The organism is Kitasatospora sp. NPDC057936 (assembly GCF_042887525.1).
GTDB lineage: Bacteria > Actinomycetota > Actinomycetes > Streptomycetales > Streptomycetaceae > Kitasatospora.
The window spans coordinates 1-55257 of sequence record NZ_JBHVPD010000004.1 but is presented as its reverse complement, the minus strand read 5'-3'; the positions used below and the strand labels follow the sequence as shown (position 1 = coordinate 55257).

The window sequence follows — 55257 nt, the reverse complement described above, 5'->3', positions numbered from 1 at the left end:
CGGCAGCGGACGAGACGGCGCGGCGCATGAGTGGTTCCCCCCGAGATCAACACCAGCAGCAAGACGAAGCGGCAACGCAGAGCAGCACGACGGAGCGGCCGCGCGGAGCATCGGCACAAGAGCGGTCAGCCTACGTCACGCACCCGCGCGGTTTCGGCACCGTTCGGACACAGTGCGGACAAGACCGGAGCCGGAACCCACCCGCCCGAAGCCAGGGCCCACCCGGCCAACGGGGGGTGAACCCGCCGGAGGACGGGCCACGCCCCGGCCCGGTGCGCCATGCTGAACCCCGACACGCTGCACCCCGACACGCTGCACCCCGACACCCGCCGTCCAGGACCCCGGAGCCGCACCCCTCCCATGGACACCACGACCACGGACGACTTCACCCCCGCCGAACGCGCCCGCGGCCGGGCCCTGCGCCGCGCCCAGCTCCCGTGGGCGCTGGGCGGGCGGCTGACCGGTCTCGCGCTCACCCTCGTCCTCGGCCTCACCCCCGCCGGGGCGGGCCTGGTGAGCGCCGTCGGCGGCTGGTTCGGCGGCTCCCGCACGGCCGAGGTCCTGGCGGGCGCGGCGGCGCTGGTCGTGCTCGGCCAGGCGGCGCAGCTGCCGTTCGGCGCCGGCGCGCGGACCGTCCGGGCCCGGTACGGGCTGGTGACACAGGGCTGGGCGGGCTGGGCGCTGGACGCGGTGCGCGGCCTGGCGCTGGCGCTCGTGCTGGTCCTGCCGCTCGCGCTCGGGCTGTTCGCGCTGACGGCGTGGTCGCCGCAGCGCTGGTGGGTGTCGGGGGCGGGCGCGGCGGCGGTGCTCGTCGGCGCGCTGTCGTTCCTGCACCCGCTCGTGGTCGAGCCGGTGTTCAACCGCTTCACCCCGATGCCGGAGGGGCCGCTGCGGACGGCGCTGCTCGCGCTGGCGCAGCGGGACGACGTGGGGATCCGCGACGTCCTGGTGGCGGACGCCTCCCGGCGGACGACCGCGCTGAACGCGTACGTGTCGGGGCTGGGCGCGACCCGCCGGATCGTCGCGTACGACACGCTGCTGTCGACGGCCGAGCCGCGCGAGGTGGAGCTGGTGGTCGCGCACGAGCTGGGGCACGTGAAGCACCGGGACGTCCTGACCGGCACCGTGCTGGGCGCGGCGGGCGCGGCCGTGGCGGTGGTGGTGCTGGGTCTGCTGGGCACGTGGCGGCCGCTCCTGGAGGCGGCCGGGGCGGCGGACGCGGCGGATCCGCGGGCGCTGCCGCTGCTGGCGGCGATCGGGGCGCTGCTGGGCGCGCTGTCGGGGCCGGCGCAGTGCGCGGCGAGCCGCCGGATCGAGGCCAGGGCGGACCGGCACGCCCTCGAACTGACCTCGGACGCCGAGCAGTTCATCGCGATGCAGCGCAGACTGGCACTGGCCAACGTGTCCGATGTCGACCCGCCCCGGGTGCTTGAGCTACTGTTCGCCACTCACCCCAGCGCGACCCGCCGGATCGCCGCCGCCCGCGCGTGGCGGGCCGAGGGCACGAGCGCCGACGGGACACCGGGCGGACCGGCGGGCGAGTCGACCGACGGGCCGACGGACCGGTCGACGGACGAGCCCACGGACGGGCCGACCGGCGGACCGGCGGGCATCCCGCCGAAACCCGTTGTATAGTGCAACAAATCCCGAGGAGGTAGGACGCCGTGCCCGGCCGCCAGACGTCGATCGACACCATCCAGCGCGAGCTGACCGCCTTCGCCCGCCGCGCCCGCCACAAGGCCTCGCAGCTGCACCCTGACCTCTCCCTGGTCACCTACAGCATCCTCGACCTGATCACCGAGCGCGGCGGCTGCCGGGCGGCCGACGTCGCGGCGTACTTCATGCTCGACAAGTCCACCGTCAGCCGGCAGGTCACCGCCCTGGAGCGGCTCGGCCTGCTGCGCCGCGAGACCGACCCGGACGACCAGCGCGGCCAGATCCTGCGCGCCACCGACGCCGGGCTCACCCTCCTGCGGGACGCCAACGAACAACGCCGGCTGGCCTTCACCGAGCGCTTCACCGACTGGTCAGACGCCGACGTCTCGCGCTTCGCCGACTACCTCGCCCGCTACGGCGCCGAGGGCTGACCCTCCCCGGACAGCCACCGGCCCCCACACCGGACACCCACCGGCCCGCGCCACCGCCGCCCGCCACCCACCGGCCCCCGCCGCCCGCCACCCACCGGCCCGCGCCACCGCCGCCCGCCACCCACCGGCCCCCGCGGACGCCGCCCGGGGTGCGCCGCACCGCCCCCACGGTGTACAGAGGAGAGGTGCCACTACGGCAGCGAGACCGTGACCCGCGCCCCCGCGACCGCCGCCGACCGTGGCGGCTCGACCGCCGCGCGCTGACGGCGCTGCCGCTCGCGCTGATCGTCGTCATCACGGTCGTCGACATCCTCTCGCCGCCGGACATCCACCTCGGCCCGCTGCTGATCGTGGCCCCGGCGCTCACCGCCTCCCTGGCCGGCGCCCGCGCCACGTTCGGCGTCGCCGTGCTCGCGCTCGCCGCGCTCGCCGTCATCGGCGGCGTCCGGGAGGCGGGCCTCACCACCACGAACATCCAGACCCAGCTCGCCGCTCAGCTCGCCGTCTCGGTGCTGATCGTCACCCTGCGGGTGCTGCGCGACCGGCACGAGCGCGAGCTGGCCCGGGTCCGCTCGGTGTCCGAGGCCGCCCAGCGGGTGCTGCTGCGCCCCCTCCCGGACCGGATCGGGCCGCTGCACCTCGCCTCCGTCTACCTGGCCGCCGAGGCCGAGGCGCAGGTCGGCGGGGACCTCTACGCGGCGGCCCGCACCCCGACCGGCACCCGGCTCCTGGTGGGCGACGTGCGCGGCAAGGGCCTGTCCTCGCTCGGCGACGCGGCGCTCCTGCTCGGCGCCTTCCGCGCCGCCGCCCACCTGCACGCCGAGCTGCCCGGGCTCGCCGCCTACCTGGACGGCAGCGTCTGCTGGGACCTCGCCCAGCTCAGCGCCCAGGCGAGCCACCGGCGGCTGGTCGGCGGGTCCGGCGACGGGCCCGAGGAGGACGCCGGGGCGGACGACAGCGGCGAGTCCTTCATCACCGCCGTCCTGCTCGACATCCCCGACGACGGCACCGAGGTCCGCCTGATCGACTGCGGCCACCCACCCCCGCTGCTCCTGCGCGCCGACGGCATCACCCCACTGGCCGCCGACCACCCGGCGCCGCCGCTCGGCCTCGGCGAACTGGCGCCGGGCGAGTACCGGGTCGAGGTGTTCCCGTTCCGGCCCGGCGACCGGCTGCTGATCTACACGGACGGCGTGATCGAGGCCCGGGACGCCCGCAAGCGCTTCTACCCGCTCACCGAACGCGTCACGGCCTGGCAGGCCGACCGCCCGTCCGTCCTCCTGCACCGCCTGCGCCGCGACCTCCTGGCCCACGTCGGCGGCCACCTGGACGACGACGCGGCGATGGTCGTGGTCGAGCGGCTCCCGGACGACTGACGCACCGGACCGGTCAGGGCTTGTACGGCAGCTGGGGCACGTCGTAGCAGGTCGTCGTCATCGACGGCACCTGGGTGACCCAGCCGCCCGCGCCGCCCCCGGCCGAGTCCTGCCAGCGGGCGGCGTTCAGGCAGGCGCGCACGGGGCCCGCGGGCGGCGGCTCGGGGACGAAGGAGGCGGGCAGGATCAGGCCGTGCGCGTCGTACGGCTCGGCGCGGTTCATGAACGCCTCCACGCAGGCCCGGGTGAGCGCCGCGCCGCACGAGTCCATCGCGTCGGTGAGCCACTGGGCGCCCGCCCAGCCCTCCAGCTCCCAGGCGGACAGCTGCGCCGCCCGGTCGGGGTAGTAGCGGGCCATCGCCGCCCGGAAGTCGCGCACCGCCGGGTACTGCCGGTCCTCGTAGTTCAGGCTGGACGAGGTCGCCCAGAGCGCGTTGCGGCAATCGGGTGAGGACTGGTAGTCGGTGCGCACCGACTCCGACCAGTTCTGCACGTTGGTCACCTTCGCCGTCACCCGCGCCCCGGCCTCGTCCAGGGCGCGGCACAGGGCCGCGTTGCCGCGGGTGTCCATGGCGTCGAAGAGGAGCTGCGAGCCGTCGGCGCGGACGGCGGCGGCGACCGCCTGGAAGTTCGGCAGCGCGAAGTCCACCGTCTGGAGCAGCACCCGGTAGCCCTCCGCCTCCAGCCCGGCCTTCAGCTGGGCGGCGTAGCGGGCCGAGTCGGCCTGGTTGTAGGCGACGACGGCGGCGCTGGCCGCACCCAGGCGCTCCTTGAAGAAACGGAACACCTCGGTGCTCTGGTAGAGCGTCCCGTTCCAGCCCACCGACCGCCCGTCGCGCGGGGCCGCGCTGCCGTAGATGCCGTACAGGTGCGGCCAGCGGTCGTAGGCGGTGCCGATCGGCTGCCCGCCGACGTCCGGCACGGCCTTGCCGCTGACGTACGGCGCGCCCGCGTAGTCGAGGACGCTGCCGCTCGCGAAGGCGAAGACGTGGGCCTGGTCGACCAGGCGGTGGACGCAGTCCTGGTTGCCGATGCCGCTGCCGGCGTCGTCGCACGTGACGAGGCGGACGGTGCGCCCGTGCAGGCCGCCGCGGTCGTTGAGGGCTTGGAAGAAGGCCTGGGCGCCGTAGCGCGGGCCGCTGAACACGTCGCTGCCGACCGGGCTGGTCAGCGACGTGACGATGCCGATCCGGATCTCGCCGGCGGTGACACCGGTGTCCGAGGCCGGGTTGGCGCCGGACGCGGAGCCGGGACCGGACCCCGGGCCTGCGGGGGTGGGGCGGCCGGTGAACGCGCCGTCCGGGAGCCGGGTGCCGCAGGCCGTCAGCAGCAGGAGCAGGGCCAGCAGGACGGCGGGCACCCGGCGGGGGGCGGCGGCCGTCAGCCGCATCCGGGGATCGGGGTGCCGCTGGCGCCGGCGGCCTGGGTGAGGAGGCCGCAGAGCGTGGCGCGGCCGACCTTCCAGGTGCCGTTGTCGAGGACGGCCTGGCCGGAGGCGCTCGGCTCGACGACGGTGCCCTGCAGGGAGAGCGCGTAGGTGACCGTGGCGTCTGTGGCATCCGTGAACGTCACGTCGGACACCTTGGCCTGCACCTGGCCGACCCGCGGGTCCTGGGAGAAGCTCTGGAGGACGGGGAGCAGCACGTCACCGTTCTGGAGCAGCCTGGCCTTGTCGGCGATGGGGGTGGCCGGGTCGAAGAACTTCTCCCAGTTGGCGGTGACCTCGGCCTTCGCGGCGGCCGGGTCGGCGGGCGCGGTGCCGCTCGCGGAGGCGCCGGGCGAAGCGGCGGAACCGGCACCGGCCACCGCCGACGAGATGGCCGCCGACGCCGAGGAAACGGCCGCCGACGCCGCCGACTTCACCGAGGACGCCGCCGACGAACCGGACTTGCTGCTGCTGCACGCGGCCACCGATCCGGCCAGCAGCAACGCGAGCAGCGCGCTCGCCGCCGTCCGCAGGACCCTGGGCTTGCCGCTCTCCGTCACAGGCATTGCTGTTCCCTTTCGGGTGTTCCCTCGCGGGTTCGACCTCGCGGGGGTTCGATCTCGCGGGTTCGATCTCGCGGGTTCGACCTCGGGGGGTCGATCCGGTGGGTTCGATCCGGTGGTCTCCCGGATGCCGTTCCAGGCCGATCCTGGAAACGTCGCAAGTGACACCATGAAGGCGGATCGATGGACGAATCGCAATCCGGCGGACGAACCGCCCGGAACGCCGCGCGGGAGTCCCCCGTCCGGCGCGGCGCCCGTCGGCCGCGGGCCCTGCGGGGCACGCGCGAGTGGGCCGGGTGGCTGCTCGTCGCGGCCGGGGCGGTGCTGTGCGTACTGGGCTGGTACGGGGTGTCCGGCGAGCGCTTCGCCGAGCAGCAGATCCCCTACCTGGCGTCGTCCACGATCCCCGGCGCGGCGCTCATCGTGGCGGGCGCCGTGCTGGTCGCGCTGCGGCCGCCGCCCCCGTCCGGGCGCGGCGACCCGACCGATCTCCGGGTGGAGCGGCTGTACGCGCTCCTGGTCGAGCCGGACGAGCCGATGGATCCGGATAAACCGGATGAGCCGGACGAGCCGGGGGCTGCCGGGGAACCGTCGTTCTCCCCGGAGTCCGAGAGCTGCGGGTGGCTCGCCGTGCCCGGCGGCACGCACTACCACCGGCCGGACTGTCCGCTCGTCGCCGGGAAGGACACGGCCGTGCGGGTGGGCCCGGAGGCTGTCCGGACCCGGGGCCTGACGGCCTGTCCGGTCTGCGAGCCGCCCACCACGCCGGACGGGGACCCCGGGGCACCCGACGGCCCCGCCGCCACCACCCGTCCGGGCGAGTCCGCCCCGCCCGCCGGCTGAGCCCCGATGGCCGCCTCCGGCTCGCTCGGCCTCACCGTCGACCTCGCCCTCGCCGGGCTCACCGCCGGCAGCGCCGCCGCGCTCAGCGGCATCGGCCTGGTGGTGTGCCACCGCGCCACCGGCGTGCTCAACATCGCGCAGGGCGCGCAGGCGATGGCCGTCGCCTACCTGCTGCGCGACCTCGTCGTGGTGCGGCACTGGCCGGTGTGGCCCGCCATCGCGTTCTGCCTGCTGCTCGTCGCCCCCGCGCTCGGCGTGCTGCTGGACGTCCTCGTCTACCGCCCCCTGCAACGGCGCGGCGCCGGACCGGCCGACACGATGGTCGCCGGGCTCGGCGTGTTCGTGCTGCTCATCGGTGCCGTCGTGCTGCTGTGGGGCGCCGCGCCGCTGGCCGGGGCACCCTCGCCGTTCGGCGGCGCGCCGATCCGGCTGCCCGGCGGGCACGCGTTGCGGCCCGACACCGTCGCCCAGCTCGCCGCGATCCTCGTGCTCGCGCTCACCGTCGCCGCCACCACCCGCTGGACCCGCTTCGGCCTGCACCTGCGCGCCGTCGTCGACGACCGCCGCCTCGCCGGCCTCGCCGGGGTGGACGCCGACCGGGTCTCGGCCGCCGGGTGGGCGTTCGGCTCGTTCACCGCCGGACTGGTCGGCATCGCCCTCGCGCCGTACCTGCTGCTCGACCCGTACGGGCTGCCGCTGCTGGTCATGGAGACCATGGCGGTCGCCGTCGCGGCCCGGCTGCGCAGCATCCCGGTCGCCGTCGCCACCGGGCTCGGCCTCGGCGTCGCCCAGGCCGAGCTCACCCGGCTGCGCCCGGCGGGGCAGTTGCTGCCGCTGGTGGAGGCGGTGCAGTCGAACCTGTTCGTGATCGCCCTGCTCGCCACCGCGCTGCTCGCCGGACCGCGCATCTCCGGCGAACGGGCCGGCTCTCCCGCGTTCTCGGGGCCCGGGGCCGCGGATGGCGGGCGCGGTGCGGCGGCGGTGTGCCTCGTGCTGCTCCTGCTGCCGCTCGGTTTCCGGGGCAACGACCTGCGCAGCGCGCTGCTCGTACCGGCGCTCGCCCTCGTGCTGCTGTCGATCGTCGTGGTCACCGGGTACGGCGGGCAGATCTCGCTCGGCCAGGCGGGGTACGCGGGGATGGGCGCGCTCGGGACGGCGCTGCTGATGTCGGGCCGGGTGCCCGGGCTCCCGCCGCTGCCGGCCGCGCCCGCGCTGCTGCTCGCCGTGCTCGCGACCGCGCCGCTCGGGCTGCTCACCGGCTGGCCGGCGATCCGGCGGCGCGGGCTGGCGCTCGCGCTGGTCACGTTCGCGGTCGGGACGGCGATGAGCCGGTTCGTCTTCCAGCAGCCGTACGCGACCACCGGGCTCACCCTCGACCGGCCGTCCTTCCTGGCCGGGGACCGCGCCTTCTACGTCGCCGAGCTCCTGCTGCTGGGGCTCGGGGCGGCGGTCGTGCGCGGCCTCCACCGGGGGCGCCTCGGGCGGGCGCTGACCGCGATGCGCGACCACGAGGCCGGCGCCGTCGCGGCGGGGGTGGACGTGCCCGGGCTGAAGCTGCTCGCCTTCGTGGCGGGCGCGGCGCTCGCGGCGCTGGGCGGCGGGCTGATGGGGCTCGCGGGGCGGGCCTTCGACGCGGCGTCGTTCGACCCGGTGCGTGGGCTGCTGTGGTTCGCGGCGGTGGTGGTCGCGGGGGCGGACAGCGCGCTGGGGGCCGTCCTGGCCGCTGCCCTGCTGATCGGCCTCGACGCGGGCACGGTCGCGGGCGTCTCGGCGGTGGCGGTGGGCGTCCTCGCCGCCGCCATCGGACGGCTCCCCGGCGGGCTGGCGGCCCTGCCCGGCCGCAGGTCCGCGCAGGCGCCGCCACCACTACCGCCCGGGCGCCTCACCCCGGCGGGCCGGCGGGTGCGGGCGACGATCGCGGCGCGGATCGCGCGGGAGGAGGAGCGGTGAGCGCGGGCACGGCGGTGTGCGGGCGGGCCGCGAGCGAGGCTTCACAGGAGACAGCTGACAACTTTCAGATAACAGATTTTGAAATCTGTCATCTGAAAGTTGTCAGCTGTCACTCCGCCGCGGAGCACCCATGACCGCCCGCCTCACCGCCCGCGGCATCGTGCGCCGCTACGGCGGGATCGAGGCCGTCGGCGGCGTCGACCTCGTCGCGCCCGCCGGGCGGATCACCGCGCTGATCGGGCCGAACGGAGCCGGGAAGAGCACGCTGTTCGACTGCCTGGCCGGGACGGTCCGGCCGGACGCCGGGCGGGTGCTGCTCGGCGGACGGGACGTCACACGGGTCGCGGCGCACGCACGGGTGCGGCTGGGGCTCGCCCGCACCTTCCAGCAGATCGCCGTCTTCCCCACCCTGTCCGTCGCCGACAACGTCCGCGTGGGCGCCGAGCAGCGACCCGACCGGGCGGACGTCCCGGGGCGCACGGAGCGGGCACTCGCGCTGTTCGGGCTGCGGGACGTGGCCGGCGAGTCGGCCGGGGCGCAGCCGACCGGGGTGCTGCGCTTGGTGGAGCTGGCCCGGGCGCTGGCGGGCGAGCCGCGGGTGCTGCTGCTGGACGAGCCCGCGGCGGGGCTGGATTCGGCCCAGACGGCCAGGCTGGTGGCGGTGCTGCGGGGACTCGCGGGGCGCGGGATGGCACTGCTGCTGGTCGAGCACGACGCCGGGCTGGTCGCCGAACTCGCCGACACCGTCTACGCGATGGCGGACGGCCGGGTGGTGGCGGCCGGTCCCGCGCCGGCGGTGCTGGCGGATCCGCGGGTGGCCCGGGCGTGGGGCGGGGTGGCGTGATGCCCGTGGAGATCGCGTTGCGCTCGGCGCGGGTCCGGTACGGTCCGCTCGAAGCGCTGCACGGGGTGGACCTGGCGTTCCCGTCCGGGCTGGTGAGCGTCCTGCTGGGGCCGAACGGCGCCGGGCGGACGAGCGCGCTGCACGCCCTGGCCGGGCTCGTCCGGCTGTCCGAGGGCCGGGTCGTCTGGCGGGGCCGGGACGTCACCGGACTGTCGGTGCGCCGGCGGGTGCGGACGGGGCTCGCACTGGTGCCGGCGGAGCGGGCGGTGTTCGCGTCGCTGACGGTGGCCGAGCACCTCCAACTCGCCGGCCCGGGCGGCGAGTCGGCCCTCCGCCTGTTTCCCGAGCTGGCCGCGCTGCTACCCCGCCGGGCGGGCACGCTCTCCGGCGGGCAGCAGCAACTCGTGGCCCTCGCCCGGGCTTTGGCCACCGAGCCCGAGGTGCTGCTGCTCGACGAGCCCGAGCGCGGCCTGGCCCCGGCCGTCGTCGCCCGCCTGCACGCCCACCTGCTCGCCGCCGGCACGACGGTGATCCTGAGCGCGCAGGAACTCCCCCGCACCCTGGCGGGCGCGGCCGTCGTACACGTGCTGCACCGCGGCGAGGTCGTGTTCTCCGGCGAGCCGGGCGAACTCGCCGCCACCGGGCCGACCGCTACTGCGCCAAGTACCCGCCGTCCACCGGCAGGACGGCTCCCGTGATGAACGACGCCTCGTCGGAGGCCAGGAACAGCACGGCCGACGCGACCTCCGCCGGGGAGCCGAGCCGGCCCATCGGGTGGAGCTTCTCGATCGCGGTGAGGTACTCGGGCCCGCCGGGTTCGTCGCGCAGCCGGACGACGCGTTCGGTGGTGATGGTGCCGGGGGCGACGGCGTTGACGCGGATGCCGCGGTCGGCCCACTCGACGGCGAGGTGCTTGGTGAGGCCGGAGGCGACGAACTTGGCCGGGCCGTAGACCGCCTGGCCGCGCTGGCCGGCCTCGCCGGAGATGGAGGAGATGCAGACGACCGAGCCGCCGGGCCGCTCCTGGGCGGTCATCGCGGCGATCGCGTACTTGCAGGTGAGGAACATGCCGCGGCCGTCGATGGCCATGACGTGGTCCCAGTCCTCGGCGGTGGCCTCGGTGATCTCCATGAGCGGGAGCACACCGGCGTTGGCGACCAGGACGTCGAGCCGGCCGTTGCGCTCGACGGCGGCGTCGATCATCCGGCGCGCGTCCTCGTCGCGGGCGACGTCGCCGACCACCGTGCCGATCTCGTACGGGAGTTGGTCGGCGAGGCGGGCCAGACCGACGGCGTCGACGTCGGTCGCGATCACCGCCGCACCCTCGCGGGCGAAGCGTTCGGCGACGGCCCGGCCGATGCCGCTCGCCGCGCCCGTCACCACGCAGGACCTGCCCGCGAGCCGTCCGACCCCGCCACCTGTTGCGTTCGCAGTCACCATGACGCCGGACTCTATCGACGAATGGTCAGGACGGCGTGGACGGCGCCGGATTGGCCTGCTCCGCGAACAGCGAACGGCTCCCGGCGGCTTCGGCGGTCAGCGGACGGCGAACGGCGAACAACTTTCAGATAACAGATTTCAAAATCTGTTATCTGAAAGTTGTCAGCTGTCATCCGTGCGCCCCTCACACCGTGAGCACGATCTTCCCCCGCAGGTGCCCGTGCTCGCTCACCCGGTGCGCCTCCGCCGCCTCGGCGAGCGGGAGCACCCGGTGCAGCGGCAGCCGCAGGTCCCCCGCCGCGTGCAGCGCGAGCGCGGCCTCGAACGCGCGGCCGTAGTAGGGCTCGACGCCCTCGGCACCGCCGGTGAAGCGCACCCCGTGTTCCGCGGCGCCCACGAAGTCGGCGATCGTCAGCACCCGGTCGGCGCCGCCCGCCAGTTCGATCGAGAGCGGCAAAACCCCGCCGACCCCGGCCGCGTCCAGCACCTTGTCCACGCCGCCCGGTGCGGCGGCCCGCACGCGCTCGGCCAGCCCGTCGCCGTACGCCACCGGAATGGCGCCCAGCTCGCGCAGGTGGGCATGGTTGGCCTCGCTCGCGGTGCCGACGACCGTGATCCCGCGCGCCCGGGCGAACTGCAGCAGCACGGTGCCGACCCCGCCGGCCGCGCCGTGCACCAGCAGCGTCTCGCCGGGCCGGACGTCGAGTATGGCCAGCACCCGCTCGGCGGTCTCCGCCGCGACCGGGATCGCCGCGGCCTCCTCCCAGCCCAGCGCGGCGGGCTTGCGGGCCAACTGGGCGGCGGGCACGATCACGTGCTCGGCGTGCGCGCCGCCCATCACCGCGCCGAACACCTCGTCACCGGTCGCCCACGCGGTGACGTCCGCACCGACGGCCCGGACCACGCCGGACAGTTCGAAGCCGGCGACGAAGGGAAGGGCGACGGGGAAGACGTCCGCCATCAGGCCGGCCCGGATCTTGTGGTCCAGCGGGTTGACGCCCGCCGCGCGGACCTCGACCAGGACCTCGCCGGCACCCGGGGCGGGCAGGTCGAGGTCGATGGGGCGCAGCACGTCCGCGCCGCCGTACTCGGAGAAAGCGATCGCCTTGGTCATGGGAAAGTCCTTGCCGTGTCGAGGAGTTCGTGGACCCCGTGTTCTCGTACGGCTCCATCCTCGGCGCCCGGCCGGCTTCTCCCGGCCGTCCTTTCGGACGGTTCCACCCCTCCCAATGGCCAGGTCGGCCGGCCGCCCCCGGGGCTAGGCTGGACGGCATGACCGGACTGAGCGCGGACGTGGACTGGCAGAGCATGTGGGGACGTCCGGAGGACGCGCTCGCGCGGGCCGTCGAGGTGCTGCGCGCGCCCCGGCCGACGTTGCTGGTCCGCCTCTCCGAGGTGCTCGGCACGCTCGTGCCGCACGTGGCGGTCGCCCAGCTCAGCGGCATCTGCACGTACTCCCCCGCGAACGCGCTCGGCCTGCCGGAGGTCGCCGGGGAGGTCGTCAGCCTGGAGCTGGCCCGGCTCGCCGAGGCCACCGCCGACGCGACCGCGCAGGGCCGGCCGTGGCAGGGCGAGGCCCTGCTCGCGGGCCGCACCCGGCCCGTCGTGGTGGCCTCGGCGACGCCGGGCACCGGGAGCGCACCGGAAACAGGCAGCACGCCGGACACCGGCAACGCGCCCGGCACCGGCAAGGCGCCCGACGCCGGCGGCGCCGCCCTGCTGGTGCTGGTCCGCGCGAGCGCCGAGCCGGTGCCCGACGGCGCGCTGGCCGTCCTCCAGCAGCTGTGGGAGCTGCTCGTGACGCACTCGCACCACCGCGCCACCGACGCGGGCCCCAAGCACGCGGCGACGTCCCGGGCCTCGGCGAACGCCCGGGCCCGCGCGATCGCCGAGTTCACCGGCATGCACAGCGCCGCGCTCACCGCGATCCTCGGGCCGCTGCGCTCGCCCGCCCTGGACGACGCGACCGCGCGCCGCAGCGCCGCCGAACTGGCCGTGACGGCGCTGCTGGACCTGCGCGCGGGCGCCGAACTCGACCGGGCGCTCAGCGAGGAGCCGGCCGACACCGCGTTCGCCCGGCTGGCGGAGGAGCTCCGCCCGCTGCTGCGGCACGGCCGGGTCCGGCTGGACCTGGTGCCCCCGGCGGAGTCCGCCCGGTCCGTCCCGGCGGACACCGCGCACACCGCCCGCGACGCCGTCCGGGCGACCGTCCTCACCATGCTCGACCAGGACGGGGTGACGCGGCTGCACGTGAGCTGGACGTTCACCGGTGACGTGCTGCGGGCGGTGGTGCGGGACGACGGGCCCGGCCTGCTCGCCGCCGACGCCCTCGCCGTGCACCGCACCGCCGACCGGATCGCCGCCCTCGGCGGCCGGGCCGCCGTGGAGGCCGTGCCCGGCTGGGGCAGCACGGTGACGGTGGACCTGCCGCTCGTGGCGCCCGGACCGGCTCTCGCCGGGGATCCGCTGGACGGCCTTCAGCCGCGCGAGCTGGAGGTCCTGGACCAGGTGGCGCGCGGCCGGCGCAATCGCGAGATCGCCCGGGAGCTGCACATCAGCGAGTCGACGGTGAAGTTCCACGTCGCCAACATCCTGGCGAAGCTGGGCGTCGCCTCGCGCGGCGAGGCCGCCGCCCTCGCCCACCGCGCCGGGATGCCGGCGGCGGCGGGGCTGTACGTCGCGTCGTGACCGACGCTCAGGAGTCGTTCAGCGGTTCAGCGGGCCGCGCCCGGGACGGCGTTCCAGCCCGTGTCATTGGAGCCGGAGTCGGAGCCGGCCCCGGAACCGGAGCGGACGGCGGTTGCGGTGGCGGAGGCGGTGGCCGTGGCGGTGGCGGCGGAGACCGGACAAGGGACGTACGCAATCATGGACATCTCCCTCGATAAGGGGCCGGACAGCGACCCTGCCGACGATTAAAATCGCCAGCCTCACTCCAGCACAAGCGAAAATCCGAAGGGATGACGTGCCCGAGACAACGTGGGACCCGACCGCCCCCGGCATCCTGCGGCTCCCGTCCGGCCGCCTCCTGCGCGGCCGGGGCCTCAGCCGCCCGCTGCCGCCCGGCCCCGCCCCCGACTTCGCGCTCTACCTCCTCGGCCACCGCCCCGCCCCCGTGCCGTGGGAGGCCCGCTGGGTGCACTGGCCCGACTTCCGCCTGCCCGCCGACCGCGCCGACGCCCGCGCCGCCTTCGGCGAGGCGTGGCGGCGCTGCGCCGCCCAACGCGTCGAGATCGCCTGCCTCGGCGGCCGCGGCCGCACCGGCACGGCGCTCGCCCGCATCGCCGTCCTGGACGGCGTGCCGCCCGCCGAGGCCGTCGCCTACGTGCGGGCGCACTACAGCCCGCACGCCGTCGAGACGCCCTGGCAGAAGCGGTACGTCCGGCGGGCTCTGGAAGACTTGCCCACATGTGGCACGAACTGATCCTCGAACTGGCCCCGGGCGCCGAGCTCGGCGCCCCGGCCTCCGACGACACGCTGGCGGAGGTCGAGCGGACACTCGGGCAGCGGGTGCCGTCCGACCTCGCCGACCTGCTGCGGGAGTGCGACGGGGTCGTCCACCGCGGGCTGGACGTCGTGTGGGACGCCGCGCGGATCGCGCGCGAGAACGGCGAATTCCGGACGACCTTGGACTTCCGGCAGCTCTACATGCCGTTCGAGCCGCTGATGTTCTTCGGGGACAACGGCGGCGGCGACCAGTTCGCGTTCGTCCGCACACCCGAGCGCGATCACGACGTGTTCGTCTGGGACCACGAGACCGACAGCCGCTCGATGGTCGCCGGCAGGCTCCGCCAGTACCTCGAACGGAGCCTCACCGAAGACGGGGACTGGTACCTGTAACCACTGAACGGTCAGGTCTTGCGCAGGTCCGGGGCCGGGGCGCCGATCAGGAGGCGGCGCACGGCGTCCCACGCGGTGCGCATCGCGGCGGCGCAGGCGCGGGTGTCGTCGCCGAGCAGGCGCAGCCAGGCGCCGGAGTCGTGCGGCAGGACGCTGACGCCGTACAGCAGGCCGCGGTCGGCGAGGGCCTCGTGCAGGGTGTCGGCGACCCGGGCGGCCGGGGCGAGCGGCGTGATCGCGTACAGGCTGGCCATGACGTCGTGTCCGGCGAGCACCGCCGGGCCCGAGACGCCCCCGCCGCCCGGCTCCAGGCGGACGGTGTCCAGGGCGACCAGCGGGCCGTCCGGGCGCCGCACTTCGAGGTCGGAGGCGAACACCCGGTAGGCGTTGCGCTCGCCGCGGGCCAGGCGCCCGGCGAGGACGGTCTCGCCGGCGAGGACGGTGGCGGTGGGGTCGACGGTGAGGACCGTGCGCTGGTAGAGGCGGGAGTCGACGAAGGGGATGACGGGCTCGGGCAGGTACTCGACGTAGGCGCGGGGGCCGGCGTGCAGGTTGACGAGCTGCGTCGCGTAGTCGAACTCCATCCGGTAGACCTTGGTGGCCGCCTGGGTGGTGAGGTGCACGGCCGTGTCGGCGCCGCAGTGGAGGTCGGTGCGCAGCCGGTCGGCCTGGAGGATGCCGCCGCCGGTGGACATCAGGAGGGTGACGGCGAGGTCCGGGCGGGCGGGGTCGAAGTAGAGCGGGCGCATGATCTGCAGCGGCGACTTCTGGTAGTGGCCGGTGAGTTCGGTGCGGGCGCCGATCTTCTCGAAGGAGAGTTCCAGCAGGCCGACCTTGCCGGGGCGCCCGACCCCGAGGGTGTCGGGCGTCCCGGCGTGCCGACGGACCTCGGCCGGGACGCGGGCCGGCTCGTAGTGCCGGGGGTCGAGCCGCGGTGGCGCCACGTCCGCGGCCACGTCCGGCACGACGTTCGGCGCCACATCCGTGGCCGCATCCGTGGCCGCATCCGGCGCGACATCCGCGGCCACGTCCGGCGAGATGTCCGGGGCGGCCGTCATGCGGAGACCTTGCGGAAGGTCTCCAGGAAGGCGGCGATCTCCTCCAGTCCTTCGCCGGTCAGGCAGTTGGTGAGCACGACCGGTCCGCCCTCGCGGACGCGGTGGGCGTCGGACTCCATGACGCCGAGGTCCGCGCGGACGTACTGGGCGATGTCGATCTTGTTGATGACCAGGAGGTCGGACTCGGTGATGCCCGGTCCGCGCTTGCGGGGCATCTTCTCGCCCTCGGCGGTGTCCAGGACGAAGAGGAAGAGGTCGACGAGGACGGGGCTGAAGGTCAGGGTCAGGTTGTCGCCGCCGGACTCGTAGAGCAGGGTGTCGACGTCGGGGAAGCGTTCCAGGAGCTCGGCGCCGGCGGCGAGGTTCATCGTCGGGTCGTCCCGGACGGCGGTGTGCGGGCAGGCGCCGGTCTCGACGCCCACGACCCGCTCGGGGTCGAGCACGCCGGCCAGGGTGCGGCGCACGTGCTGGGCGTCCTCCTGGGTGTAGATGTCGTTGGTGACGACGGCCGGGCGGTGGCCGCGGGCGATCAGGACCGGGACGAGGGCCTCGATCAGCGCCGTCTTGCCGGAGCCGACGGGGCCGCCGATGCCTACGCGGAGCACGTTCTCGGTCAAGTTTCCTCCTCTGGTGCGGTGTTGCTCGTGTTTCGCGTTTCGGTGCCGCGCGAGGCGCCGTTCCCGCGGCGGGTCAGCTCATGAACAGCCGGGCCTCGGCCCGCTCGTGCCGTCCGGACATCGCGTCGGCGACCGGCACGCAGCCGCCGAGGTCGGCCAACTCCCGTGCCAGGGCGGCCCGGATGACGTCCTGGAGCACCGGCGCGACCGACCGCAGCACGACCTGCGCCTTGCGGTGGTCGGTCAGCCGCAGCCGCAGTGCGGCGCCGACGAAGCTGGTGCAGAACGCGAACAGGTCGCCGGCGAGGGCCTGTTCGGCCGGGACGCCGGCGGCGGCGTACGCGACCCCGGCGGCGACCGCCTGCGAGCCGGGGGCGCGCTTGTCGGCGACCAGTGCGGCGTACCGCTCCAGGGGTTCGCCGCCGAGCGACTCCCGGGCGATGTCCAGGAGTTGGCGTCCGGTCCGGGTGGAGGCCAGCCGCAGCTCGCGGTTGAGCTTGGTCGCGTGCAGCCGCTCGTCGACCTCGGCGAGCAGTTCCCAGTCCCCGGCCGTCGCGGCGCGGTGGGCGAGGGCGAGCGCGGTGGCGTCGCCCGGGCCCACCGAGTGGCGCAGCAGGTCGGTGAGCAGGTCCGGCATGGTGTCCGGGGTGACGGCCTTGGCCTGGGCGTAGCCCTCCAGCCCGTGGGAGAGGGTGTAGAACCCGCTGGGGAAGGCGGAGTCGGTGAGCTGGAGGCAGACGAGCAGGGCGTCCAGGCCGCCCGGGCCACCACCGCTCGGGCCACTGCCGCCCGCATCACCGCCGCCCGTCTCCCCACCGAGCTGGTCACCGCCGACCGGGCCGCTCATGCGAGGTAGAACAGGTGGTTGAGCGGGAGTTCGCGCGCGGGCTCGATGGTGGCGGGCTCACCGTCCAGGGTGACCTTGTAGGTCTCCGGGTCGACCGCGATCTTCGGCAGGGCGTCGTTGCGGACCATGTGCTGCTTGCCGACCGAGCGGCACCGCTGCACCGGCAGGACGCGGCTGTCGAGGCCGAGCCGGGCCGGGACGCCGAGGTCGACGGCGGCCTGGGACATGAAGGAGACCCGGGTGGCCTGCTTGGCGCGGCCGAGCGCGCCGTACATCGGGCGGTAGTAGACCGGTTGCGGGGTGGGCAGGGAGGCGTTGGGGTCGCCCATGAGGGCCCAGTTGATGACGCCGCCCTTGATGACCATCTTGGGCTTGGCGCCGAAGGAGTTGATCGGCCAGAGCACGATGTCGGCGAGCTTGCCCGGCTCCAGGGAGCCGATGTGGTCGGCGGTGCCGGAGGCGATGGCCGGGTTGATGGTGAGCTTGGCGAGGTAGCGCAGGACGCGGAAGTTGTCGTTGCGGTCGGTGTCGCCGGCGAGCTTGCCGCGCTGGTCCTTGCAGTGGTGGGCGGTCTGGAAGGCGCGGGTGAAGGACTCCCCGATGCGGCCCATGGCCTGCGAGTCGGAGGAGAAGATCGAGATGACGCCCTCGTCGTGCAGGACGGTCTCGGCGGCGATGGTCTCGGCGCGCACCCGGGAGTCGGCGAAGGAGACGTCCTCGGGGATGTCGTGGCTGAGGTGGTGGCAGACCATCACCATGTCGAGGAGCTCGTCGACGGAGTTGACGGTGTAGGGCAGGGTCGGGTTCGTCGAGGACGGCAGGACGTTGGCCTCGCCGGCGATCCGCATGATGTCGGGGGCGTGGCCGCCGCCGGCGCCCTCGGTGTGGAAGGTGTGGATGGTGCGGCCGTCGATCGCGGAGAGGGTGTCCTCGAAGTAGCCGCCCTCGTTGAGGGTGTCCGTGTGGATGGCGACCTGGACGTCGTACTCGTCGGCGACGCGCAGCGCCGTGTCGATCGCGGCCGGGGTGCTGCCCCAGTCCTCGTGCACCTTGAGGCCGCACACGCCCGCCTCGACCTGTTCGCGCAGGGCTCCGGGCAGCGAGCCGTTGCCCTTGCCGAGGAGGCCGACGTTGACCGGGAGGTCCTCGACGGCCTGGTACATCCGGCCGATGTTCCACGGGCCGGGCGTACAGGTGGTGCCGTTGGTGCCGTCGGAGGGGCCGGTGCCGCCGCCGATGAGGGTGGTGATGCCGTTGCTCAGCGCCTCCTGGGCCTGCTGGGGGGCGATGAAGTGGATGTGGGTGTCGATGCCGCCGGCGGTGGCGATCAGGTGCTCGCCGGAGATGACCTCCGTACCGGGGCCGATCACGAGCTTGGGGTGCACGCCGCTCTGGGTGTGCGGGTTGCCGGCCTTGCCGACGGCGGTGATGAACCCGTCCTTGACGCCGATGTCGCCCTTGACGACGCCGAGGACCGGGTCCAGGACGACGACGTTGGTGATGACCAGGTCGAGTGCGCCCTGGACGGAGGTGGCGGCCGGGTCCTGGGCCATGCCGTCGCGGATGCCCTTGCCGCCGCCGTAGACGGCCTCGTCGCCGTAGTGGCCCTGGTTGAAGTCCTTCTCGACCTCGACCACGAGGTTGGTGTCGGCGAGGTGGAAGCGGTCGCCGACGGTGGGTCCGAACAGGTCGGTGTACTGCTTGCGGGAGAGCATGGCCATCAGAGGGTGCCTTCCTTGCGGTCGTCCTTGCGGTCGTCCTTGTGGTCGTCCTTGTGGTCGAGTTCGGTGCCCTTGAAGCCGAGCGCGATCGCCCGGCCGATGGCGCGGGCGCGCGTGTCGGCGGACTTGATGCCGCCGTCGACGAGGTTGGCGAAGCCGACCAGGCGGCCGTGCCCGCCGAACTCGGCGAGCGTGACGTCCTGGGTGACGCCGGGCTCGAAGCGCACGGCGGTGCCGGCCGCGATGTCCAGGTGCTTGCCGTAGGCGGCGTTGCGGTCGAAGTCGAGGGCGCGGTTGGCCTCGAAGAAGTGGTAGTGGGAACCGACCTGGATCGCCCGGTCGCCCGTGTTGCTGACCGTGACGGTGACCGTGGCGCGGCCGGCGTTGATCTCCACCGGGTCGTCGCCGTACAGGTACGTGGCGCCACCAGACATGGCTGGCCCTTCCTCTCCCTCGGTTCAGTGGGTTCGTTCAGTGATGCGTGTGGACGTGCGTGTGGCTGTGCGCGGAAGCGTGGCTGTGCCCAGCACCTTGACCCTGCCCAGGACCGTGACCGTGGCCCGCGCCCGGCCCGTGGCTGTGGGCGTAGCCGTGCCCGTGCTCCGCGTCGAGTCCGGCCGCGACGCCGTCCTCGCCGTGGCCGAGCAGGTGCAGGGCCGCCGCCGTGCGGGCCGCGACCACCCCCGCGATCGCGGCGGGGCGCAGCAGCGGTCCGCCGTCGCGGACGCCGGCCGGTGCCGGCGGCGCGACCGCCCGCCCGAAGGAGGCCGGGACGGCGGTGACCGTGCGGGCGCCGAGGAGGCGGCAGCGTTCGGCGCCGTCGGCGGGGTCGGGGTCGCCGCCCGCGAGGGCCACCTCGACCAGGCGGTGGTGCCCGTACTGGCGGACGAGCCGGGCGATCCGGAAGAGCTCGGCGTCCTCGAACGGTCCGGCCGCCGGCGCGGTGACCAGGATCGCGCCGTCCGGGTCGGGATCGGTGCCGGCCGCGGCGCGCAGCCAGCCGACGAGGTGTTCGGCGGCGCCGAACGGCGCGGTGAGGGCGAGCCGGCCGCGGGCCTCGCCGGCGGCGAGCCAGTGCAGGGCGCGGGCGCTGTCGGCGACGAGCTTCGGGTCGCGGCCGAGCGTCATGGGGACGACGCACACCGGTCCGCCGGTGGCGGCGAGCGCCGAGCGGACGGCCGCGGCGAGGTCGCGTCCCGGGGCGGCCGCCGCGTGGATCGCGGGCCCGCGCTCCACCAGGGGGGCGAGGTCGCGGGCGTGGCCGCTCTCGTGGCCGCCGGCCAGCACCACGGTGGCGGCCCGGCGGTCGGCGGTCACTCAGGCACCGACCGGGTCGTGGCAGGAGACGAGCTTGGTGCCGTCGAGGAAGGCGGCCTCGACCTGGAGCAGCGGGAGCATCTCGCGCACACCGGGCATGACGTCGGCGCTGCCGATGACCTGCTTGCCGATCTCCATGCACTCGGCGACGGTGCGCCCGTCCCGGGCGCCCTCCATGATGGCCTCGCTGATCAGTGCGCAGGCCTCGCTGTAATTCAGCTTCACGCCGCGGTCGCGGCGTTTGCGGGCCAGATCGGCCACGACGTAGATGTACAGCTTGTCCATCTCGCGCGGGGACAGGTTCACGGGGATCACGCTTCCTTTCCGGCATTTCGAAGAGGCTTCGAAGAAACGCGGGGGAGTTCGGGGAATGGGACGGACCCTCAGATTCGGCGCAGCCGCGGAACGGCCGGCACCGCCGCGAGGAACAGCACTGTGGTAACGACGAACGGCCATGTGAAGGCATGGCTGCCGAAGGGGGCGGCGACGGCGTCGATCGCCGGGGTCAGCACGGTCGCGGCGACCGCGCCGAGCAGCGCGTAGGCCGCGCTCCACGCTCCGGGGGCGACGAACACCCCGCAGAGGGCCATCGCCACCAGCACGCCGTTGTAGCCCAGCAGCCCCTCGCCGACGGCTTCGGCCGGGGCGCCGAGGGCCCAGGCGGTGACCAGCGAGGTGGCGCTGCCCGCGCAGGCCGTGAGGGCGGCGAGGCGGCTGGCCGCGAGGAGCCCGGCGAGGAACAGCAGGCCGACGTACCACTGGGACATGAAGAAGATCTGGCCGATGTTGGCGAAGAAGCCGTGCCACAGCTGGTCCCAGGTCGGCCCGGTGGGGCCGGTGGCGGGCAGGGGCAGGGCGGCCGGGGTGGGGGCGCCGTGCCACAGCTGACGGAAGCCCGGCGCCGCCGCCGTGGTCGCGGTGGCGACGAGGCAGAACGGCTCGGTGAGCACGGGCAGCCGCCGGGCGGCGAGCAGGGTGGTGAGGCCCGCGGTGAGGACGACGGAGACGACGGCGCCGAGCACCGCGACGACGAGGGTCGCCGGGTGTCCGGGATCGAGGAAGACCGCGCAGCTCAGGGCCACGAGGCAGCCGTTGTAGCCGTGCAGCCCCGCTCCCACGGCTGCGGGTGCCAGCTGCAATCCGTACGCGGTGCCGGTGCCGACGACGCTGCCGAGCAGGCCGTAGACGCCGTACTGCCAGCCGGCGGCGAAGAGTGCGGCCACGAAGAAGAGGCCGCACACGGCCGACGGCAGGAAATCCACCTGGGCGATTCCGCGCAGGACTTCGATCCCCAGCCTGAGGGATATCGGGCGAGTGGCCGCCGGAGCCGCCGGTTCGTCCTTTTCCTGAGCCATTCGTCGCACCAATTCCCGCTACGGCTTTCCACCGCAAGGCGAAGTTCCCCGCGAAGCTGTTCGACGTGCCCTTACGAACGACTCGCGATTCCGTCGGAACCGTACTCCTGCGGATCGCCGACATGCTCGCACACACCAGGTTACGGGCGAATGACAATTGGTGATCAACCCGCCCCTGAGCTGCAACAATCTGTTGAATCTGCAGGTCGAAGGCCCCCCTGAAGACGTCCATTCTTTGCGAAGTTTTACTCATGGCTGCCGCGACGGAGAAGGTGGCCAGGCCGATGAATTCCACCCGAATCAACTCCTGACCGGCAATTCGGACACCCTGCGCCGCGAACCGGCGGCCCGAAAACGCCCGCCGTCCCGGGTAAGCGGTTCCGCCCCCGGGTGGGCTCCGGGAGGGTGAGGAGGTGCTCATGGGAGAACCGAAGAACGACCGGGACGACGGGTTCCGGGCCTTCATCGTCGCGGCCTGGCCACGGCTGCTGCGGACGGCCTACCTGCTGGCCGGCGAGCAGTACGCCGCCGAGGACCTGGTGCAGTCCGCCGCCGAGCAGGCCTGCGCGTCCTGGCACAGGGTGCGCCGCGCCGACGACGCGTACGCCTACGTCCGCCGGATCCTGGTCAACCGGCACGCCCGCCACCACCGGCGCCGGCCGCCCGAGCTGCTGGTCGACGCCGTGCCGGACGCGCCCGGCACGGAGGACGGCTACCGCCGCTCCGACCAGCGCTCGGCGCTGCTGACCGCCCTGGCCACGCTGCCGCCCCGGCAGCGGGAGGCCGTGGTGCTGCGGCACTGGGAGGACCTGAGCGACAGCCAGGCCGCCGCGGCGATGGGCTGCTCGACGGGAGCCGTGCGCAGCCACGCGGCGAAGGGGATAGCGAAGCTGCGGCAGACCGCGGCGCTGAGGGAACTCACCGACATGACGCACAACGGAGGCCAGGCATGACCGGCAACGAGGGCTTTGAGGGCAACGGCGGCGACGAGCAGGACCTGTGGGTCGGACTCGAACTGGCCGACGCGGCGGCCGGGGCCGCGGTCGGCCCGGTGCCGGTGGACCGGATCGTGGCGGGCGGGCGCCGCATCCGGCGCCGCCGCCGGGCGGTCGTGGGCGCGGTCGCGCTGACCGCGGTGGTGGTCCTGGGCGGCGGCGCGTTCGCGGGCCTGGGCGGGCGGACGGCGGGCGGCACGACGATCGGCGCGGCCGGCGGCGCACCGCTGTCCGCACCGACACCCGCGGCGACGTCCGGCTCCACGCCCTCCGTGTCGACGGCGGCGCGGGATCCCCTGAGCCCCCTCCGCGTCGTGCTCGCGGAGGGCACCGCCAACGGCAAGGAGTGGAAGGTGTGGGCGGCGCTGTGGACGCTCGCGCCGAAGGAGGAGGCGTTCCGGCAGGCGCAGGCCATCGCCGCGGAGCGGCGCGCGGTCGACCCCGAGGTGCCGGAGCCGACGGAGGCGTACGTCCGGCAGTACTGGCAGCCCCACGACGACGTCGTGAACCTCTACTTCACGCTCGGCGGCGTCCGGCTGCCGCACGACCAGGAGTTCACCACGCGCTCCGCCACCCAGGCCCCGCCCCCCGGAGGCGAGGCGCTCACCGGCACCAGCCTCGGCCACTGGGGCAAGGACGACACCGCGGCACCGGCGGACGTGGCGGTGGTCTCGGTCGCCCCCGACGTCGCCAGGGTCGCGGTGACCTGGGCGGACGGCACGACCACGGAGCCGCCGCTGGTCACCGTCGCGGACTCGCCGATCCGCTGGGTCGCGGTGCCCCGCAAGGCCGGTACCCGGGCCGAGACCTGGCGGGAGTTCGGCCGCGACGGCGCCGAGCTCCCGAACCGCGAGCTCGGCTTCCTGAAGTGACGGCGGGCTTCCCTGCGTGAGCCGAAGGACACGCCCCGGCGCCGGCGTCGTCCGGTCCGCGGCGGGTAGAGGGTCGGACATGGATGCGATATTGGTGGAAGAGGACTTCGTCCACATCGACGGCACCGACATGAACGCGATCCTCGAACTGCTCGGCCGGCTGGGCCTCGACGCCGAGCCGACCGCGCCGCGCGGCGGCGGCCGGGGCCGCCAGTGGGAACTGACGATGCACTGGCAGACGCATGGTCCCATCTCGGAGGCCACCGAGAACGGGCTGCGCGACACGGCCGGCCGGATCAGGGAGCACTTCGTCGCCGCCGGCAAGCGGGCCCCGTCGAAGGTCGTCCTGTGCGGGCGGGACGGGCTCGTGCTCCGGACCTTCCAGTAACCCGCCCGTGCCTCCGCAGCGGGAGTGGGAAGTCGGTGCGGCCGACTTCCCCCACCCCCCCCCGCCAAGTCCCCCCCCCGCCACCCCCCGCCGGCGCGGGCCCCCCCCGGCGCCAACACCGGGGGGCGGACGGGCGGGGCTCGTGCCGCCCAACTACACGCACCCCCCGGGGGCCTGCGCGGGGGTTGGGGTATGGGGGGGCGGCCCACTCCCCACTCCCGCACGCTCATCGTCCCGCGCGCTCATCCCCCTGCCTGCTCGTCCCCCTGCCTGCTCATCCACGGGGGCTCATCCCCGCACGATCAGCCCCGCGTGATCAGCCCTGCACGATCAGCCCTGCACGATCAGCCGCGCGCGCCCGGCTCCACGCCCCTCGCGCGGCCGACGGCGCTGAGCACCGCCCGCACGCCCGCCGTCAGGACCGACGCGTCGCGCCCGGCGCCCCAGCGCACCTCGTCGCCGACCCGGGCCTCCACGTAGGCGACCGCGTCCGGGCCCGACCCGACGGCGTGTTCGCTGAAGTGCAGGATCTCCACGCCCAGCGCGTCGGCCACCGCGTCCAGCGGGCCGGAGCCCGTACCCGACCGGCCGTCGACCTCGGCCCGGTCGCCGGTGACCGTCCACGCCCACGGCGGCGCCGCGTCCAGGTACTCGGTGCGGAACAGCGCGTACAGCTCCTCCCCCGTCACCTCGCGCCCGCTGTCGTCCGTCGCCTCCTGCACGACGCGCGAGAACTCGATCTGGAGCCGCCGGGGCAGCTCCAGCCCGTGCCCGGTCTGCAGGAGGTAGGCGATCCCGCCTTTGCCGGACTGGCTGTTGACCCGGATCACCGCCTCGTAGTCGCGCCCGAGGTCCGCCGGGTCGATCGGCAGGTAGGGCACGTCCCACGGCGCCTCCCGCTCCGGCACGCCCAACCCGGCGGCCACCTTGGCGTGGTGGGCGAGGCCCTTCCTGATGGCGTCCTGGTGGGTGCCGGAGAAGGCGGTGTGGACGAGGTCCCCGGCGTACGGGTGCCGCTCGGGCACCGGCAGCCGGTTGCAGTGCTCGACGGTGCGCCGGACGGCGTCGATGTCGGAGAGGTCGAGCATCGGGTCGACGCCCTGGGTGTGCAGGTTCAGCGCGAGCGTCACCAGGTCGACGTTGCCGGTGCGCTCGCCGTTGCCGAACAGGCAGCCCTCGACGCGCTGCGCCCCGGCCAGGACGGCGAGTTCGGCGCACGCGACGCCCGTCCCGCGGTCGTTGTGCGGGTGGACGGAGAGGACGACCGACTCTCGCCGCTCCAGGTGGCGGTGCAGGTACTCGATCTGGTCGGCGTAGACGTTGGGGGTGGCGATCTCGACGGTCGCGGGCAGGTTGTGGACCACCGGGCGGTCGGGGCTCGCGTCCCACAGCGCGGTGAGGCCGTTGCACACCTCCAGGACGTAGTCCGGCTCGGTCAGGTTGAACACCTCGGGCGAGAACTGGAAGCGCACGCCCTCGCGCCCCTCGGCCCGCCGGGCCATGTGCTCGGCGGCCCCGACGATCAGCTCGCGCACCTCCTCCCGGCCCCGGCCGAGGACGACGTCCCGCCAGACCGGGGCGGTCGCGGTGTAGAGGTGGACGACCACCCGCGGCAGGCCCTCGACGGCCTCGAAGGTGCGGTCGATGAGGTCGGCGCGGGCGGCGGTGAAGACGACGATCGTGACGTCCTCCGGCACCGCCCCCGGCACGGTGGCGAGTTGGCGCACGAAGTCGAAGTCGGCCCGGCTGGCGGAGGGGTAGCCGACCTCGATCTCCTTGAAGCCCATGGCCAGGAACAGGTCGAACATCCGCTGCTTGCGCGCCGGGTCCATCGGCTCGGCGAGTGCCTGGTTGCCGTCGCGCAGGTCGACGGGCACCCACAGCGGGGCCCGCTCGATCCGCTGCCCGGGCCAGCGCCGCAGCAACGCGGGCACGTGGACCCGCTCGTGGGCGGGACGGTAGCGGTGGGAGGGCATCGTGCCGCCGCGCTGGGGGTTCCAGGCGGGGGCGCCGGCCGGGACGGGACCGGCCGGGGCGCGCAGGGTCGTCGTGTGACGGGGCGTTGCGTGACTGGGCGTTGCATGGGAGGGCGTCGTGTGAGGCGGCGTCGCGTGAGAAGTGGGCGTGCGCGGGGTCGGGACGGGCATGCGGGGTCCTTCGGTGAGTACCGGTGACCGGCAGGACGACGCCCCGCAGCGGGGTGCCGGTCCGGTCAGACCCCGCTGCGGCCGCCGAGGAGGAGACGCCGCTGCTGCATGGCCGGTAGACTAGCCACACCACAACTCCTCAGACAACCTGACAGGTGAACGCGATGTCCCCGATCGGCCCCCTGCGCCCCTCCCCCCTGGCCGAACAGGCCGCCGCGCGGATCGAGGAGCAGATCACCTCCGGACACTGGCCGGTCGGCGGCAAGCTGCCCGGCGAGGTCGCGCTGGCGAAGGAGCTCGGCGTCGGCCGCTCGACCGTCCGTGAGGCCCTGCGCGCGCTGGCGGGGGCCGGCCTCGTGCAGAGCCGCCAGGGCGCGGGCGTCTTCGTGACCGCGGACCGGCCGGCCGGGGACTGGGCGACCCGGCTGCGCCGGGCGGAGCTCGCGCACGTCTACGAGGTGCGCACGATGGTCGAGGTGCAGGCGGCCCGGCTGGCGGCGACCCGGCGGACGGACGCCGACCTGGCCGCCGTCGACACCGCGCTCGCGGCACGACTCGCGGCCGGCGCGGCGGACGACGGGGCCTTCGTCGACGCGGACATCGCGCTGCACACCGCCGTCGTGGCGGCGGCTCACAACCCGGTGCTGGACGACCTGTTCGCCCAGTTCGTCCCCGTCCTGCGGGAGCACCTGGTCGCGCTCGTCGGACTGCTGGGGCTGCGCGCCAGGGACCCGGACCACGGCCACGACGCCCACGCCGGCCTCGTCGGGGCGCTGCACCGCGCGGACGCCGAGGAGGCCGGACGGGTGCTCGCGGAGGAGCTGGAGGCCACGCGGGCGCGGCTGCTCGGGACCTGATGGCATGTCCGCGATGGACGTCACACACTCTTCACGCGGGCGCCACCTTCCGGGCAGCCACGTACATGACACTGAGCCGCACGGCTCCGAACAGGTGTCGTTCGCTGACGAACGGTCAACGGGGAGATGACATTGTGTCGAAGCGGTGCATGAGCACCGTCCAGACGGCGAACGGGCTTTCACTCCAATAACACGGTATGACTAGTATCGCTTCGTCAAAAAGCCCGCCCTAAGGAGTCAGCTCTGCGCGCGCGTGCGAATCGGCGGCCCCCGACGCCGAAGGCCCCCCGCAGGCGTCCGCGCCTGTCCCTGCGGACGGCGCTGCTCGTCCTGGCCGTCGTCCCCAGCATCGCCCTCGCCCTGCTCTGGGCGGTCACCAGCGGCGAGACGCTCTCCTCCTTCCAGCGGCAGGCCGCCCAGGGCATGCTCGCCCAGAAGGCCGGCCAGCCGTCCAACATCGTCTACTACAACCTCCAGGAGGAGCGCCGGCTCAGCGCCGAGGCGCTCGCCCGGCCCGGCGCCAACGCCGACCAGCTGCGCAGGCAGCGGCAACTGACGGACGACGCGGTGCGCCAGTTCCAGGCGCTCTCCGGCGAGACCGCCGACGAGGCCCCCGCCGAGGTGCGCACCGCCGTCGCCGAGGCCCGCCAGGCGCTCGGCCGGCTCGGCGAGCAGCGGGCCGCCGTCGACCGCGCCACCATCGACCAGCAGTCGCTGTACGCCTACTACACCGACCTGATCGCCGTGGACCTGCGGCTGTTCACCGCGCTCAGCCACGTCGACACCGGCGAGATCACCTGGATCTCCAAGACCCTCGTCAACGCCTTCTGGGCCAAGGAGATGCTCGCCCGCGAGGACGCGATCCTGGCCCGCGGCTGGCCCTCCGGGCGGCTCGGCGTCGCCGAGTACCAGCAGGTGCAGGAGGCGATCGGGGCGCAGGACCACCTGTTCGCCGTCCAGATCGCGCCGTACGTCCCCGCCGCGGAGGCCCCGGCCTGGCACGACCTGATGAACAGCCCGTCCTGGCAGGCCAAGACGGCCGTCGAGCAGGCGCTGACCAGGCCGACGGCCGCCGAGCCGGGCGGCGCCACGGTCAAGCTGCCGCCGATGCAGGACCAGTGGCGCCAGGCCGTCGACCAGGTCAACCCGCAGCTCGTCAAGGCGATCGAGACCCGCACCGACGGCGTGGTCAAGGTCGGCCTGGACTCCATCGTCTCGCTCCTGACCACCGTCGTGCTGACCGCCGTCGTCGGCCTGGTCGCCGTCGTCGGGATCGGCATCGCGAGCTGGCGCCTCAGCCGCTCGCTGCGCCGCCGGATCAAGGAGCTCCAGACCCAGGCCGAGGCGCTGGAGCGCACCCTGCCCGAGGTCGTGGAGCGCCTCGGGCGCGGCGAACAGGTCGACGTCGAGGCCGAGAGCCGCGCGATCACGGCCGCCGCCGGCACCCTGCGCGGCGGCGGCACCGACGAACTCGCCACCCTCGGCCAGGCGCTCAACGCCGCCCGCACCTCCGCCCTGGAGACCGCCGTGCGGCAGGCCGAGCAGCACCGCGGCTTCGAGCGGCTGCTCCAGCGCATCGCCCGCCGCACCCAGCTGCTGATCGGCCGCCAGCTGCGGCGCCTGGACGAGCTGGAGCGCAAGCACGAGGACCCGGAGGTCCTGGAGGGCCTGTTCGACCTCGACCACCTCACCGCGCGCCTGCGCCGCTACGAGGAGAACCTCGTCATCATGGCCGGCGGCCAGCCGCAGCGGCGCTGGCGCAAGCCCGTCCCGCTGCTGGACGTGCTGCGCGCCGCGCAGGGCGAGGTGCAGGACTACCGGCGGATCATGCTGGACGTCGAGGGCCACCCCTGGCTCTCCGAGCGGGCCGTCGGGCCGGTCGCCCACGTGCTCGCCGAGCTGATGGAGAACGCCACCACCTTCTCCAAGCCGCCGACGCCGGTCGAGGTCAGGGCCGCCATGGTCGGGCGCGGGCTGGCGGTGGAGATCGAGGACCGCGGCCTCGGCATGGACCCGGAGCAGTACGACGCGGCCAACGCGCTGATGCTCCGCCCGCCGGCCCGCATCGACGTCCTGGAGCGCGGGGACGACATCCGCCTCGGCTTCCACGTCGTCGCCCGGCTGGCCGCCAACACCGGCCTGAAGGTCGAGTTCCGCCCCTCCGCGTTCGGCGGCACCCGGGTGGTCGTCCTCGTGCCGTCCGAGCTCGTCATCGACGGCGACGCCGGGCTGCCCGACGCCGCCCACGCGCCGGCCGCGGCCGCCGGGCCGATCCCGCTCGTGCGGCGCTCGCGCAAGGCGCTGATGACGGCGTCCAACGAGGCGCCCGAGGCGCGGCCGGTCCACGCGCTCTCCCCGGCGGACTCCTTCGGGGTGGCCGGCGGGGGCCACGCCCTGGCCGGACCCGCCGGGTCCTCCGGGTCCTCCGGGTTCTCCGGGCACATCGAGTACGCCGGGCACGCCGAGCCGGCCACCGGGGCACCGGCCGGGGCAGCGGCCGGGGCGTTCGAGCCCGCAGGTCGGCACGCCGCACCACTCGTCGTGCCCGACGCCGCACCACTCGCCGCGCCGCAGGGCGGCCCGTCTCCCGACCCGTACGCCGATCAGCACGCCGCTCACCACCCCGGCCGGCGCAGCGCACAGCACGCCGACCAGCCGATCGAGCACAGCTCCCCGGCCCCGGACACGGCCCTCGACCAGGCGCCCTCGCACGACGCGCCCGCCCACGAGGCCCACGACGCCCCCGCCTACCCGGACATCGCCTACGCCCTGGTGACGGACGCCGAGGCCCCGTACGCCGACGAGCAGTACCGCCCGGCCGACCACTACCGGCTGGCCGAGCGGCGCCGCCGCCGCGAGTACGCCTCCGCCGTGCCGCTCAGCCCCGCCGACGGCCACCAGCCGCCGCTGCCGCAGCGCATCCGCCAGGCCAGCCTCGCGGCCGAGCTGCGCGTCCCGCCGCCGCCCGGCGAGCAGACGGAGCCCCAGCGGCCCGCCCCGGCCGCCCCCGTGGCGGACGGGCAGCCCGCCGGCGGCCCGTTCCAGCGCCCGGTGCGCCGCTCCGGCGCCACCATCGGCGCCTTCCAGCGCCAGTCCCGCGCCGCCCGCGCGCAGGGCCTCCAGGGCGGCTCCCAGGACAGCGGCGAGACCCCCCTCCCCCGGACCGCCACCCCGCCGGTTCCCCCCACCGCCCCGGCCGGCTCCCCGACGCACGCACCGGAGCCCTCCCCCTGGGCGCTGCCGGCCACGGACCCCCGAACGACACGAACGGATGACCAGTCATGAACCGCACGATCGCCACCCACCAGGACATCGACTGGCTGCTGGACGGACTCGTCGACTCGGTCCCCGGGACCAGGAACGCCGTCCTGCTCTCCGACGACGGCCTGGTCGTCAGCCACTCCCGCAGCATCGAGCGCGCCGACGCCGAGCGCCTGGCCGCCGTCGCCACCGGCCAGCAGAGCCTGGCCCGCGGCGTCGGCCAGCTCTTCGACGGCGGGCCGGTCCACCAGGTGATCGTCGAGCTCGCCGAGTGCTGGCTGTTCGTCATCGCCGCCGCCCAGGGCACCCACCTCGCCGTCGTCGCCTCCCAGGAGGTCGACGCCGAGGTGATGTCGGTGGCCATGCACACCCTGGTGCAGCAGGTCGGCCAGAAGCTCGGCACCCCCGTCCGCGGCGAGGCCGCCCCCGGCTCGTTCGACGCCTTCGCCGCCCGCCGGCCCGGCGCCACCGGACGGGGCTGACGCGGGTGGGCCCGCACTGGAGCGAACTCGACGACGAGGACGACGACTTCGCCGCCGGGACGATGGTGCGCCCGTACACCATCACCCGCGGCCGCACCGCGCCCGAACGCGACGACCTCACCCTGATCACGGTGCTCACCACCGACGAGGAGGAGGCCGCCCGGGCCCTCGCGCGCAGCCGCGGCGGCGTCCGCGCCCTCCAGCCCGAACACCGGGCGATCCTCGACCGCTGCCGCCGCCCGGCCGCGGTCGCCGAGGTGGCGGCCGGCCTGGACCTCCCGGTGTCGGTCACCAAGATCCTGCTCGGCGACCTGATCGCCCAGGGCCTGCTGCGGGCCCGTGCGCCGCTCTCGGTGGCCCGGGCCGCCGGCGGCGCGGACCTCGGCCTGCTCACGGCCGTACGCGAAGGACTCCGGAGACTGTGACCATGGCAACACCCCACCCCGCAGCCCCCGCCGCCGTCAAGATCCTCATCGCGGGCGGCTTCGGCGTCGGCAAGACCACCCTCGTCGGCACGGTCAGCGAGGTCGCCCCGCTGCGCACCGAGGAGTACCTGACCAAGGCCAGCGTCGGCGTCGACGACCTGGCCGGCGTGGACCAGAAGGACACCACGACCGTCGCGCTCGACTTCGGGCGGATCACCGTCAGCCCGGAACTCGTCGTCTACCTGTTCGGCACCCCCGGCCAGGAGCGCTTCTGGTTCATGTGGAACGACCTGGTCAACGGCGCCCTCGGCGGCATCGTCATCGCCGACACCCGGCGGCTGGACACCAGTTTCGCCTCCATCGACTTCTTCGAGAGCCGGGGCATCCCGTTCGTGGTCGCGATCAACTGCTTCCACGGCCACAACACCCGCACCCCCGACGAGATCCGGGCCGCGCTCGACCTCGACCCGCAGGTGCCGATGCTGATCGGCGACGTCCGCGAACGGGCCTTCGGACGGGACCTCCTGCTCGCCCTCGTCGACCACCTGATGGACCTCGCCGGCACCGCCGCCCCCGTCGGCTGATCCGGCTCGCCCTTCACTCCCTGGAGCCCCGCATGACCTCTCCCCTGCGCGTCCTCGTCCACGGCGGCGGCATCGGCGGCCTCACCCTCGCCACCGCCCTCGCCCGGCGCGGCCACCACGTCGACGTCGCCGAACTGCGCGACGGCCTGGAGGCGCTGGGCGTCGGCATCATCCAGCCGTCCAACGCCCTGCACGTGATGCGCGAGATCGGCGTCCTGGACGCCTGCCTGGCCGCCGGCTTCGAGTGGGAGGTGCTGACCATCTGCGACCCGGCCGGCGCCACGCTCGCCCGGATCCCGCAGCCCCGCATGGGCGACGCCCCCGCCAACAACGGCATCCCGCGGCCCGCCCTCGCCGAGCTGCTCGGCGCCGCCGCCACCGCGGCCGGGGCCCGCCTGCGCTTCGGCACGACGATCGCCGAACTCGCCGACGACGCCGACGGGGTGGACGTCACCCTCACCGACGGCCACGGCGGCCGCTACGACCTCGTGGTCGGCTTCGACGGCATCGGCTCGCCGCTGCGCAGGCGCCTGTACGGGGAGAAGTACCCGCCCGAGTACACCGGCTTCGCCAACTGGCGTGTCACGCTGCCGCGTTCGCCCGAGGTGCGGGGCGTCGTGATGTCCGCCGGGAACCTGGCGGCCAAGGCGCTGCTCACCCCGATCAGCGCCGAACTCATGTACCTGGGCTCGGTGTTCGCCGAGCCCGAGGACTTCAGGCCGGACCCGGAGCGCGCCCACGAGCAGCTCGCCGAGCGCCTGGCCGGCTTCGGCGGCCCCGTCGCCGAAGCCCTCGCCCAGGTCACCGACCCGGCCGCGGTGGTCTACTCGCGCATCTCCCAGGTGACCGTCGAGGAGCCCTGGCACATCGGACGCGTCGCCCTCGCCGGCGACGCCGCCCACGCCAGCACCCCGCACCTCGCCCAGGGCGCGGCCATGGCCGTCGAGGACGCGCTCGTGCTCGCGCTGAGCCTCGACGCCGCCGACTCCGTCGAGGCCGCCCTCACCGCCTGGGAGGAGCGCCGCCGCCCGCGCGCGCTCTGGGTGCAGGCGCTCTCCCGCGCGATCCTCAAGCAGGAGACCGGAACGCCCACGACGCCGGAGGAGGACGAGCTGCTGAAGGTCGGCATCCCGGGCGCGGCGCACGTGCTCGTCAAGCCGTACTGACGACCCGCCGTACTGACGACCCGCCGCGCCGACGACCCGCCGTACTGACGGCGGTCCGGTTCACGGTCGGGCGGTGACGTCCCGGCGGCGGTCCCAGACCGCCGCCGAGATCCGCGCGACCAACCGGGCCGCCGGGTCGGCGGTGCCGTGGCCGGAGGCGAGCGGGCCGGTGTAGCAGACGGCGATCAGGTAGGGCGGGCAGTCGTCCGGGTAGACGACGCCCACGCTGTGCCGGGCGCCGGTGACCCAGCCGTTCTTGAACGCGATCCGGGTGCCCGGCGGCAGTCCGGCCGCGAGGTCCACCCGGTAGGCGTTGCGCTCCAGGAGGGCCAGCAGCTCGGGCTCGCCGTCCAGGGAGCGCAGGAGCCGGACGAGGTCGCGGGCGGTCACCAGGTTGTCGACGCCGGCCTCGCGCGCGGCGGCGTCCTCGATCCCGCGCGGGGTGGCACTGTGCGTCGCCCCGGCCCGCCGCCAGACCCCGGCCACCGCCTCGGGGCCGACGGCGGCGAGGCACAGGTTGGTGGCGAGGTTGGAGGAGTGGGTGATCATCCGCTCGGCGAGCGTACGCAGCGGCGCAGTACCGCCGAGGAGCTCCCAGGGCAGCTGATCGCCGTCGCCGTCACGGGAGTTGGCGAACTCGCCGCCCACCGCCGAGTCGAACCGGTTCACCACGGGCACCTCGGCGTCCAGGTCGACGCCGCTGCGGTGCAGCGCCGCGAGCACGGCGACCTTCATGGTGCTCGCCGCGTAGTGCCGGACGTCCGCCGCGCGCCCGAACACCGGCTCACCGCTCCCCCAGGGAGCCACCACCACAGACAACATCCGGCAAGCGTAGGCCCGGGGGCGGCCAGCGGCGAACAAAAAACAGCTGACAGATAACAGATTTCAAACTCTGTTATCTGTCAGCTGTTATCTGTTATCTGTCACCCGTCAGCTGTCGGTACGTCAGCTGCTCGGGCGCGGGGACGGGAGGGCGGCCGTGCCCGCGAGGAGGGGCCATTCGCGGTGGAAGGGCGGCAGCGGGAGCTTGCCCTCGATGATCGGGGTGCCGAAGATCTTCAGGTGCGCGGTGAGCGCGCCGTTCAGGTCGATGCCGCCGACCACCGACCAGCTGCCCTGCGCCTGCGGGGTGCCGCCCGGAACGTCGGCGCTCAGCGAACCCTCCGCCTTCGCGCTCAGGTAGGGCGCGACGGTGGTCTCCACGCCGACCGTGTCGTACAGGCCGACGCTGGCCTCGGCGCCGAGCGCGGCGCGGACGCCGGCCTTGCCGTTCAGCCGCAGGTGGACCGGGGAGACCTTGGTGTCGGCGGCGTCGCTGATCGGGGCCCAGCCCTTGCCGCCGGTGTAGTCGGCGCGCACCGACCACGTGCCGGTGGCCTCCTGCTCGGCCTCCACGTGGACCTGGCCGTCGGCGCTGATCTCCAGGTAGCAGGTGAGGCCGAGGTTGACCACGACGGGCAGGCCCGCGACGGTCAGCACCGGGCTCGCCTGGAGCTTGGCGAACGGCAGCCGCACGGGCGCCGCGCCGGTGCTGCGGGCGAGGTCGCCGGTGACCTTCCAGTGGGCATTGGCCCCGAGGTCGAAGCCGATGGACGCCGTGCGCGGGCTGCCCGCGGCGGCGCCGTGGTAGGCGAAGTGGACGGCGGGGTGCAGCTGGAGGGAGCCGGTCGCCGCCACGCTCGCGCCCTCGGGCAGCGGGATCGGGGCGTTGACGTCGACCTCCAGCGTGCCGGAGGCGTCGGCCTGCACGCCGCCGGAGCCGGCGCCGACGGTCGCCTTGAGGTCCTTGACCAGCGGCGTCACCTTGATGCCGTGCGGGTCGACGGCGACCTTGCCGTCCGCCTCGGTACCGCCGAGCAGTTCGGCGAGCGTGGCCGGGCGGGTGGCGAGCTTGATGCTGTCGCCGGCGCCGGGCTGGACGCCGGTGACGGCGACGAGCGCACCCTGGGGCGCGGCGGCGGTCGGCGGGCTGGCGATCAGCGCACCGGGCTGCACGGCGGCAGCGGCGCTCGCGGACGCGCTCGGCGAGGCCTTCGACGGCGCGGCCGACGGGGCGCTCGGGCTCGCGGTCGGCGCGGCCGTGCCCGGGGCTGCCGTGCCCGGGGCTGCCGACAGGACGGCCGTGCCGCCGGCCGGGTCGTATGCCGTGAGCTGGAGGTTCTTCGCGGTGGCGGTGACGGCGCCACCGTCCTTGCCCGGCGTGCCGATCGCGGCCTGCTGGGCTCCGGCGGGGGCCGCCGCGACGGTCGCGGCCGCCGTCGGGCGCCCGGTGGGCGCGGCGGCGGCCGTGGTGGCGCGGGCGCGCGGGGCGCCGGAGGTCGGGGCGACACCGGCCGGACCGGTGTCGGTCGCCGTGGCGGCGACGGGGGTAGCGGCCGGCTCGGTGGCGGCCTGGGGGGTACCGGTGGACGTCGGCCCGCACGCGGCGACCCCGGTCAGGGCGAGGGTGAGGAGGGCGGGGCGGACGGCCCTGCCTATCGAGCTGTTGAACACGCGGCGCCATGTTACTGACGGGGAATAATTTTGTCGAAGACAGGCCAAGTCGGGTAAGGGGCCACTGGTTCGGCGGGCGGCTCAGCCCAGCCCACCTCAGCCCAGCCCAGCCCGGCTCAGCCCACCTCAGCCCAGCCGAGCAGCCGGCAGCCGGTCGGTGTCCAGCGGCCGGAGGTCCGCGGGCGCCGCGAGTTCCTCCAGGTAGTCGGCACGGGGCAGCGGCACCGCGCCGAGACTGCGCACGTGCGGGCCGTCCCACTGCGCGTCGAGGAGCCGGCCCCCGGCGGCGGTGAAGCGGGCGGCGAGGTCGGCGACGGCGACGCGGGCCGCGTCGGGCCGGCGGTGGAACATCGAGTCGAGGCTGAGGACGGGCCCGGCGGCGACGCCGAAGACCCCGCCGATCAGCTCCTCCCCCTCCCACACCTCGCCGCTGTGGGCGGCGCCGAGCGCGTGCAGCCCGGCCAGGCCGTCGAGCAACTCTGCGACCAGCCAGGCCGGTTGGCGCCCCTCGGCGCACCGCGCGAGGACCTCGCCGAAGGCCAGGTCGGCGCTGGTCCACCACCCGAGCCGGTTGCGCAGCCGGCGCGCGAGCCGCTGCCCGAGCCGGACCCCGCCGGGCCGGATGACGGGCCGGGGGTCGGGCGACCACCAGGCGACGGCGTACGGGTCGTCGCCGCCGAGCAGGGCGATCTCCCCCGCCTCGACGGCCTCCTCGAACCGCGCCTCGTTGTAAGCGATCGCGAACTCGTCGGCGGCCGGCAGGGGGAAGAGCCCGCACCGGTAGGCGGCGAGGATCTCCTCGGCCCCGAGCCCCGCCCCGAACGCCACCGGCCCGTCGCCGGGCGCGGCCCGCAGGTCCACCCCGGCGAAGGCGTTCACGCTCCCGCCCCCAGGTACCCGTCCGCCTCCAGCTGCCCGAGGTAGAGGTCGAGCAGTTCGGCGTCCACCGCCGGGAGCCGGATGCCGCTGCCCGCCAGCGCCGCCTCGGTGTGCGTCCGGTCGAAGCGCGGGAAGGTCGGCTGGAAGTACATCTCGCTGATCGACATCGCCGCTCCCGGGGCCCGGTCGACGAACAGCGGGACGAACGGGGCGATCGGGTGGGTCGGGTGCGCGGCGGCGTACCGGACGAGGCCCTGCACCCAGTCCCGGTACGGTATCGGGGCCACGGGGTAGCCGCGCACCCGGAGCCGTTCGGCGAGGTCGGAGAGGTCGGCGGGCAGGGGCGAGGTCACGTGGTACACCTCGCCGTCGGCGGGCGCGTGGGCGGCGATGTGGACGACCGCGCGGGCGAAGCGGTCGGCGGGGACGTAGTCGAGCGCGAGCCGCACGTCGGGGCAGGTGCCGCTGTCCGCCATGTACTTGATGAGCGCGCACATCTCCGTCCCGTGGTTCATGACGCCGGTCGCCAGGTCCCCGGTGACATCGTTGGTGCGCAGCACGGTGACGGGCAGTCCGGCCGCGGCGGCGTTGTGCAGCAGCTGTTCGGCCACCCACTTGCTCTCCACGTACCCGACGCCCAGCCGGTCCGGGTGCGCGAGCGGCGTCCGCTCGGTGACCTCGCGGATGCCGGCCGCGCCGAACCCGGCGATGACGGCGAGCGTGGAGAGGTAGTGCACGGGCACGCCCCGGCTGAGCCCGGCGAGGCGGACGACCTCGCGGGTGCCGCCGACGTTGGGGCCGCGCAGCTGGTGGTAGGGGTAGATGAAGTTGACCTGCCCGCCGAGGTGATGGACGGCGTCCAGGTTCTGCGCCATCCAGTCGAACTGACGCTGCGTCAGGCCGAGCAGTGGTTCGCCGAGGTCGCCGACCACCGGCACGACCCGGGCGTCCGCCAGGTCGTGGCGCAGGAAGCGCTGCTGGGTGGCGCGCAGCCGTTCGAGGGCGTGTTCCTCGTCGGGGGCGCGGACCAGGCAGTGGATGCGGGCGCCGGTGGTGGCGAGCAGGGCGTTCAGCAGGTGGGCGCCGCAGAAGCCGGTGGCGCCGGTGAGCAGGATCTCGGCGGGTTCGGCGCGGCAGGGCGCGGGGCGCCAGGACTGGCCGACGGGGTGGCCGAGTTCGGCCTCGGCGGCCCAGTCGACGGCGGTCTCGCGGGAGCCGGTGCCGCCGGCCCGCGCGTCCCGTACGGCGGTGGCGAAGGCGCGCAGCGTGGCGTCGCGCAGGAGGGCGCGGGTGAGGGCGCGGATGCGGGTGACGTCGATGCCGAAGACGAGGCGGGCGCGGGCGAGCATCTCCATGGCGAGCAGGGAGGTGCCGCCGAGGGCGAAGAAGTCGTCGGCGGGGTGGACGAGTTCGACGTCGAGCAGTTCGGCCCACAGGTGTCCGACGGCGTCCTCGACCGCGCCGGCGGCGCCCGGCCCGGCGCCCGTTCCGGGGCTCGCGACGGCGCCCGCGGTGGAGTTCGTGACGGCGCCGCCGGTGACGGAGCTCGTGGTGGAGCTCGCGGTGGAGCTCCGGCCGGCCCCGCGCGCCTGCGGCTCGGCCTGCGGGAGGCGGCGGCGGTCGATCTTGCCGGCCGGGGTGAGCGGCATGGCGTCCAGCGGCACGAAGGAGGCCGGGACCATGTACGCGGGCAGCCGCTCGGCCAGGTAGGCGCGGAGGCCGTCGCGGCGCCCGCCGTCGGCGGCGGCGTGCTCGACGAGCGTGTAGTAGGCGGTGAGGCGGCGGGGGCCGCCGGCCGGGTCGCCGTCGGCGGCGACCCGGGCCTGCCGGACGTCGGGGTGGCCGGCCAGGACGGCCTCGATCTCCGCCGGGTCGACCCGGTAGCCGTGCACCTTGACCTGGTCGTCGAAGCGGCCGAGGATCTCCAGCTGCCCGTCGGCCCGCCAGCGTCCGGCGTCGCCGGTGCGGTACATCCGCTCGCCGGGGACGGCGGCGTACGGGTCGGGCAGGAACGATTCTGCGGTGAGCCCGGGGGCCCGCCAGTAGCCGCGGGCGAGGCCGGGTCCGCCGAGGTGGATCTCGCCCTTCTCGCCGGGCCGCACGGGGCTCATCCGGGCGTCGAGGACGTGCACCCGCACGCCCGGCAGCGGCCGGCCGATCGGTACCGGCGCCGCCGCCGCGGCCGCGCCGCCGTCCAGCACCGCGGGCGTCACCTCGCACAGCGTGGAGGTGACGGCCGCCTCGGTGACGCCGTACGCGTTGACCAGCCGGACGCCGGGCAGCCGCTCCAGGCAGGTGCGGCAGTCGTCGGCGTGCACGACGTCCCCGCCGACGACGAGCAGCCGCAGCGCCCGCGGCCCCGGCCCGCCGGCGGGGAGCAGCGCGAGCACGTGGTGCCAGTAGGCGGGGGTGAGGTCGGCGACGGCGAGGCCGAGTTCGCGCAGCCGGGCGACGAGTTCGAAGGGCGCCCAGGTGCGGCTGCCGCCGAGGACGAGGGTGGCACCGGAGAGCAGGGCGGCGAGCACCTGTTCGAGGGCGGTGTCGAAGCCGAGCGCGGCGAGCTGCAGGACGCGGTCGCCGGGGGTGAGGCCGTAGGCGTGGATGACGCGGTCGAGCGTGAAGACGAGCGAACGGTGCGTGACCGGGACGCCCTTGGGGGTGCCGGTGGTGCCGGAGGTGTAGATCAGGTAGGCGAGGTCGTCGGGGGCCGCGGCGTCGGGTACGGGGCCCTGCGCCGCCGGGCCGTCCACCGGGACGGTCTCCACCCCCGGCACGGCGCCGATCCCCACCCGTGCCCCGCAGTCCTCGACGAGCCGGGCCTGCCGCCGCTCCGGGTTGGCCGGGTCCAGCGGCAGGAAGGCCCCACCCGCCTTGAGCACCCCCAGCCACGCGACGACCAGGTCCGCGCCGCGCGGCAGGCAGACCGGCACGACCCGCTCCGCCCCGACGCCGCGGGCCTGCAGCGCGGCCGCCAGCCGGTCGCTGCGCTGGTCCAGTTCGCGGTAACTCAGCGTGGTGTCGTCGGCGATCACCGCGACCGCCTCCGGGTCGTGCGCGGCCCGCGCCCGGAACAGCCCGTGCACGGTGCCCGCGAAGCCGGCGGGCGGCCGGGCGGCGGCCTCATGGCCTCCCGGTCGCCCGGAGGCCGCGAACCCGAGGTCGTCCGGCCGCCATTCCCGCTCGACGTGCGCACGGCACTCGGCCCGCCCGGCCGGCCCGAAGACGCGCCGCCAGCCGCCCGGAACCGTCAAGTCGCCGGGCCAGATCGCATACTGACCGTTGTCATTGCGGACCACGGCGTGACGGCCGGGGCCCGCTTCCTTCGGTGCGCCCTGTGCGCTGTCGACTGCGTCGTCCACCGGCTTGACCTCGTGGTGTGGCGGCAGAATGCTGGGAGGTGCGACATTTCCGACTATACGCACTCACGGCACATTGGGAACGTCCGGTGGCGATCCGCCGGAAGTCCCGGCACCGGACGGGACCGGGCGCCCCAGGACCGGACGCCCGGCGACCGGGCGTCCGGCGACACGCGCGCCCCCGTCACGCGCTCCCGCCCGAGCGGCGGGGTGAAGTCGCGGAGGAGGTAGCCTCGTTGACACGCCGGCGACAACGCCTGATGGTCGGTTACCTGCTGTGGATGGTGGCCTTCGTCTCGGCCTACTACTCCGACCCCTCGCAGCGGATCGTCTGGTGGACGGGCATCGGGCTGGGCGGCGTGGCCGCCATCGTCATCGGTGTCCGCCTCAACCGCCCGTCTCACGCGCTGCCCTGGTACCTGCTGGCGCTCGCGAACCTCAGCTTCACCGCGGGCGAGGTCGTCCAGGCCGTCCAGTTGCAGATCCTGCACCTGAACAACCCGTTCCCGTCGGTGGCCGACGGCTTCTACCTCGCCGAGTTCGTGCTGTACGCGGCCGGCGTGCTCGGCTTCATCCGCTGGCGGACGGCCCATCAGGACCGCGCGGGCCTGCTGGACGCCCTGATCCTCACCATGGGCCTCGCCCTGCTCTCCTGGATCTACCTGATCCTCCCGTACGCCCGGAACGCCGACCTCGACTGGTTCCCGAAGGCCGTCTCCATCGCCTACCCGCTCGGCGACGTCGTCGTGCTCGCCCTGCTGCTGCGCCTGCTGACCCCGCGCGGCGGCAACAGCCGCTCCCTGCAGCTGCTCACCGTCGGCACCCTCGGCATCCTGACCTCGGACGTCCTGTACGGGCTGATCCAGCTGCACGGCACCTGGCGCATCGGCGGGCCGGTCGAACTCGGCTGGGCCGCCTTCTACACCGCGTGGGGCGCCGCCGCGCTGCACCCGTCCATGGTCGAGCTGACCCGGCCGGTGCCCACCCAGCAGCCCGACCTCGGGCGCGGCCGGCTCGCGCTGCTCACGCTCGCCTCGCTGATCGCCCCGGCGATCCTGATCATCGAGTCGCTGAACGGCAACACCAGCAACGCGGGCGTGATCGGCGCCTTCTCCGCCCTGCTCTACCTCCTGGTCCTGGCCCGCCTCGCGGTCGTCGTGGTGGCCCGCCGGCAGGCCGTCGGCCGCGAGCGCGCACTGCGCGTGGCCGGGGCCTCGCTCACCGCCGCCGTCACCGTCGAGGAGGTCGCCGACGCCGTCCAGGCCGCCGCCTCCACCCTGATGCCCGCCGAGGCCGGGCACGTCGCGCTGCTCGCCGTCACCGAGGGCGGCGTCCTGCACGTCCGGCACGCCGAGCGCGGCGCGGCCCGGCACACCGCCGCGGAGCACCCCGGGGGCCCGGACGAGGTGCTGGCGCTCGCCGCCTACCGCGAGACCCGCCTCCTGCCGGTCGAGGACATCGGCAGCGGCCTCGCCACCCGCCCCGACGGCATGCCCTCCGCGCTCCTGTGCCCGCTCACCCTCGCCGAACGCCCCTCCGGCGACCCGCTGATCGGCGCGCTCATCGTCACCGGCACCGAGCAGGAGCTCACCAGCCTCTGGGGCTCGCTGGAGATCCTCGCCGCCCAGGCGGCCCTGGCCGTCGAGCGCGTCATGCTGAGCCGGGAGATCATCCGCCGCAACAGCGAGCTGTACTTCCGCACCCTCGTGCAGAACGCGAGCGACGTCATCCTGATCCTCGACGCCGACGACGGCATCCGGTACGCCTCGTCCTCGGCCGAGCGCGTCCTCGGCTACCCGGACCTGGAGGGCACCCAGTTCACCGAGCTCGTGCCGCCGGAGGACAGCCGGGCCGTCGGCAAGGCGCTGGCCCGCATGCGCGGGCCCGCCGACCGGTCGGGGGCACCGGAGCACGCCGGCGACCGGCCCCGCGAAGCCCACCGCGAGCAGCAGCGCGACCACCACTGGCGGCTGCTGCGCACCGACCGCACCCCCATCGAGGCCGAGGTCCGCCACACCGACCTCCGCAGCGACCCGACCGTCGGCGGTCTGGTGCTCACCCTGCGTGACGTCACCGACCAGCGCCGCATGGAGCGCGAGCTCACCCACCGCGCCTTCCACGACTCGCTCACCGGCCTCGCCAACCGCGTCCTGTTCCTGGACCGGGTCGGCCACGCGCTGTCGCGCGGCGAGCGCAGCGGCGCCGTCACCGGGGTCCTGTTCATCGACCTCGACGACTTCAAGGTGGTCAACGACACCCAGGGCCACGCGGTGGGCGACGAACTGCTGGTCGCCGTCTCACTGCGGGTCTCCACCGCGCTGCGCTCCTCCGACACCGCGGCGCGCCTCGGCGGCGACGAGTTCGCGGTGCTGGTGGAGGACGTGCTGCGCCCGGACGACGTCGACGCGATCGCCGAGGGCGTGCTGTCGGTGTTCGCCGAGCCGTTCAAACTGAGCGCGGGCTCGGTGCGGGTGACGGCGAGCATCGGCGTGGCGACGACCGAGGACAGCGTGGACGCCGCCGAGCTGCTCACCCACGCCGACCTCGCGCTCTACTCGGCGAAGGCGGCCGGGCGCCGCCAGTCCTGCCACTACCAGCCGGCCTTCCAGGCCGGGCTGGTGGAGCGGCACGAGCTGAACGAGAACCTGGACACCGCGATCGCCGAGTCCGCGTTCAAGCTGTACTACCAGCCGATCGTCGACCTGCGCACCGGCGACCTGGTCTCCTTCGAGGCCCTGGTCCGCTGGCCGCACGACCGGCGCGGCATGGTGCTGCCCGACGAGTTCATCGCCCTCGCGGAGGAGAGCGGCCAGATCGTCCCGCTCGGCGCGTGGGTCCTCGAACGCGCCGCCCAGGAGGCCGCCGCGTGGCACGCGGTGAGCTCCGCCGCCCGCGCCGCCACCGGGCGGCCGCCGCTGCGCGTCAACGTCAACGTCTCCGCCCGGCAGTTCCGCGACGCGGGCTTCGTCGACGTCGTGCGGCACGCGGTCGCGACCTCCGGGATCGACCCGCGCACGCTCGTCCTGGAGCTCACCGAGTCGGTGCTGATGCGCCGCGACGAGCGCGTCCACGACGACATGACCACCCTCTCCGGTCTCGGCGTCGGCATCGCCATCGACGACTTCGGGACGGGCTACTCCTCGCTGTCCTACCTGCGCGAGTTCCCCATCTCGATCCTGAAGATCGACAAGTCGTTCATCGACGGCCTCGGCTCCTCGCAGCAGCAGTACGCCCTCGTCGAGGGCATCGCCCGGATCGCCGACACGCTCGGCGTCCAGGTGATCGCCGAGGGCATCGAGCACCCCGAACAGCGCGACCTGCTCGCCGCCATGGGCTGCCCGCTCGGCCAGGGCTACCTCTTCGCCCACCCGCTCACCTCCGAGCAGGCGCGAGCGCTCGTGCGCACGACGACGAACGAGCCTGCGCAGCCGGGAGCCCGCTAGGACACTCCCGAGCGCCACGGCACTAGGCGGTGAACGCGGTGCGCAGCGCTGCGGCGAGGGCGGTCAGGAGCGGCAGGGTCGGCGCGGCGTGGCCGGCCTCGATCGCACGGATCTGACGCGCCGTCAACTTCGTTTGCTCCGCCAGGTCTACGACGGAGATCCCGAGGGCGGTGCGGCGCTCGCGGACCGCGTGGGCGAGGTCGGCGGCCGGGTCGCCGGCCGGGTGGGCGGGGAAGTCCTCGATCGGGCGTCTCGGCTCGCTCACGGCGTCTCCTCGTCGGCACGCGTCGTCGGCACGCGCACGCGCGGCGGTTCGGCGCACAGCGTGGCACACCGCCGGGTCCGGGCGTTCGAAGCGGCGGTCAAGAATTCTTGACCGCCGCGTGGGAGTTCGGGCACTTGACGGCCCGGCCGCCGCTTCCGTCGAGCGGATCACGGGCGGCCCCGGAACCGCGAGACGCCACCCGGCCGCCGACGCGCCCCCGGGCGCCGTACCCGTCGCCGCCAGTGCGCCCTTACCGTGGCAGAACGGGCTGCGTGCGCTCAGGAGGCCACTGTGGACGGGGAGTTGCTCTGCGGGGAGACGTACGCCGACGGCTGCGGGCGGGCGCTCGCCGCGCCCGCCTGGTGCCATGAGGGCGAACGCCCGGCCCTGCGGGACGGCCTGCCCGACGAGGTGCTGCGCACCCTGGCGGCGAGCACCTCGTCGGCCGTCCGCCTCGCCGTCGCCCGGTACGCGACCGCACCGGCCGACGTCGTCGACCGGCTCGCCACCGACCGCCACGAGGCCGTCCGCGTCCACGCGGTGACCCGCACCCGCTCCGAACGCGCCCTGTACCAGGCCGCCCTGCGCGGCAGCCGGCCGGTGCGCAACGCCGCCGCGGGCAACCCGCACACCCCCGCCGCCGCGCTGCAGCGCCTCGGCGGCGACCCGGACGTGGAGGTGCGGATCTCGGTCGTCACCAACCCGGCCGCCCCGCCCGCACTCGTCGACGCGGCCGTCCGCGACCCCCACCGGTACGTCCGCTGGTGGGCCCTCGCCCACACCACGGACGCCGCCCTCCTCCGCACCGCCGCGGCCTCCGCCTACCGGCGCGAACGCGAGTGGGGCGCCGGCAACCCGCACTGCCCGCCCGATGTCCTGGCCAGGCTCGCCCGCGACCGCAGCCCGCGCGTCCGCGCCCGGGTCGCCGCCAACCCGGCCTGCCCCGCCCACCTGCGCCTCCAACTGGCCGAGGACGCCGACCGGTAGAGGTCCGCTCCCGGCCGATCCGAAAGACACGCCCCGGTGCCGTGGCCGGATAGGCTCGGCCCATGCTGCTCCGGCACCTCATCGGCTGGCCGATCTTCCTCGTCGGCCTGGGCCTCCTCGCCCACTCCCGCAACGTCCCCCGCGCGAAGACGGCCGCCGGCGGCAGCGACTGGCGCTGGGCCCTGCCCGGGTTCGTCGTCGCCATGGCCGGAATGGTCGTCATCGGCTGAGCGCCGCCGGCTCAGACCGCCGCGGGCTGGGTGCCGGACGTGCCGCCGGACCGGGTGGTCGTGGGCAGGGTCGGGGGCGCGGTGCTGCCGGCCGTGGAACCGAGGGTGCGTTCGGCCTTGGCCACGGCGGTGCGGTACTGGAAGGACGCCTCCTGGGAGCCCGCGTCCTGGCGCTGGAAGAAACCGAAGACCATCGCGACCGTGCCGAAGCGCTCGATGCCGATGTAGGCGTTGAGCTGGACGCCGGCCAGGGTGCCGTCGAGGCGGACGGCGGGGGCGTCGGGGCGGTCGCCGAGGGTCACGGGGGCGACGGTGAAGCTCACCGAGTCCTCGGTGCCCGCGTTGAAGGTGATCTGGTGGCAGGTGCGGAACGCGTCGGTGGCGGTGTTGAAGTCGGTGGTGAGCTTGCCCGCGTCCTCGGCGGTGAGGTTCTCGGTCACCATCGGGTTGCCGTCCTCGCCGTCGAGTTCGGCCTCGACGTGCGGGCTCCCGGGCGTCGGGGTGGCGTCCGCGTGCATGTTGATGAGCGCGCTGAGGGCGTCGCAGCCGCTGGCCGGGGAGGGGTTCTCGCCGGGGGCGGGGCTGCTGGTGGTGGGGACCTCGGTGTAGCCGGGGCCGACGTCGTCGACGGTGAGCAGCGCCGCCTTGAGCTGGTCGGCCGTGGGGAGGTCCTGCGCCGGCGCCGCGGCGGCCAGGTGCGCCGGGCCTAAGACGACCGCCGCGACGAGCGCTGCGGCGGTGAGGGCGTGGAGCGGCCTGGAGTGAGACATGCGGGCCCCCGGTCGAGAGTTCGGGCAGGGACAGGCCACCAGTGTCCCACCGGGGTCGGCGGGGAGCGCGCGGGGACGGAAAGCCGCAGGTCAGTCGGCCGGCAGCGCGTCCAGGGTCGCGGTGAGCCACTCCACCCAGAACGTCTCCAGACCGATGCCGGCCCGCAGCACGGCGTGCTGGAGCCGGTTCTCGTCGTCGGCGCGTTCGGCCGGGAAGTCGTGCTGCTCGATCCGCAGGTAGTCGGCCAACTGCGCCTGGTGAAGGGCGAGATGCCGCCGGAGCTCGGCGTCGAGACCGGCGGAGCCGACGACGGCCGCGGCGCGCAGCCGCAGCAGCAGCGGTTCGCGGACGGCCCGCGGGTCGGAGCCCTCGGCCGTCCAGCGTTCGAGCTCGGCGCGGCCGGCCGCCAGCACCTCGTACTCCTTCTTCTGGCCGCGGGCCGGGCCGGCCTGCGGGAGGGCCCGGATGTGTCCGGAGGCCTCCAGCCGGCCCAGCTCGCGGTAGATCTGCTGGTGGGTCGCGGGCCAGAAGAAACCGATCGACTTGTCGAAGCGCCTGGTCAGCTCCAGTCCCGAGGAGGGTCTCTCCAGCAGGGCGGTGAGGATGGCGTGGGGCAGCGACATGCGGTCGATCCTAGGGGCCGTTCGCGACTACAGCGCCGCCGCCAGCTCGGTGCCCTGCTTGATGGCCCGCTTGGCGTCGAGTTCGGCGGCCACGTCGGCGCCGCCGATCAGGTGCGGGGTGCGGCCGAGGGCGCGCAGCTCGGCGTCGAGGTCGCGGCGCGGTTCCTGGCCGGTGCAGAGCACGACGGTGTCGACGGGCAGGAGCTGGCGCTCGCCGTCGATGGTGACGTGCAGTCCGGCGTCGTCGATGAGGTCGTAGGTGACGCCGGCGACCATCTTGACGCCGCGGTGCTTGAGTTCGGTGCGGTGGATCCAGCCGGTGGTCTTGCCGAGTCCGGCGCCGACCTTGGTGGTCTTGCGCTGGAGCAGGTGCACCTGGCGCGGGGGCTTGGGCTGCTCGGGCCGGCGCAGGCCGCCGCGCTCCCGGTACTCCGCGTCGATGCCCCACTTGGCCTGGAAGGCGGGCGGGTTGAGGCTGGCGGCGTCGCCCTGGTCGGTGAGGTACTCGGCGACGTCGAAGCCGATGCCGCCGGCGCCGAGGATCGCGACGCGCTCGCCGACGTGGGCGCCGTCGCGCAGGACGTCGAGGTAGCCGACCACGCTGGGGTGGTCGACGCCGGGGAGGTCCGCGGGGGTGCGGGGGGTGACGCCGGTGGCGAGGACGATCTCGTCGAAGCCCTCGGCGGTGAGCTGTTCGGCGGTGACGACGGCGCCGAGGCGCTGGGTGACGCCCAGCTCGGCCAGCCGGGTGCGGTAGTAGCGCAGCGTCTCGTCGAACTCCTCCTTGCCGGGGATGCGGCGGGCGATGTCCAGCTGCCCGCCGATCGCGTCGGCCGCGTCGAACAGCGTGACGTCGTGGCCGCGTTCGGCGGCCGAGACGGTGAACGCGAGCCCGGCCGGGCCGGCCCCGACGACGCCGATGCGCTTGCGGAGCTTGGTCGGCGAGAGCACGAGCTCGGTCTCGTGGCAGGCGCGCGGGTTGACCAGGCAGGAGGTGATCTGGAGGTTGAAGGTGTGGTCGAGGCAGGCCTGGTTGCAGCCGATGCAGGTGTTGATGGAGTCGGCGCGGTCGTCGGCGGCCTTGGCGACGAAGTCGGCGTCGGCGAGCAGCGGGCGGGCCATCGACACCAGGTCGGCGTAGCCGTCGGCGAGCAGCTGCTCGCCGATCTCCGGGGTGTTGATGCGGTTGGTGGTGACGAGCGGGATGCCGACCGAGCCCATCACCTTCTTGGTGACCCACGCGAAGCCGCCGCGCGGCACCGAGGTGGCGATGGTGGGGATGCGGGCCTCGTGCCAGCCGATGCCGGTGTTGATGATGCTCGCGCCGGCCGCCTCGACGGCCTGGGCGAGCTGCACGACCTCGGCGAGGGTGGAGCCGCCGGGCACGAGGTCGAGCATGGAGAGGCGGTAGACGATGATGAAGTCCTCGCCGACCCGCTCGCGGACCCGGCGGACGATCTCGACCGGGAAGCGCATCCGCCGCTCGTACGGCCCGCCCCACTCGTCCTCGCGCCGGTTGGTGGCCGCGACGACGAACTCGTTGATCAGGTAGCCCTCGGAGCCCATGATCTCGACGCCGTCGTAGCCGGCGCGGCGGGCGAGCTCGGCGCAGCGCACGAAGTCCTCGACGGTCTGCTCGACCTGCTCGGCGGTGAGCGCGTTCGGGACGAACGGGCTGATCGGCGCCTGGAGCGCGCTGGGGGCGACGAGGTCGCGGTGGTAGGCGTAGCGGCCGAAGTGGAGGATCTGCATCGCGATCCTGCCGCCGGCCGCGTGCACGGCGTCGGTGACGACGCGGTGCTTGTCCGCTTCCTCCTCGGTGGTGAGCATCGCGCCGCCCTCCCAGGGGCGCCCGGCCTCGTTGGGGGCGATGCCGCCGGTGACGATCAGGCCGACGCCGCCGCGGGCGCGCTCGGCGTAGAAGGCGGCCATGCGGTCGAAGCCGTCGGGGGCCTCCTCCAGGCCGACGTGCATCGAGCCCATCACCACGCGGTTGGGCAGGGTGGTGAAGCCGAGGTCGAGCGGGCTGAGCAGGTGGGGGTAGGGGCTGCCGGGCGTGGCGCTCATCGACGTCTCCTGGAGGGCGGGGGTGCTCTGGTTACCGCAGGGTAGGGGACGCCCGGAGCCATGTGCAACTAGTTGCATAATGGCGCGGCGGTATCGTCCTGGCACGGGCAACGCCGGAGCAGTCGAATCAGTCGAAGCAGTCGAGCAATCGGATGCACAGGAGGGGACGGACATGAGGGGTGGCTCGATCGCCGTGGTCGGCGGCAGCATCGCCGGAAGCGCCTTCGCCCGGGCGGCGGCCCGGCAGGGGGCCGAGCGGGTCGTGGTCCTGGAGCGCAGTCCGGGCCTGCTGGAGGACCGCGGCGTCGGCCTCTGCATGCAGGACGCCCGCTTCACCGAGCTCGTCGACGCCGGGCACGTCCCGGCGGACGTCCGCCGCCACCGCCTCGCCCTGCGCCGCTGGATCACCCGCGACGACACGCCGGGCGGCGACGCGCGCGGACGGCGGCTGTGGACCCAGCCGTTCGAGTTCCACTCGTTCCACTGGGGCGTGCTCTGGCAGTCCCTGCGCGCACGGACGCCCGCCAACGTCGAGTTCCGCCTCGGCACGACGGTCACGGAGGTCAGCAACGGCGACGGCGACGGCGCCTGGGTGGCCGACGGCCACGGGGGCCGCGAGCCGTACGACCTGGTGATCGGCGCGGACGGCTACCGCTCGGCGGTCCGCGAGGCCGTCTGCCCGCAGGTGGGACCCGAGTACGCCGGGTACGTGTGCTGGCGCGGCAGTTACGACGCCACGCTGCTGGAACAGCTGCCCGGCGGGGCGCGGGCCTGGCCGGAGGAGGAATGCGCGACGGTCTGCTACCCGGGCGGCCAGGTCGTGCTCTACCGCATCCCGGGCGTCGACCCTGGCACCACGCAGGTGAACTGGGTCTTCTACGCACCCACCCCCGACTGGCTGCGTCTGAGCGGCCCGACCAGCATCCCGGCGGGCGCGCTGGACGCCGGGCGCGCGGACGAACTCGCCGAGCTCGCCGAACGGCGGCTGCCGCCGTACTGGGCCGCCGTGGTCACCCTGACCCCGCCGGAGCGCACCTTCCTCCAGCCGATCTACGACCTCGCGACCCCGCGGCGCACGGCCGGGCGCCTGCTGCTCGCCGGCGACGCCGCCACGGTCGTGCGTCCGCACAACACCAGTGGCGCGGTGAAGGCCCTCCAGGACGCGCACGCCTTCGAGGAGGCGGTGCGCGGCGCCGACGGTTCGTGGACCGCCGCACTGTCCGTCTACGAGCGCGAACGGGGCACGGCGGGGCTGGAGTTGGTGGACCTGGGCCGCCGACTCGGCGCGGCGCAGGTCGTCGACGCGCCGGACTGGTCGGCCATGGACGAACCCGCGATGGCCGACTGGTGGCACCGACAGGTCACCGGCAGCGGGGGTTTCGGCGGCAGCCCCCTCGGCTCACGGCCGGGGACCTGAACGAACGCGGACGAGCGGGCCGCGCATGTCGCGCGGCCCGCTCGGCACTCCGCCTGGGCCCGTGAAGACGGGCCGGACGGTCAGACGTTGACGCCGTAGTCGCTCGCGATGCCGCGCAGGCCGGAGGCGTAGCCCTGGCCTATCGCGCGGAACTTCCACTCGCCGCCGTTGCGGTACAGCTCGCCGAAGACCATCGCGGTCTCGGTGGAGGCGTCCTCGCTCAGGTCGTAGCGGGCGATCTCCTGCCCGTTGGCCTGGTTGACGACGCGGATGAACGCGTTGCGGACCTGCCCGAAGTTCTGCATGCGGGCGTCGGCGTCGTAGATCGACACCGGGAAGACCACCTTCGCCACGTCGGCGGGCACCCGGGCCAGGTCGACCTTGATCTGCTCGTCGTCACCGTCGCCGCCACCGGTCAGGTTGTCGCCGCTGTGCTCGACCGAACCCTCCGGGCTGCGCAGGTTGTTGAAGAACACGAAGTGCTGGTCCGACACGACCTTGCCGAGGGCGTTGCAGAGCAGCGCGCTGGCGTCCAGGTCGTAGTCCGCACCGGTGGTGGTCCGGACGTCCCAGCCGAGCCCGATGATCACGGCGCTCAGACCGGGCGCCTCCTTGCTCAGCGAGACGTTGCCGCCCTTGGCCAGCGAAACTCCCACGATTCCCTCCTCGGATCTCTCCCTGCCGAGGAATCTACAACACTGTAGAGATCACGAGAATCCACCTGCGGTCGCTGCCGACCCCCGGCTTTTCTCAGGGACGCGCGCGGGAACCGGCCGCGGCCCGCGCAGCTCCGCGACCACCGGGTTTCCAGCGGCCGGCCCGGTTTCCACGCGGACGGGCCGGGTTTCCACGCGGACGGGCCCGGCTTCCGCACGGACGGGCCCGGCCGGGGCGGCCGACCTACACTGGCCGTGCGGGCGGGGCGCCCCGCCCCGCGACCGCGCGGGAGGATCCGATGCGCCAGCGGCACAGCTTCCACCTCGACCAGGCCGGCCACTCGGTCACCGTCAACGTCCGCTCCGGCTGGATCACCGAGACCGAACTGCTGGTGGACGGCAAGGAGTGCGCGTTCCACCGCGTGCACGGGCACGGCTCCTACCCGCTGACGCTGGCCGGACAGCTCGCCGAGGAACCGCCGGTGCCGCTCGCCGTGCGGCTGGACCGCACGGGGGTCGCGGAGCACCCGCTCACGTGCGTGCTGGAGCTGGCCGGGGCCGCACGGGCGATGCCGGAGCGGGTCGGACGCTGAGGCGCGCGCCCGGCTTGCCCGGGATACTACGGAACCGTAATATCCGAGAACGTGACGTCCGATCCCGCACCCCCCGAGGCCGCCGAGCCCGGCGCCCTCGACACTCCTGACACCCACGACACTCCTGACACCCACGACACTCCGGACACCCACGGCGCTCCCGGCGCCTCCGCACTGCTCGCGCTCCAGCGGGCCACCCACGCCACGCTCCAGCTGCTGGCCGCCGAACTGGCCGTCCTCGGCCTCACCGCCTCCGAGATCAACGCGCTCGCCAACCTCTCCGACGGGCGGGCCCGGACGGCCTCCGAGCTGGGCGCCGCCGTCGGCACCCGGCCGACCACCCTGACCGGGGTGCTCGACCGCCTGGAGCAGCGCGGCCACATCACCCGCGGCGCCCGCGCCGGCGACCGCCGCTCGGTCCTGGTCGAGCTCACCGCCTCCGGCCGGCAGGCCGCCGACACCGTCCGGCGGACCGTGACCGGCCTGGAGCACCGCGCGCTCCGCGACCTCACCCCCGCGCAGGTGGACGGCTTCCACGCCGTGCTCCTGGCCCTGACGAAGGCTTCCGCATGACCCCGCACGACACCCCGCACACTCCCGCCGCACCCGCGTCCATACCGGCGTCCATACCGGCGTCCACACTGGCGGCGGCGCCCGAACCCGCCGCCGCACCGGCCGAGTTCACCGCCCTGATGCAGGAGGCGACGGCCGGCGCCGAGCGCTTCGACCACCGCCGGCACGTCCACCTCACCTGGCTCGCCGTCCGGCGGCACGGCCGCGCCGCCGCGCTCACCCTGGTCGCCGACGGCATCCGGGCCACCGCCACCCGGGCCGGGGCGCCGCAGAAGTTCCACGTGACGATGACCCGGGCCTGGGTCGAGCTGGTCGCTCGACACGCCACCGACGACGAGGACTTCACCGCCTTCGCCGACCGCCACCCCGACCTGTTCGACAAGGGGCTGCTCGCCCGCCACTACCGGCCCGGGACGCTCGCCGACGACCGCGCCCGGACCGAGTGGATCGAGCCCGACCTCAAGCCCTTCGACCGCCAGCCCTCCTGACGCTCCGTCAGCTTTCCTGGCACTCCGTCAGGATCTCCTCGACGGCCTTCGCCGCCCGCCCCGCGTCCTCCGCCACCAGGCCGATCCTGGTCCGGCGGTGGAGCACGTCCGCCACGTCCAGCGCGCCCTCGTGGGTCACGGCGTAGGCGATCTCCGCGCGCATCACGTCGATCCCCTCGGCGACCGGCGTGAGCTCGCCGGCCTCCAGCACCTCCGCCGCAGCGCCGCCGTGGCGGGCGAGCAGCGAGGCGGGCACACCGCGCTCCGGGAGCGGGCGGCTGTCGCGGTGCCCGGGGGCGCCGACCAGCGGCAGCCGGGCCGTCCAGCACGCCCGCGCCGGGAGGCCGCGCAGGCGGACGGCGGCGTCCACCGCGTCCTCGGCCATCCGCCGGTAGGTGGTGAGCTTGCCGCCGACCACCGTGACCATCCCCGACGGGGACTCCAGCACCGCGTGCTCGCGGGAGATGTCGGCCGTGCTCCCGCCCCCGGTGTCGATCAGCGGGCGCAGCCCGGCGTAGGCGCCACGGACGTCCGCCCTGGTCAGCGCGGTACTCAGGGCCGCGTTGACGGTGTCGAGGAGGAAGCCGATCTCGCCGTCCGTCGGCACCGGCTCGTCCGGGATCGGACCCGGCGCGTCCTCGTCGGTGAGGCCGATCGCGACCCGTCCGAGCTGCTGCGGCAGTGCGAAGACGAAGCGGCTGGTCGAGCCGGGCACCGGCACGGTGAGCGCGGCCGTCGGGTGGCCGAGCGCGGCGGCGTCGACCAGGACGTGGGTGCCGCGGCTGGGGCGCAGCCGGATCGACGGGTCCACCTCGCCCGCCCACACCCCGGTGGCGTTGATCACGGCGCCGGCGCGGATCGTCAGTTCGTGGCCGCCCACCGTGTCGACCAGCCGGGCCGAGCCGCCGGTGACGTCCTCGGCGCGGACCCGGGTCAGCACCGTCGCGCCGTACTGCGCGGCCGTCCTGGCCAGCGCGAGCACCAGCCGTGCGTCGTCCACGAGTTGGCCGTCGTGCGCGACGAGTGCGCCGCGCAGCCCGGCCGTCCGGACGCCCGGCACGAGGCGGCGGGTCCGCTCGGCGTCGATCCGGCGCATCCGGGGCAGCAGCGCGCCCGGCGTGCCGGCGCTCAGCCGCAGCGCGTCGCCGGCGTGGAAGCCGGCGCGGATCAGCGCGCCCTGCCCGGGGCGCAGCAGGTCCGGGAGCAGCGGCACGAGCTGGGGCAGTGCCCGGATGAGGTGCGGCGCGGTGCGGGTCATCAGCACCCCGCGCTCGACGGCGCTCTCGCGGGCCACGCCGATCCGCCCGGAGGCGAGGTAGCGCAGGCCGCCGTGCACCAGCTTGGAGCTCCAGCGGCTGGTGCCGAACGCGAGGTCGCGGGACTCGACGAGGACCGTGCGCAGGCCGCGCGCGGCTGCGTCCAGGGCCACGCCGGCGCCGGTGACGCCGCCGCCGATCACCAGCAGGTCGACCTGCGGCCGGTCGGCGAGCGCGTCCAGCTCCACCGCCCGCCTGATGCCGTTGAGCCGGCTCGACCCCGCGAAGGGGCCCGCGGCCGGCGTGGAGGGAGTGGAGGGAGACGTCATGGCGCGAGGTATCCGTTCAACGCTCGGGCCAGTTCGCGCCGCCAGGCCGCCTCGGGGAGCAGGGAGGCGACCATGCGGTGCGACTGGACGGTGGACTGGGCGATCAGGAGCACCATGGCGGCCAGTTCGAGCGGCTCGCCGGCCCGGATCGAGCCGTGCGCCTGGCCCTGCTCGATGCCGGTGCGCAGCGCCTCCAGGAGGCCGCGCTGGCTGGCGCCGAGCCGTTCGACGACGTACTCCAGGAGCAGGTCGGAGTCGTCCGAGTGCAGCAGCGCCCCGAGCACCGGGTGGTCGCGCAGGCGGACGGCGACCTCGACGACGCGGTCGACGAAGGTCTCGCGGTCGTGCACGTCCAGCACGTCGCCCTCCTGGGTGGCCACCAGGATCTCCCGGGTGAGCAGCGCGCCGATCACCGCCTTCACGTCCGGCCAGCGCCGGTAGACGGTCGGCCGGCTGACCCCGGCGCGGCGGGCGATCTCGGCCAGCTGCGTCCGGCGCACGCCGAGGTGGACGATCAGCTCGGCGGCGGCGTCGAGGATCGCGTCGTCGGTGCTGCGCGACTGCGGGGCGTCCTGGGAGGCCGGGGAGCCGGCGTTACTACTTGACATGATGTGTGAAACTGTAACGCATGGCACCTGAGACGCAAGCGGGCCCGGCCGACGCCGCGCTGCCGCTCCCCCCGATGAAGTGGGACGCCTGGGGCGACCCGGCCCTCGCCAAGGAGCTGTCCGCGGACATCAAGGGACTGCTCGCGGCCGCCCTCGGCGTCACCGGCGACGCCGAGCCCGGCCCCACCGCCGACGAGGTCCGCCTGCGCCCCTCCCGGCTCACCGACGCCGACCTCAAGGCGCTCGCCGCCGCCGTCGGCGAGGCGCACGTGAGCGCCGCCGACGCCGACCGCCTCCCCCGCGCCGGTGGCAAGTCCACCCCCGACCTGCTGCGCCGCCGCAGCCGCGAGCCGCAGGACGCGCCCGACGCCGTCGTGCTGCCCGGCAGCGAGGACGAGATCGCCGCCCTGCTCGCGCTGTGCGCCGAACGCCGCATCGCCGTCGTGCCGTTCGGCGGCGGCACCAGCGTGGTCGGCGGCCTCGACCCCGAGCGCGGCGGGCTGAACGCCGTCGTCTCGCTCGACCTGCGCCGCTTCGACCAGCTGCTCGACCTCGACGAGACCTCGGGCGAGGCCCTCCTCGGCGCCGGCCTCACCGGCCCGGCCGCGGAAGCGCTGCTCGCCGAGCGCGGCCACGAACTCGGCCACTACCCGCAGAGTTTCCGCTTCGCGACCATCGGCGGCTTCGCGGCCACCCGCTCCTCCGGCCAGGACTCGGCCGGCCACGGGCGCTTCGACGACATGGTGCGCGGGCTGCGCGTCGTCACCCCGGTCGGCGTGCTGGACCTCGGCCGCGCCCCGGCCTCCGCCGCCGGCCCCGACCTGCGCGAGCTCTTCCTCGGCTCGGAGGGCGCCCTCGGCATCATCACCGCCGTCCGGGTCCGCGTGCACCCGCTGCCCGCCGTCAAGGCCTACGAGGCCTGGAGCTTCCCCGACTTCGCGACCGGCGCCGCCGCCCTGCGCGCCGTCGAGCAGCAGGGCACCGGACCGACCGTCATCCGGCTCTCCGACGAGGCCGAGACCATGGTCAACCTGGCCATGACCGAGCAGATCGGCGGCTCGCCCGCGGTCAGCGGCTGCCTCGCCGTCACCGTCTTCGAGGGCACCGCGGAGCAGGTCGCCGCCCGGCACCGGCTCACCCACGAGGTGCTCCTCGCGGCCGGCGGCACCTCGCTCGGCGAGGCCCCCGCCCGCGCCTGGGAGCACGGCCGCTTCAACGCCCCCTACCTGCGGGACTCCCTGCTCGGCGCCGGCGCGCTCTGCGAGACCCTGGAGACGGCGACGAACTGGAGCCGCCTGCCGCGGCTGCGGAGCGCCGTCACCGAGGCGCTCACCACCGCGCTGCCCGGCGCGCTCGTGCTCTGCCACATCTCGCACGTCTACCCGACCGGCGCCTCGCTCTACTTCACCGTCGTCGCCGCCCTCGGCGAGGACCCCCTCACCCGGTGGGGCGCCGCCAAGCACGCGGCCTGCGACGCGATCGTCGCGGCGGGCGGCACCATCACCCACCACCACGCCGTCGGCGCCGACCACCGGCCCTGGATGACCGAGGAGATCGGCGAGTTGGGCGTGCGGATCCTGCGCGCGGTCAAGGCCGAGCTCGACCCGGCGGGCATCCTCAACCCGGGCAAGCTGATCCCGTGACGGCGCGCGCGCCGAGAACCGTCGCGCTGCTGGCCAACCCGGCGGCGGGCGCGGGACACGCCGCGCCCGCCGCCGAGCGGGCCGTCGCCCGGCTGCGGGCGCTCGGCGTCGAGGTCGAGCGC

53 protein-coding genes (1 of these 53 only partly in view) are annotated in these 55257 nt (G+C 74.8%); 27 read left to right on the top strand and 26 right to left on the bottom strand.

Translation table 11 applies throughout. The annotated features are described in order from the left end of the window. Positions 1–28: the start of a CapA family protein gene (locus ACFVU9_RS03480; protein WP_387589448.1), read on the bottom strand. 1160 nt of this gene lie to the left of the window's left edge; only the first 28 of its 1188 coding nucleotides appear in the window; it begins with the start codon at positions 26–28; its stop codon lies off the left edge, out of view. A 332-nt stretch (positions 29–360) separates the two neighbouring features. Here ACFVU9_RS03480 and ACFVU9_RS03475 point away from each other — a divergent pair, with 332 nt between their 5' ends. From ACFVU9_RS03475 to ACFVU9_RS03465, 3 genes are all read left to right on the top strand, one after another. Beyond that, positions 361–1635 carry a M48 family metalloprotease gene (locus ACFVU9_RS03475; RefSeq protein WP_387589445.1) on the top strand — a complete coding sequence of 425 codons (1275 nt, stop codon included), beginning with the start codon at positions 361–363 and terminating at the stop codon, positions 1633–1635. A gap of 29 nt (positions 1636–1664) precedes the next feature. Next, positions 1665–2087 carry a MarR family winged helix-turn-helix transcriptional regulator gene (locus tag ACFVU9_RS03470; protein ID WP_380436124.1) on the top strand — a complete coding sequence of 141 codons (423 nt, stop codon included), beginning with the start codon at positions 1665–1667 and terminating at the stop codon, positions 2085–2087. Between the two features lie 185 nt (positions 2088–2272). Beyond that, entirely contained in the window at positions 2273–3463 is a 1191-nt protein-coding gene (locus ACFVU9_RS03465) for a PP2C family protein-serine/threonine phosphatase (protein ID WP_380436122.1), read from the top strand. Positions 3464–3476: 13 nt separating this feature from the next. Here the strand turns inward: ACFVU9_RS03465 and ACFVU9_RS03460 are convergent, their stop codons facing one another. Together ACFVU9_RS03460 and ACFVU9_RS03455 are read right to left on the bottom strand one after the other, a co-directional pair. After that, entirely contained in the window at positions 3477–4853 is a 1377-nt protein-coding gene (locus tag ACFVU9_RS03460; protein ID WP_387589442.1) for an ABC transporter substrate-binding protein, read from the bottom strand. Continuing rightward, the gene (locus ACFVU9_RS03455) at positions 4844–5455 is read right to left on the bottom strand and encodes a hypothetical protein (protein ID WP_387589439.1); all 612 of its coding nucleotides are present in this window, start codon (positions 5453–5455) and stop codon (positions 4844–4846) included. Before ACFVU9_RS03455 ends, ACFVU9_RS03460 begins: the two co-directional genes overlap by 10 nt. A 180-nt stretch (positions 5456–5635) precedes the next feature. Here ACFVU9_RS03455 and ACFVU9_RS03450 point away from each other — a divergent pair, with 180 nt between their 5' ends. The 4 genes from ACFVU9_RS03450 to ACFVU9_RS03435 all read left to right on the top strand — a co-directional run bounded on the left by ACFVU9_RS03450 (position 5636) and on the right by ACFVU9_RS03435 (position 9787). Next, positions 5636–6295, top strand: coding sequence for a hypothetical protein (locus ACFVU9_RS03450; protein WP_387589436.1), 660 nt, complete (start codon positions 5636–5638; stop codon positions 6293–6295). 6 nt (positions 6296–6301) lie between these two features. Continuing rightward, positions 6302–8245, top strand: coding sequence for an ABC transporter permease (locus ACFVU9_RS03445; protein ID WP_387589433.1), 1944 nt, complete (start codon positions 6302–6304; stop codon positions 8243–8245). Between the two features lie 130 nt (positions 8246–8375). Beyond that, a complete protein-coding gene (locus ACFVU9_RS03440) occupies positions 8376–9089 on the top strand; it encodes an ABC transporter ATP-binding protein (protein ID WP_387589430.1) in 714 nt (237 codons plus the stop codon). Further along, positions 9089–9787, top strand: a complete 699-nt coding sequence (locus ACFVU9_RS03435; RefSeq protein WP_387589427.1) for an ABC transporter ATP-binding protein — start codon at positions 9089–9091, stop codon at positions 9785–9787. The genes ACFVU9_RS03440 and ACFVU9_RS03435 overlap by 1 nt, the downstream gene beginning before the upstream one ends. On the opposite strand, the gene ACFVU9_RS03430 is transcribed toward ACFVU9_RS03435, so the two are convergent. Then, positions 9741–10529, bottom strand: a complete 789-nt coding sequence (locus tag ACFVU9_RS03430; protein WP_387589425.1) for an SDR family NAD(P)-dependent oxidoreductase — start codon at positions 10527–10529, stop codon at positions 9741–9743. The two genes, ACFVU9_RS03435 and ACFVU9_RS03430, sit on opposite strands and share 47 nt — an antisense overlap. Before the next feature lie 184 nt (positions 10530–10713). Then, positions 10714–11643, bottom strand: a complete 930-nt coding sequence (locus ACFVU9_RS03425) for an NADP-dependent oxidoreductase (protein WP_387589422.1) — start codon at positions 11641–11643, stop codon at positions 10714–10716. A 158-nt stretch (positions 11644–11801) separates the two neighbouring features. Between ACFVU9_RS03425 and ACFVU9_RS03420 the strand changes: the two genes are divergently transcribed. Continuing rightward, a complete protein-coding gene (locus ACFVU9_RS03420; RefSeq protein ID WP_380436100.1) occupies positions 11802–13217 on the top strand; it encodes a LuxR C-terminal-related transcriptional regulator in 1416 nt (471 codons plus the stop codon). Positions 13218–13243: 26 nt separating this feature from the next. Here the strand turns inward: ACFVU9_RS03420 and ACFVU9_RS03415 are convergent, their stop codons facing one another. Next, positions 13244–13396, bottom strand: coding sequence for a hypothetical protein (locus ACFVU9_RS03415; protein ID WP_387589419.1), 153 nt, complete (start codon positions 13394–13396; stop codon positions 13244–13246). Between the two features lie 95 nt (positions 13397–13491). Between ACFVU9_RS03415 and ACFVU9_RS03410 the strand changes: the two genes are divergently transcribed. Together ACFVU9_RS03410 and ACFVU9_RS03405 are read left to right on the top strand one after the other, a co-directional pair. Next, positions 13492–13950 carry a protein phosphatase gene (locus ACFVU9_RS03410; RefSeq protein ID WP_387589417.1) on the top strand — a complete coding sequence of 153 codons (459 nt, stop codon included), beginning with the start codon at positions 13492–13494 and terminating at the stop codon, positions 13948–13950. Next, a complete protein-coding gene (locus ACFVU9_RS03405; RefSeq protein WP_387589414.1) occupies positions 13935–14366 on the top strand; it encodes an SMI1/KNR4 family protein in 432 nt (143 codons plus the stop codon). The genes ACFVU9_RS03410 and ACFVU9_RS03405 overlap by 16 nt, the downstream gene beginning before the upstream one ends. 11 nt (positions 14367–14377) lie before the next feature. On the opposite strand, the gene ACFVU9_RS03400 is transcribed toward ACFVU9_RS03405, so the two are convergent. The 8 genes from ACFVU9_RS03400 to ACFVU9_RS03365 all read right to left on the bottom strand — a co-directional run bounded on the left by ACFVU9_RS03400 (position 14378) and on the right by ACFVU9_RS03365 (position 21281). Continuing rightward, positions 14378–15424 (bottom strand): urease accessory protein UreD, encoded by a 1047-nt coding sequence (locus tag ACFVU9_RS03400; protein WP_387589411.1) that lies wholly within the window; start codon positions 15422–15424, stop codon positions 14378–14380. Continuing rightward, positions 15421–16041, bottom strand: a complete 621-nt coding sequence (gene ureG, locus ACFVU9_RS03395) for an urease accessory protein UreG (protein ID WP_380436091.1) — start codon at positions 16039–16041, stop codon at positions 15421–15423. Before ureG ends, ACFVU9_RS03400 begins: the two co-directional genes overlap by 4 nt. 73 nt (positions 16042–16114) lie before the next feature. Then, entirely contained in the window at positions 16115–16888 is a 774-nt protein-coding gene (locus ACFVU9_RS03390; RefSeq protein WP_387589408.1) for an urease accessory protein UreF, read from the bottom strand. Next, positions 16885–18609: an urease subunit alpha gene (ureC, locus tag ACFVU9_RS03385; RefSeq protein WP_380496177.1), complete on the bottom strand. Its 1725-nt coding sequence runs from the start codon at positions 18607–18609 to the stop codon at positions 16885–16887. The genes ACFVU9_RS03390 and ureC overlap by 4 nt, the downstream gene beginning before the upstream one ends. Then, positions 18609–19043, bottom strand: coding sequence for an urease subunit beta (locus ACFVU9_RS03380; RefSeq protein ID WP_387589405.1), 435 nt, complete (start codon positions 19041–19043; stop codon positions 18609–18611). The genes ureC and ACFVU9_RS03380 overlap by 1 nt, the downstream gene beginning before the upstream one ends. Positions 19044–19080: 37 nt before the next feature. Continuing rightward, the gene (locus tag ACFVU9_RS03375; RefSeq protein ID WP_387589402.1) at positions 19081–19926 is read right to left on the bottom strand and encodes a cobalamin biosynthesis protein CbiX; all 846 of its coding nucleotides are present in this window, start codon (positions 19924–19926) and stop codon (positions 19081–19083) included. After that, positions 19927–20232: an urease subunit gamma gene (locus ACFVU9_RS03370; protein WP_380436081.1), complete on the bottom strand. Its 306-nt coding sequence runs from the start codon at positions 20230–20232 to the stop codon at positions 19927–19929. A 77-nt stretch (positions 20233–20309) separates the two neighbouring features. Continuing rightward, positions 20310–21281, bottom strand: coding sequence for an urea transporter (locus tag ACFVU9_RS03365; protein WP_380436079.1), 972 nt, complete (start codon positions 21279–21281; stop codon positions 20310–20312). A 419-nt stretch (positions 21282–21700) separates the two neighbouring features. Here ACFVU9_RS03365 and ACFVU9_RS03360 point away from each other — a divergent pair, with 419 nt between their 5' ends. The 3 genes from ACFVU9_RS03360 to ACFVU9_RS03350 all read left to right on the top strand — a co-directional run bounded on the left by ACFVU9_RS03360 (position 21701) and on the right by ACFVU9_RS03350 (position 23536). Continuing rightward, positions 21701–22234: a SigE family RNA polymerase sigma factor gene (locus ACFVU9_RS03360; RefSeq protein WP_387589398.1), complete on the top strand. Its 534-nt coding sequence runs from the start codon at positions 21701–21703 to the stop codon at positions 22232–22234. After that, positions 22231–23148: a hypothetical protein gene (locus ACFVU9_RS03355; RefSeq protein ID WP_387589396.1), complete on the top strand. Its 918-nt coding sequence runs from the start codon at positions 22231–22233 to the stop codon at positions 23146–23148. Before ACFVU9_RS03360 ends, ACFVU9_RS03355 begins: the two co-directional genes overlap by 4 nt. A 79-nt stretch (positions 23149–23227) precedes the next feature. Beyond that, entirely contained in the window at positions 23228–23536 is a 309-nt protein-coding gene (locus ACFVU9_RS03350) for a hypothetical protein (protein ID WP_380436073.1), read from the top strand. 344 nt (positions 23537–23880) lie between these two features. Here ACFVU9_RS03350 and ACFVU9_RS03345 read toward each other — a convergent pair whose 3' ends face one another. Then, a complete protein-coding gene (locus tag ACFVU9_RS03345) occupies positions 23881–25683 on the bottom strand; it encodes a 2-isopropylmalate synthase (RefSeq protein ID WP_387589393.1) in 1803 nt (600 codons plus the stop codon). A 164-nt stretch (positions 25684–25847) separates the two neighbouring features. On the opposite strand from ACFVU9_RS03345, the gene ACFVU9_RS03340 reads away from it, so the two are divergent. From ACFVU9_RS03340 to ACFVU9_RS03315, 6 genes are all read left to right on the top strand, one after another. Further along, positions 25848–26540 carry a FadR/GntR family transcriptional regulator gene (locus ACFVU9_RS03340; RefSeq protein WP_387589681.1) on the top strand — a complete coding sequence of 231 codons (693 nt, stop codon included), beginning with the start codon at positions 25848–25850 and terminating at the stop codon, positions 26538–26540. Between the two features lie 423 nt (positions 26541–26963). Next, positions 26964–29825 carry a nitrate- and nitrite sensing domain-containing protein gene (locus ACFVU9_RS03335; RefSeq protein ID WP_387589390.1) on the top strand — a complete coding sequence of 954 codons (2862 nt, stop codon included), beginning with the start codon at positions 26964–26966 and terminating at the stop codon, positions 29823–29825. Beyond that, entirely contained in the window at positions 29822–30283 is a 462-nt protein-coding gene (locus tag ACFVU9_RS03330; RefSeq protein WP_380436067.1) for a roadblock/LC7 domain-containing protein, read from the top strand. Before ACFVU9_RS03335 ends, ACFVU9_RS03330 begins: the two co-directional genes overlap by 4 nt. A gap of 5 nt (positions 30284–30288) precedes the next feature. Beyond that, complete coding sequence (locus ACFVU9_RS03325; RefSeq protein WP_380436065.1) at positions 30289–30708, top strand: DUF742 domain-containing protein; 420 nt, start codon at positions 30289–30291, stop codon at positions 30706–30708. Between the two features lie 2 nt (positions 30709–30710). Next, the gene (locus ACFVU9_RS03320; protein WP_380436063.1) at positions 30711–31292 is read left to right on the top strand and encodes an ATP/GTP-binding protein; all 582 of its coding nucleotides are present in this window, start codon (positions 30711–30713) and stop codon (positions 31290–31292) included. Positions 31293–31324: 32 nt separating this feature from the next. Beyond that, the gene (locus ACFVU9_RS03315) at positions 31325–32458 is read left to right on the top strand and encodes an FAD-dependent monooxygenase (RefSeq protein ID WP_387589386.1); all 1134 of its coding nucleotides are present in this window, start codon (positions 31325–31327) and stop codon (positions 32456–32458) included. 60 nt (positions 32459–32518) lie between these two features. Here ACFVU9_RS03315 and ACFVU9_RS03310 read toward each other — a convergent pair whose 3' ends face one another. From ACFVU9_RS03310 to ACFVU9_RS03295, 4 genes are all read right to left on the bottom strand, one after another. Next, on the bottom strand, positions 32519–33280 hold the full coding sequence (locus ACFVU9_RS03310; protein WP_380436059.1) for a serine hydrolase: 762 nt from the start codon (positions 33278–33280) through the stop codon (positions 32519–32521). 123 nt (positions 33281–33403) lie between these two features. Further along, entirely contained in the window at positions 33404–34951 is a 1548-nt protein-coding gene (locus tag ACFVU9_RS03305) for a hypothetical protein (RefSeq protein ID WP_387589383.1), read from the bottom strand. 126 nt (positions 34952–35077) lie between these two features. Then, positions 35078–35830, bottom strand: coding sequence for a leucyl/phenylalanyl-tRNA--protein transferase (locus ACFVU9_RS03300; RefSeq protein ID WP_380436055.1), 753 nt, complete (start codon positions 35828–35830; stop codon positions 35078–35080). Continuing rightward, positions 35827–39189: an amino acid adenylation domain-containing protein gene (locus ACFVU9_RS03295; protein ID WP_387589380.1), complete on the bottom strand. Its 3363-nt coding sequence runs from the start codon at positions 39187–39189 to the stop codon at positions 35827–35829. Before ACFVU9_RS03295 ends, ACFVU9_RS03300 begins: the two co-directional genes overlap by 4 nt. Before the next feature lie 233 nt (positions 39190–39422). Between ACFVU9_RS03295 and ACFVU9_RS03290 the strand changes: the two genes are divergently transcribed. After that, the gene (locus tag ACFVU9_RS03290; protein WP_380496204.1) at positions 39423–42629 is read left to right on the top strand and encodes a putative bifunctional diguanylate cyclase/phosphodiesterase; all 3207 of its coding nucleotides are present in this window, start codon (positions 39423–39425) and stop codon (positions 42627–42629) included. Positions 42630–42651: 22 nt separating this feature from the next. Here the strand turns inward: ACFVU9_RS03290 and ACFVU9_RS03285 are convergent, their stop codons facing one another. Further along, entirely contained in the window at positions 42652–42894 is a 243-nt protein-coding gene (locus ACFVU9_RS03285) for a helix-turn-helix domain-containing protein (RefSeq protein WP_387589376.1), read from the bottom strand. A gap of 291 nt (positions 42895–43185) precedes the next feature. On the opposite strand from ACFVU9_RS03285, the gene ACFVU9_RS03280 reads away from it, so the two are divergent. Both ACFVU9_RS03280 and ACFVU9_RS03275 read left to right on the top strand, forming a co-directional pair. After that, positions 43186–43881, top strand: a complete 696-nt coding sequence (locus tag ACFVU9_RS03280) for a hypothetical protein (protein WP_387589374.1) — start codon at positions 43186–43188, stop codon at positions 43879–43881. A gap of 62 nt (positions 43882–43943) precedes the next feature. Continuing rightward, entirely contained in the window at positions 43944–44111 is a 168-nt protein-coding gene (locus ACFVU9_RS03275) for a hypothetical protein (protein WP_380436045.1), read from the top strand. Positions 44112–44122: 11 nt separating this feature from the next. Here the strand turns inward: ACFVU9_RS03275 and ACFVU9_RS03270 are convergent, their stop codons facing one another. The 3 genes from ACFVU9_RS03270 to ACFVU9_RS03260 form a co-directional block, all read right to left on the bottom strand. Beyond that, a complete protein-coding gene (locus ACFVU9_RS03270; RefSeq protein ID WP_380436043.1) occupies positions 44123–44881 on the bottom strand; it encodes a hypothetical protein in 759 nt (252 codons plus the stop codon). Positions 44882–44971: 90 nt separating this feature from the next. Then, complete coding sequence (locus ACFVU9_RS03265; RefSeq protein ID WP_380436041.1) at positions 44972–45505, bottom strand: PadR family transcriptional regulator; 534 nt, start codon at positions 45503–45505, stop codon at positions 44972–44974. Between the two features lie 27 nt (positions 45506–45532). Then, on the bottom strand, positions 45533–47572 hold the full coding sequence (locus ACFVU9_RS03260; protein WP_387589369.1) for an FAD-dependent oxidoreductase: 2040 nt from the start codon (positions 47570–47572) through the stop codon (positions 45533–45535). Positions 47573–47744: 172 nt separating this feature from the next. On the opposite strand from ACFVU9_RS03260, the gene ACFVU9_RS03255 reads away from it, so the two are divergent. Further along, positions 47745–48989, top strand: coding sequence for a monooxygenase (locus ACFVU9_RS03255; protein WP_387589366.1), 1245 nt, complete (start codon positions 47745–47747; stop codon positions 48987–48989). An 80-nt stretch (positions 48990–49069) separates the two neighbouring features. Here the strand turns inward: ACFVU9_RS03255 and ACFVU9_RS03250 are convergent, their stop codons facing one another. Next, the gene (locus ACFVU9_RS03250) at positions 49070–49645 is read right to left on the bottom strand and encodes a TerD family protein (RefSeq protein WP_329930832.1); all 576 of its coding nucleotides are present in this window, start codon (positions 49643–49645) and stop codon (positions 49070–49072) included. A 299-nt stretch (positions 49646–49944) separates the two neighbouring features. Here ACFVU9_RS03250 and ACFVU9_RS03245 point away from each other — a divergent pair, with 299 nt between their 5' ends. Genes ACFVU9_RS03245 through ACFVU9_RS03235 form a run of 3 tightly spaced genes read left to right on the top strand, consistent with a single transcriptional unit; the run spans position 49945 to position 51299 of the window. Beyond that, a complete protein-coding gene (locus tag ACFVU9_RS03245) occupies positions 49945–50238 on the top strand; it encodes a hypothetical protein (RefSeq protein WP_329930833.1) in 294 nt (97 codons plus the stop codon). A 51-nt stretch (positions 50239–50289) separates the two neighbouring features. Beyond that, on the top strand, positions 50290–50811 hold the full coding sequence (locus tag ACFVU9_RS03240; protein ID WP_387589361.1) for a MarR family winged helix-turn-helix transcriptional regulator: 522 nt from the start codon (positions 50290–50292) through the stop codon (positions 50809–50811). Then, a complete protein-coding gene (locus tag ACFVU9_RS03235) occupies positions 50808–51299 on the top strand; it encodes a hypothetical protein (RefSeq protein WP_387589358.1) in 492 nt (163 codons plus the stop codon). The genes ACFVU9_RS03240 and ACFVU9_RS03235 overlap by 4 nt, the downstream gene beginning before the upstream one ends. A 7-nt stretch (positions 51300–51306) precedes the next feature. Here ACFVU9_RS03235 and ACFVU9_RS03230 read toward each other — a convergent pair whose 3' ends face one another. Together ACFVU9_RS03230 and ACFVU9_RS03225 are read right to left on the bottom strand one after the other, a co-directional pair. Next, a complete protein-coding gene (locus tag ACFVU9_RS03230; RefSeq protein WP_387589355.1) occupies positions 51307–52884 on the bottom strand; it encodes a glycerol-3-phosphate dehydrogenase/oxidase in 1578 nt (525 codons plus the stop codon). Further along, a complete protein-coding gene (locus tag ACFVU9_RS03225; RefSeq protein ID WP_380436029.1) occupies positions 52881–53492 on the bottom strand; it encodes a TetR/AcrR family transcriptional regulator in 612 nt (203 codons plus the stop codon). The genes ACFVU9_RS03230 and ACFVU9_RS03225 overlap by 4 nt, the downstream gene beginning before the upstream one ends. Before the next feature lie 20 nt (positions 53493–53512). On the opposite strand from ACFVU9_RS03225, the gene ACFVU9_RS03220 reads away from it, so the two are divergent. Further along, entirely contained in the window at positions 53513–55135 is a 1623-nt protein-coding gene (locus ACFVU9_RS03220) for an FAD-binding oxidoreductase (RefSeq protein WP_387589352.1), read from the top strand. Positions 55136–55257 lie beyond the last annotated feature (122 nt).

Bases quoted from the DNA above. Each gene is read 5' to 3' on its own strand.
- ACFVU9_RS03475 (WP_387589445.1), top strand. From the start codon at position 361: ATGGACACCACGACCACGGACGACTTCACCCCCGCCGAACGCGCCCGC.
- ACFVU9_RS03460 (WP_387589442.1), bottom strand. From the start codon at position 4,853: ATGCGGCTGACGGCCGCCGCCCCCCGCCGGGTGCCCGCCGTCCTGCTG.
- ACFVU9_RS03455 (WP_387589439.1), bottom strand. From the start codon at position 5,455: ATGCCTGTGACGGAGAGCGGCAAGCCCAGGGTCCTGCGGACGGCGGCG.
- ACFVU9_RS03450 (WP_387589436.1), top strand. From the start codon at position 5,636: ATGGACGAATCGCAATCCGGCGGACGAACCGCCCGGAACGCCGCGCGG.
- ACFVU9_RS03445 (WP_387589433.1), top strand. From the start codon at position 6,302: ATGGCCGCCTCCGGCTCGCTCGGCCTCACCGTCGACCTCGCCCTCGCC.
- ACFVU9_RS03440 (WP_387589430.1), top strand. From the start codon at position 8,376: ATGACCGCCCGCCTCACCGCCCGCGGCATCGTGCGCCGCTACGGCGGG.
- ACFVU9_RS03435 (WP_387589427.1), top strand. From the start codon at position 9,089: ATGCCCGTGGAGATCGCGTTGCGCTCGGCGCGGGTCCGGTACGGTCCG.
- ACFVU9_RS03430 (WP_387589425.1), bottom strand. From the start codon at position 10,529: ATGGTGACTGCGAACGCAACAGGTGGCGGGGTCGGACGGCTCGCGGGC.
- ACFVU9_RS03425 (WP_387589422.1), bottom strand. From the start codon at position 11,643: ATGACCAAGGCGATCGCTTTCTCCGAGTACGGCGGCGCGGACGTGCTG.
- ACFVU9_RS03420 (WP_380436100.1), top strand. From the start codon at position 11,802: ATGACCGGACTGAGCGCGGACGTGGACTGGCAGAGCATGTGGGGACGT.
- ACFVU9_RS03415 (WP_387589419.1), bottom strand. From the start codon at position 13,396: ATGATTGCGTACGTCCCTTGTCCGGTCTCCGCCGCCACCGCCACGGCC.
- ACFVU9_RS03405 (WP_387589414.1), top strand. From the start codon at position 13,935: ATGTGGCACGAACTGATCCTCGAACTGGCCCCGGGCGCCGAGCTCGGC.
- ACFVU9_RS03400 (WP_387589411.1), bottom strand. From the start codon at position 15,424: ATGACGGCCGCCCCGGACATCTCGCCGGACGTGGCCGCGGATGTCGCG.
- ACFVU9_RS03390 (WP_387589408.1), bottom strand. From the start codon at position 16,888: ATGAGCGGCCCGGTCGGCGGTGACCAGCTCGGTGGGGAGACGGGCGGC.
- ureC (WP_380496177.1), bottom strand. From the start codon at position 18,609: ATGGCCATGCTCTCCCGCAAGCAGTACACCGACCTGTTCGGACCCACC.
- ACFVU9_RS03380 (WP_387589405.1), bottom strand. From the start codon at position 19,043: ATGTCTGGTGGCGCCACGTACCTGTACGGCGACGACCCGGTGGAGATC.
- ACFVU9_RS03365 (WP_380436079.1), bottom strand. From the start codon at position 21,281: ATGGCTCAGGAAAAGGACGAACCGGCGGCTCCGGCGGCCACTCGCCCG.
- ACFVU9_RS03360 (WP_387589398.1), top strand. From the start codon at position 21,701: ATGGGAGAACCGAAGAACGACCGGGACGACGGGTTCCGGGCCTTCATC.
- ACFVU9_RS03355 (WP_387589396.1), top strand. From the start codon at position 22,231: ATGACCGGCAACGAGGGCTTTGAGGGCAACGGCGGCGACGAGCAGGAC.
- ACFVU9_RS03350 (WP_380436073.1), top strand. From the start codon at position 23,228: ATGGATGCGATATTGGTGGAAGAGGACTTCGTCCACATCGACGGCACC.
- ACFVU9_RS03345 (WP_387589393.1), bottom strand. From the start codon at position 25,683: ATGCCCGTCCCGACCCCGCGCACGCCCACTTCTCACGCGACGCCGCCT.
- ACFVU9_RS03340 (WP_387589681.1), top strand. From the start codon at position 25,848: ATGTCCCCGATCGGCCCCCTGCGCCCCTCCCCCCTGGCCGAACAGGCC.
- ACFVU9_RS03335 (WP_387589390.1), top strand. From the start codon at position 26,964: ATGCTCGCCCAGAAGGCCGGCCAGCCGTCCAACATCGTCTACTACAAC.
- ACFVU9_RS03330 (WP_380436067.1), top strand. From the start codon at position 29,822: ATGAACCGCACGATCGCCACCCACCAGGACATCGACTGGCTGCTGGAC.
- ACFVU9_RS03320 (WP_380436063.1), top strand. From the start codon at position 30,711: ATGGCAACACCCCACCCCGCAGCCCCCGCCGCCGTCAAGATCCTCATC.
- ACFVU9_RS03315 (WP_387589386.1), top strand. From the start codon at position 31,325: ATGACCTCTCCCCTGCGCGTCCTCGTCCACGGCGGCGGCATCGGCGGC.
- ACFVU9_RS03310 (WP_380436059.1), bottom strand. From the start codon at position 33,280: ATGTTGTCTGTGGTGGTGGCTCCCTGGGGGAGCGGTGAGCCGGTGTTC.
- ACFVU9_RS03275 (WP_380436045.1), top strand. From the start codon at position 43,944: ATGCTGCTCCGGCACCTCATCGGCTGGCCGATCTTCCTCGTCGGCCTG.
- ACFVU9_RS03270 (WP_380436043.1), bottom strand. From the start codon at position 44,881: ATGTCTCACTCCAGGCCGCTCCACGCCCTCACCGCCGCAGCGCTCGTC.
- ACFVU9_RS03265 (WP_380436041.1), bottom strand. From the start codon at position 45,505: ATGTCGCTGCCCCACGCCATCCTCACCGCCCTGCTGGAGAGACCCTCC.
- ACFVU9_RS03260 (WP_387589369.1), bottom strand. From the start codon at position 47,572: ATGAGCGCCACGCCCGGCAGCCCCTACCCCCACCTGCTCAGCCCGCTC.
- ACFVU9_RS03255 (WP_387589366.1), top strand. From the start codon at position 47,745: ATGAGGGGTGGCTCGATCGCCGTGGTCGGCGGCAGCATCGCCGGAAGC.
- ACFVU9_RS03245 (WP_329930833.1), top strand. From the start codon at position 49,945: ATGCGCCAGCGGCACAGCTTCCACCTCGACCAGGCCGGCCACTCGGTC.
- ACFVU9_RS03235 (WP_387589358.1), top strand. From the start codon at position 50,808: ATGACCCCGCACGACACCCCGCACACTCCCGCCGCACCCGCGTCCATA.
- ACFVU9_RS03230 (WP_387589355.1), bottom strand. From the start codon at position 52,884: ATGACGTCTCCCTCCACTCCCTCCACGCCGGCCGCGGGCCCCTTCGCG.
- ACFVU9_RS03225 (WP_380436029.1), bottom strand. From the start codon at position 53,492: ATGTCAAGTAGTAACGCCGGCTCCCCGGCCTCCCAGGACGCCCCGCAG.
- ACFVU9_RS03220 (WP_387589352.1), top strand. From the start codon at position 53,513: ATGGCACCTGAGACGCAAGCGGGCCCGGCCGACGCCGCGCTGCCGCTC.